56 protein-coding genes (1 of these 56 cut by a window edge) are annotated in these 55451 nt (G+C 65.9%); 23 read left to right on the top strand and 33 right to left on the bottom strand.

What is annotated here, in order from left to right; genetic code table 11:
- Positions 1-138: 138 nt before the first annotated feature.
- From gorA to sigZ, 4 genes are all read right to left on the bottom strand, one after another.
- A complete protein-coding gene (gorA, locus tag KUV81_RS18830; protein ID WP_222545442.1) occupies positions 139-1494 on the bottom strand; it encodes a glutathione-disulfide reductase in 1356 nt (451 codons plus the stop codon).
- 118 nt (positions 1495-1612) lie between these two features.
- Positions 1613-2038, bottom strand: a complete 426-nt coding sequence (locus KUV81_RS18825) for a hypothetical protein (RefSeq protein WP_222545441.1) — start codon at positions 2036-2038, stop codon at positions 1613-1615.
- Between the two features lie 84 nt (positions 2039-2122).
- Entirely contained in the window at positions 2123-2920 is a 798-nt protein-coding gene (locus tag KUV81_RS18820; RefSeq protein ID WP_222545440.1) for a glutathione S-transferase family protein, read from the bottom strand.
- Positions 2921-3024: 104 nt separating this feature from the next.
- Entirely contained in the window at positions 3025-3567 is a 543-nt protein-coding gene (gene sigZ / locus KUV81_RS18815; protein ID WP_222545439.1) for an RNA polymerase sigma factor SigZ, read from the bottom strand.
- 281 nt (positions 3568-3848) lie between these two features.
- On the opposite strand from sigZ, the gene KUV81_RS18810 reads away from it, so the two are divergent.
- Complete coding sequence (locus KUV81_RS18810) at positions 3849-4538, top strand: hypothetical protein (protein ID WP_222545438.1); 690 nt, start codon at positions 3849-3851, stop codon at positions 4536-4538.
- Positions 4539-4571: 33 nt separating this feature from the next.
- Here KUV81_RS18810 and KUV81_RS18805 read toward each other — a convergent pair whose 3' ends face one another.
- Positions 4572-4820: a hypothetical protein gene (locus tag KUV81_RS18805; protein ID WP_222545437.1), complete on the bottom strand. Its 249-nt coding sequence runs from the start codon at positions 4818-4820 to the stop codon at positions 4572-4574.
- 66 nt (positions 4821-4886) lie between these two features.
- Positions 4887-6419, bottom strand: a complete 1533-nt coding sequence (locus tag KUV81_RS18800; RefSeq protein ID WP_222545436.1) for a glutamate synthase-related protein — start codon at positions 6417-6419, stop codon at positions 4887-4889.
- A gap of 163 nt (positions 6420-6582) precedes the next feature.
- Here KUV81_RS18800 and prlC point away from each other — a divergent pair, with 163 nt between their 5' ends.
- Both prlC and KUV81_RS18790 read left to right on the top strand, forming a co-directional pair.
- On the top strand, positions 6583-8631 hold the full coding sequence (prlC, locus tag KUV81_RS18795) for an oligopeptidase A (protein WP_222545435.1): 2049 nt from the start codon (positions 6583-6585) through the stop codon (positions 8629-8631).
- A 115-nt stretch (positions 8632-8746) separates the two neighbouring features.
- Positions 8747-8968 carry a hypothetical protein gene (locus KUV81_RS18790; RefSeq protein WP_222545434.1) on the top strand — a complete coding sequence of 74 codons (222 nt, stop codon included), beginning with the start codon at positions 8747-8749 and terminating at the stop codon, positions 8966-8968.
- Here the strand turns inward: KUV81_RS18790 and KUV81_RS18785 are convergent.
- Positions 8965-9516, bottom strand: a complete 552-nt coding sequence (locus KUV81_RS18785) for a hypothetical protein (protein WP_222545433.1) — start codon at positions 9514-9516, stop codon at positions 8965-8967. The genes KUV81_RS18790 and KUV81_RS18785 overlap by 4 nt on opposite strands.
- 427 nt (positions 9517-9943) lie before the next feature.
- Here KUV81_RS18785 and KUV81_RS18780 point away from each other — a divergent pair, with 427 nt between their 5' ends.
- Both KUV81_RS18780 and KUV81_RS18775 read left to right on the top strand, forming a co-directional pair.
- Entirely contained in the window at positions 9944-10693 is a 750-nt protein-coding gene (locus tag KUV81_RS18780; RefSeq protein WP_315900106.1) for a TetR/AcrR family transcriptional regulator, read from the top strand.
- Positions 10694-10754: 61 nt separating this feature from the next.
- Positions 10755-11519 (top strand): class I SAM-dependent methyltransferase, encoded by a 765-nt coding sequence (locus KUV81_RS18775; protein ID WP_222545431.1) that lies wholly within the window; start codon positions 10755-10757, stop codon positions 11517-11519.
- On the opposite strand, the gene KUV81_RS18770 is transcribed toward KUV81_RS18775, so the two are convergent.
- Positions 11520-11666 (bottom strand): hypothetical protein, encoded by a 147-nt coding sequence (locus KUV81_RS18770; RefSeq protein ID WP_222545430.1) that lies wholly within the window; start codon positions 11664-11666, stop codon positions 11520-11522.
- 58 nt (positions 11667-11724) lie between these two features.
- Between KUV81_RS18770 and KUV81_RS18765 the strand changes: the two genes are divergently transcribed.
- Complete coding sequence (locus KUV81_RS18765; protein ID WP_222545429.1) at positions 11725-12153, top strand: GNAT family N-acetyltransferase; 429 nt, start codon at positions 11725-11727, stop codon at positions 12151-12153.
- Here KUV81_RS18765 and KUV81_RS18760 read toward each other — a convergent pair.
- The 3 genes from KUV81_RS18760 to KUV81_RS18750 all read right to left on the bottom strand — a co-directional run bounded on the left by KUV81_RS18760 (position 12126) and on the right by KUV81_RS18750 (position 18313).
- Positions 12126-14060, bottom strand: a complete 1935-nt coding sequence (locus tag KUV81_RS18760; RefSeq protein ID WP_222545428.1) for a methyl-accepting chemotaxis protein — start codon at positions 14058-14060, stop codon at positions 12126-12128. The two genes, KUV81_RS18765 and KUV81_RS18760, sit on opposite strands and share 28 nt — an antisense overlap.
- A gap of 75 nt (positions 14061-14135) precedes the next feature.
- Positions 14136-15230, bottom strand: a complete 1095-nt coding sequence (locus KUV81_RS18755) for an efflux RND transporter periplasmic adaptor subunit (RefSeq protein WP_222545427.1) — start codon at positions 15228-15230, stop codon at positions 14136-14138.
- Positions 15227-18313: an efflux RND transporter permease subunit gene (locus tag KUV81_RS18750; RefSeq protein WP_222545426.1), complete on the bottom strand. Its 3087-nt coding sequence runs from the start codon at positions 18311-18313 to the stop codon at positions 15227-15229. Before KUV81_RS18750 ends, KUV81_RS18755 begins: the two co-directional genes overlap by 4 nt.
- A gap of 231 nt (positions 18314-18544) precedes the next feature.
- Between KUV81_RS18750 and ftnA the strand changes: the two genes are divergently transcribed.
- The 7 genes from ftnA (at position 18545) to KUV81_RS18715 (ending at position 25986) form a co-directional block, all read left to right on the top strand.
- The gene (gene ftnA / locus KUV81_RS18745; RefSeq protein ID WP_222545425.1) at positions 18545-19078 is read left to right on the top strand and encodes a non-heme ferritin; all 534 of its coding nucleotides are present in this window, start codon (positions 18545-18547) and stop codon (positions 19076-19078) included.
- Between the two features lie 49 nt (positions 19079-19127).
- A complete protein-coding gene (locus KUV81_RS18740; RefSeq protein ID WP_222545424.1) occupies positions 19128-20450 on the top strand; it encodes an MFS transporter in 1323 nt (440 codons plus the stop codon).
- 90 nt (positions 20451-20540) lie between these two features.
- Positions 20541-22004 (top strand): DUF4145 domain-containing protein, encoded by a 1464-nt coding sequence (locus KUV81_RS18735; RefSeq protein ID WP_222545423.1) that lies wholly within the window; start codon positions 20541-20543, stop codon positions 22002-22004.
- A complete protein-coding gene (locus KUV81_RS18730) occupies positions 22001-22546 on the top strand; it encodes a GNAT family N-acetyltransferase (protein ID WP_222545422.1) in 546 nt (181 codons plus the stop codon). The genes KUV81_RS18735 and KUV81_RS18730 overlap by 4 nt, the downstream gene beginning before the upstream one ends.
- A 110-nt stretch (positions 22547-22656) precedes the next feature.
- Positions 22657-23979, top strand: a complete 1323-nt coding sequence (locus KUV81_RS18725; RefSeq protein ID WP_222545421.1) for a M16 family metallopeptidase — start codon at positions 22657-22659, stop codon at positions 23977-23979.
- Complete coding sequence (locus KUV81_RS18720; RefSeq protein ID WP_222545420.1) at positions 23976-25427, top strand: M16 family metallopeptidase; 1452 nt, start codon at positions 23976-23978, stop codon at positions 25425-25427. Before KUV81_RS18725 ends, KUV81_RS18720 begins: the two co-directional genes overlap by 4 nt.
- 13 nt (positions 25428-25440) lie before the next feature.
- Positions 25441-25986 carry an NnrU family protein gene (locus tag KUV81_RS18715; protein WP_222545419.1) on the top strand — a complete coding sequence of 182 codons (546 nt, stop codon included), beginning with the start codon at positions 25441-25443 and terminating at the stop codon, positions 25984-25986.
- A 62-nt stretch (positions 25987-26048) separates the two neighbouring features.
- Here KUV81_RS18715 and KUV81_RS18710 read toward each other — a convergent pair whose 3' ends face one another.
- The 5 genes from KUV81_RS18710 to fusA all read right to left on the bottom strand — a co-directional run bounded on the left by KUV81_RS18710 (position 26049) and on the right by fusA (position 30537).
- Positions 26049-26285, bottom strand: a complete 237-nt coding sequence (locus KUV81_RS18710; protein WP_222545418.1) for a hypothetical protein — start codon at positions 26283-26285, stop codon at positions 26049-26051.
- Between the two features lie 87 nt (positions 26286-26372).
- The gene (locus KUV81_RS18705) at positions 26373-26585 is read right to left on the bottom strand and encodes a hypothetical protein (protein WP_222545417.1); all 213 of its coding nucleotides are present in this window, start codon (positions 26583-26585) and stop codon (positions 26373-26375) included.
- Between the two features lie 64 nt (positions 26586-26649).
- Complete coding sequence (locus KUV81_RS18700; protein WP_222545416.1) at positions 26650-27270, bottom strand: DedA family protein; 621 nt, start codon at positions 27268-27270, stop codon at positions 26650-26652.
- Positions 27271-27355: 85 nt separating this feature from the next.
- Positions 27356-28384 carry a P1 family peptidase gene (locus KUV81_RS18695; RefSeq protein ID WP_222545415.1) on the bottom strand — a complete coding sequence of 343 codons (1029 nt, stop codon included), beginning with the start codon at positions 28382-28384 and terminating at the stop codon, positions 27356-27358.
- A gap of 95 nt (positions 28385-28479) precedes the next feature.
- Complete coding sequence (fusA, locus tag KUV81_RS18690; protein ID WP_315900105.1) at positions 28480-30537, bottom strand: elongation factor G; 2058 nt, start codon at positions 30535-30537, stop codon at positions 28480-28482.
- Positions 30538-30704: 167 nt separating this feature from the next.
- Here fusA and KUV81_RS18685 point away from each other — a divergent pair, with 167 nt between their 5' ends.
- On the top strand, positions 30705-31391 hold the full coding sequence (locus KUV81_RS18685; protein ID WP_222545414.1) for a DUF2461 domain-containing protein: 687 nt from the start codon (positions 30705-30707) through the stop codon (positions 31389-31391).
- A 42-nt stretch (positions 31392-31433) separates the two neighbouring features.
- On the top strand, positions 31434-31856 hold the full coding sequence (locus tag KUV81_RS18680) for a YbaY family lipoprotein (protein WP_222545413.1): 423 nt from the start codon (positions 31434-31436) through the stop codon (positions 31854-31856).
- A gap of 46 nt (positions 31857-31902) precedes the next feature.
- Here the strand turns inward: KUV81_RS18680 and KUV81_RS18675 are convergent, their stop codons facing one another.
- Positions 31903-32427: a DUF2058 domain-containing protein gene (locus KUV81_RS18675; RefSeq protein WP_222545412.1), complete on the bottom strand. Its 525-nt coding sequence runs from the start codon at positions 32425-32427 to the stop codon at positions 31903-31905.
- A gap of 45 nt (positions 32428-32472) precedes the next feature.
- On the bottom strand, positions 32473-32937 hold the full coding sequence (locus KUV81_RS18670) for a tRNA (cytidine(34)-2'-O)-methyltransferase (protein WP_222545411.1): 465 nt from the start codon (positions 32935-32937) through the stop codon (positions 32473-32475).
- Between the two features lie 114 nt (positions 32938-33051).
- Between KUV81_RS18670 and KUV81_RS18665 the strand changes: the two genes are divergently transcribed.
- Positions 33052-33897 carry a sulfurtransferase gene (locus KUV81_RS18665; RefSeq protein ID WP_222545410.1) on the top strand — a complete coding sequence of 282 codons (846 nt, stop codon included), beginning with the start codon at positions 33052-33054 and terminating at the stop codon, positions 33895-33897.
- On the opposite strand, the gene KUV81_RS18660 is transcribed toward KUV81_RS18665, so the two are convergent.
- Positions 33894-35264, bottom strand: coding sequence for an ATP-binding protein (locus KUV81_RS18660; protein WP_315900104.1), 1371 nt, complete (start codon positions 35262-35264; stop codon positions 33894-33896). The genes KUV81_RS18665 and KUV81_RS18660 overlap by 4 nt on opposite strands.
- 2 nt (positions 35265-35266) lie before the next feature.
- A complete protein-coding gene (locus KUV81_RS18655; protein ID WP_222545409.1) occupies positions 35267-35953 on the bottom strand; it encodes a response regulator in 687 nt (228 codons plus the stop codon).
- 149 nt (positions 35954-36102) lie between these two features.
- Here KUV81_RS18655 and KUV81_RS18650 point away from each other — a divergent pair, with 149 nt between their 5' ends.
- Positions 36103-36591 (top strand): Spy/CpxP family protein refolding chaperone, encoded by a 489-nt coding sequence (locus tag KUV81_RS18650; protein ID WP_222545408.1) that lies wholly within the window; start codon positions 36103-36105, stop codon positions 36589-36591.
- A gap of 43 nt (positions 36592-36634) precedes the next feature.
- The gene (locus KUV81_RS18645; protein WP_222545407.1) at positions 36635-37510 is read left to right on the top strand and encodes a cation diffusion facilitator family transporter; all 876 of its coding nucleotides are present in this window, start codon (positions 36635-36637) and stop codon (positions 37508-37510) included.
- Between the two features lie 36 nt (positions 37511-37546).
- Here KUV81_RS18645 and glnG read toward each other — a convergent pair whose 3' ends face one another.
- The 4 genes from glnG to glnA form a co-directional block, all read right to left on the bottom strand.
- A complete protein-coding gene (glnG, locus tag KUV81_RS18640; RefSeq protein WP_222545406.1) occupies positions 37547-38959 on the bottom strand; it encodes a nitrogen regulation protein NR(I) in 1413 nt (470 codons plus the stop codon).
- Positions 38956-40011 carry a nitrogen regulation protein NR(II) gene (gene glnL / locus KUV81_RS18635; protein WP_222545405.1) on the bottom strand — a complete coding sequence of 352 codons (1056 nt, stop codon included), beginning with the start codon at positions 40009-40011 and terminating at the stop codon, positions 38956-38958. Before glnL ends, glnG begins: the two co-directional genes overlap by 4 nt.
- A gap of 75 nt (positions 40012-40086) precedes the next feature.
- Positions 40087-40644 (bottom strand): DUF4124 domain-containing protein, encoded by a 558-nt coding sequence (locus KUV81_RS18630; RefSeq protein WP_222545404.1) that lies wholly within the window; start codon positions 40642-40644, stop codon positions 40087-40089.
- A 148-nt stretch (positions 40645-40792) separates the two neighbouring features.
- A complete protein-coding gene (gene glnA, locus KUV81_RS18625) occupies positions 40793-42202 on the bottom strand; it encodes a glutamate--ammonia ligase (RefSeq protein WP_222545403.1) in 1410 nt (469 codons plus the stop codon).
- 427 nt (positions 42203-42629) lie between these two features.
- On the opposite strand from glnA, the gene typA reads away from it, so the two are divergent.
- The gene (typA, locus tag KUV81_RS18620) at positions 42630-44456 is read left to right on the top strand and encodes a translational GTPase TypA (RefSeq protein WP_222545402.1); all 1827 of its coding nucleotides are present in this window, start codon (positions 42630-42632) and stop codon (positions 44454-44456) included.
- A gap of 71 nt (positions 44457-44527) precedes the next feature.
- Here the strand turns inward: typA and KUV81_RS18615 are convergent, their stop codons facing one another.
- Genes KUV81_RS18615 through KUV81_RS18605 form a run of 3 tightly spaced genes read right to left on the bottom strand, consistent with a single transcriptional unit; the run spans position 44528 to position 45936 of the window.
- Positions 44528-45022, bottom strand: coding sequence for a hypothetical protein (locus tag KUV81_RS18615; protein WP_222545401.1), 495 nt, complete (start codon positions 45020-45022; stop codon positions 44528-44530).
- Positions 45023-45071: 49 nt separating this feature from the next.
- Complete coding sequence (locus KUV81_RS18610) at positions 45072-45704, bottom strand: DUF2959 domain-containing protein (protein ID WP_222545400.1); 633 nt, start codon at positions 45702-45704, stop codon at positions 45072-45074.
- 10 nt (positions 45705-45714) lie between these two features.
- On the bottom strand, positions 45715-45936 hold the full coding sequence (locus KUV81_RS18605) for a hypothetical protein (protein WP_222545399.1): 222 nt from the start codon (positions 45934-45936) through the stop codon (positions 45715-45717).
- A gap of 109 nt (positions 45937-46045) precedes the next feature.
- Here KUV81_RS18605 and KUV81_RS18600 point away from each other — a divergent pair, with 109 nt between their 5' ends.
- The 3 genes from KUV81_RS18600 to dtd all read left to right on the top strand — a co-directional run bounded on the left by KUV81_RS18600 (position 46046) and on the right by dtd (position 47964).
- The gene (locus KUV81_RS18600) at positions 46046-46924 is read left to right on the top strand and encodes a virulence factor BrkB family protein (protein ID WP_222545398.1); all 879 of its coding nucleotides are present in this window, start codon (positions 46046-46048) and stop codon (positions 46922-46924) included.
- Positions 46921-47448 carry a hypothetical protein gene (locus KUV81_RS18595; protein WP_222545397.1) on the top strand — a complete coding sequence of 176 codons (528 nt, stop codon included), beginning with the start codon at positions 46921-46923 and terminating at the stop codon, positions 47446-47448. Before KUV81_RS18600 ends, KUV81_RS18595 begins: the two co-directional genes overlap by 4 nt.
- A gap of 78 nt (positions 47449-47526) precedes the next feature.
- Positions 47527-47964, top strand: coding sequence for a D-aminoacyl-tRNA deacylase (gene dtd / locus KUV81_RS18590; protein ID WP_222545396.1), 438 nt, complete (start codon positions 47527-47529; stop codon positions 47962-47964).
- Between the two features lies 1 nt (position 47965).
- Here dtd and KUV81_RS18585 read toward each other — a convergent pair whose 3' ends face one another.
- Entirely contained in the window at positions 47966-48832 is an 867-nt protein-coding gene (locus KUV81_RS18585) for a chemotaxis protein (protein ID WP_222545395.1), read from the bottom strand.
- Positions 48833-48956: 124 nt separating this feature from the next.
- Between KUV81_RS18585 and KUV81_RS18580 the strand changes: the two genes are divergently transcribed.
- Positions 48957-49391, top strand: a complete 435-nt coding sequence (locus KUV81_RS18580; protein ID WP_222545394.1) for a YiiD C-terminal domain-containing protein — start codon at positions 48957-48959, stop codon at positions 49389-49391.
- Between the two features lie 45 nt (positions 49392-49436).
- Here the strand turns inward: KUV81_RS18580 and KUV81_RS18575 are convergent, their stop codons facing one another.
- From KUV81_RS18575 to KUV81_RS18555, 5 genes are all read right to left on the bottom strand, one after another.
- Positions 49437-50303, bottom strand: coding sequence for a DUF3014 domain-containing protein (locus tag KUV81_RS18575; RefSeq protein WP_222545393.1), 867 nt, complete (start codon positions 50301-50303; stop codon positions 49437-49439).
- Between the two features lie 69 nt (positions 50304-50372).
- Positions 50373-52445: an ATP-dependent DNA helicase RecG gene (gene recG / locus KUV81_RS18570; protein WP_222545469.1), complete on the bottom strand. Its 2073-nt coding sequence runs from the start codon at positions 52443-52445 to the stop codon at positions 50373-50375.
- Positions 52446-52537: 92 nt separating this feature from the next.
- The gene (locus KUV81_RS18565) at positions 52538-54184 is read right to left on the bottom strand and encodes an AMP-binding protein (RefSeq protein ID WP_222545392.1); all 1647 of its coding nucleotides are present in this window, start codon (positions 54182-54184) and stop codon (positions 52538-52540) included.
- A 225-nt stretch (positions 54185-54409) separates the two neighbouring features.
- Complete coding sequence (trmH, locus tag KUV81_RS18560; protein ID WP_222545391.1) at positions 54410-55117, bottom strand: tRNA (guanosine(18)-2'-O)-methyltransferase TrmH; 708 nt, start codon at positions 55115-55117, stop codon at positions 54410-54412.
- 60 nt (positions 55118-55177) lie between these two features.
- A protein-coding gene (locus tag KUV81_RS18555; protein ID WP_222545390.1) for a RidA family protein crosses the window boundary here: on the bottom strand, positions 55178-55451 show its 3' portion. 110 nt of this gene lie beyond the right edge of the window; only the last 274 of its 384 coding nucleotides appear in the window; its start codon lies beyond the right edge, outside the window — the gene reads right to left on this strand; it ends in the stop codon at positions 55178-55180.

Below are 55451 nucleotides of genomic sequence, written 5' to 3'. Positions count from 1 at the left end.
GAAGCCAACTCTTTGAGAAAATGAGGTGGCACTCGGCGTGATTCACTCGGGCACAAAAAAGGCTAGAAGGTCACCTTCTAGCCTAAGCTGCATAACTTTCAAAGCCTTACCCCATGTGCTGATGGGGTTTCGACCCAACTACCTCATGGTAACAAACTCTTCCGCGCTGGTGGGGTGCAGGGCCACGGTGGCGTCGAAGTCCGCCTTGGTGGCGCCCATCTTCACCGCCACGGCGAAGCCCTGGAGGATCTCGTCCATGCCGAAACCGATGCCGTGCAGGCCGACGATCTTCTCCTCGGGGCCGACGCACACCAGCTTCATCTCGGTGGCCTGGCGGTGGGCGGTCACGGCGGTGTACATGGCGGCGAAGGAGGAGGTGTACACCTTCACATTGTCGTCGCCGTACTGGGCGCGGGCTTCCGGTTCGGTCAGCCCCAGGGTGCCGATGGCCGGGTGGCTGAACACCACGGTGGGCACCAGGGAGTAATCCATCTTGGCTTCCGGCTGGCCGCCGAACAGGCGCTCAGACAGGGCCCGGCCGGCCTTTACCGCCACCGGGGTCAGCTCGATGCCGCCCTCCATGATGTCGCCAACGGTGTAGATCCCCGGGACGTTGGTGTTCTGGTACTCGTCCACCGGGATGTAGCCGCGCTCGCTCACGGTGACGCCCGCCGCTTCGATGTTGATCTTGTCGGTGGCCGGCTCGCGACCGATGGCCCAGATCAGGGTGTCCACGTTCAGGCTGTTGCCGTTCTCCAGGTGCAGGGTCAGGCTGCCGTCCGCCTCCTTGACCACCTCCTTGGGGATGGAGTGGGTGTGCAGGGTCGGGCCCTCCGCCTCCATCAGCTTGACCAGGGTCTCGACGATCATCGGGTCGAAGCTGCGCAGCGGGGCGTGCTTGCGCACCAGCAGGTGGGTTTCGCTGCCCAGACTGTGCAGCACGCCGGCCAGCTCCACGGCGATGTAGCCGGCGCCGATCACGGCCACCCGCTTGGGCTGCTCGGTCAGGGCGAAGAAACCGTTGGAGTCGATGCCGTGCTCGGCACCGGGGATGGCCGGGATGGTGGGGCGGCCACCGGTGGCGATCAGGATGTGGGGCGCGCTGTAGTGCTCGCCGTTGACCTCAACGGTGTTGCGGTCGACGAAGCGGCCAAAGCCTTTCACCAGGGTGACGCCGTTGCTGTCCAGGCCGCGGTTGTAGCCGCCGTGGATCCGCTCGATGTAGGCTTCCCGGCTCTGCACCAGCTTGCCCCAGTCGAAGTTATTGACGGTGACGTCGAAGCCGTAGTCCGGGCCGTACAGGTTCACCGCTTCGGCCACCTGGGCGCCAAACCACATCACCTTTTTCGGCACGCAACCGACGTTAACGCAGGTGCCTCCCAGGTGCTGGGCCTCGATCAGCAGCACCTTGGCGCCGCGCATGGCGGCCCGGTTGGCTGAAGCGATGCCGCCGGAACCGGCGCCCAGTACGATGTAGTCAAATTGCTGTGCCATGAGTGGATTTCCTTTCAAAGGCCCCGTGTGGGGCGCAAAGTCGCGTTGGCGGAGTTGTACCCTGATCTGGGGGCGGGCTCAACCGCAAACAAGGGATTGCCCCTATCGGTGGGGACGGTTAGGGCGTACGACGAACCAACAGCGCCGTGGCCTCGCACTCGGAGAGGTAGTGGCAGTGGGTATCGCCCAAAGTGCGGTCCTGACAGCGGTGCAGCACGATGCCGTTGCCTCCCAAAGCCACCGCCTGGCCCTTAAGCTCGGCGACCGCCCGTCCCCGGGTGTGGCGAAACGCCTCGGCGGCGGACTCCTGGGGCCCGGGCGCTCGGGCCAGGCACCCTTCGGCCCTCAGGGCGCCGAGGATGGCCGTCTCCTCCCGGTTGAGCTGGGACTGGCCGTACTCCTTGACGCCGGCCTGGGCGGCCACCGTGGGCACCACCTGCGCCAGGTTGGTGTTCACACGCACCCCCTGGCAGCCGCTGAGCACCAGCGCCAGGCCAAGGGTCAAGCCGATGGGGCGCCATCGCCCCGATGTAGTGCACCTCATGCTTCTTACCTTCCTTGTTAAAAAGCCGGATGCTCCGATGGTACCCCAGTCGACTCGGGGAGGGCAGCCCTCCCCAGAACGCGCTCAGCCGCAGCGGCTGTCGTCACCGCAGCCGCTGCTGTCGCAGCACCCGCTGGTGGCGGGCATTGGCGTGCAGCGGCGGATCTCGGCCTCGGCACAGCAGTCGGCCTCCAGGTTCTGGGCGTGGCAGTCGCAGGGGGCGCAGGTGCGTTGGCAACGGCCCAGCAGGGTCTGCTCGGACAGGTAGTAGTCGGCAAAGCGCTGGTCAAAGGCCTCGGCGACGCTCTTCTGGGCCAGCCCGGTGGCCATCACCGCCGCCTGCCAGGCCTGCACCTTGGGGAAACCGTGCAAGAAGTCGTAGCCGGTGGCGTCCTTGATGATCTGGGCCCGATGCAGCAGCGGCAGCCAGGCGATGTCCACCATGGAGAGGCTGTCGCTGTTGAAGAAGCGGTGCTCACCCAGCACCTTTTCCACCTTGGCGAAGGCCGTGGCCAGTTTCTCGCTGCGGGTCTTAAGGGTGTCGGCGTCCTTGCTGCTTTGGGCACCGCACTGCACCAGGTACTGCTTGCTGCCCAGGTAGCTCCAGGCGCGGTTCTGGGCCTTCTGCACCGGACTCAACGCCGGTTGCAGGGCGGGGTAGGCCTCCTCCAGGTATTCGACGATGGCGTCGGACTCGAACAGGGTGTCGCCCTGCTCGGTCACCAGCAGGGGCACCTGGCCATTGGGGGAGAGGTCGAGAAACCACTGGGGTTTGTCGCTCAGGCTGATGTACTCCACCTGGTAGGGGATCCCCTTGGCTTCCAGCAGGGCGGTAACCCGCTGGACGAAGGGGCAGATGGTAAAGCTGATCACTTTCAACATGGGGAAAACTCCTCGAAGGGGCCGTCGGGGCCCGCGATTAATGTCGATTCGGGGAGTAAGACGCGGTGGGCATCAAAGGGACGCAGATTTTTTCGTGTGCGGGCTCAACACTTGCCGCAGCGGTCGCCCTTGGGCTGAAAATCCAGCACGCCGCCGCGGCCCACCTCGATGTCGCAGCAGGCGGTGAGTTTCTGGCGCAGCTGCTGGCGGGCGCGCTGCACCCGGCTCTTGGCCCCGGACAGGGAGAGGTCGAGGCGATCGGCGATGGCCTGCTGGCCCATCCCCTCCAGCTCCGCCAGCTTGAGCGGCACCCGGTAGCGCTCCGGCAGTTCGTCGATCAGCGGCACCAGGCACTGGGCCAGCTCCTGGTGGGCAAGCCCCGCCTGATCCGGCTCCGGTGCCGCCAACTCGTCGGCCTCCGGCAGAGCCTGCCAGCGTCGCTGCTGGCGGTGATGGTCCATGATGGTGTTGTGGGCAATGCGGTAGAGCCAGGCGGTGAGGCTGCCCTGGGCCCGCAACTGGTGCAGCTGGGTGTGGGCCTTGAGGTAGACCTCCTGCAGCAGGTCGTCGACGGTGGCCGAGTCGTCCACCCGCTTGCTGATGTACTGACGCAGCTGCGCCCGGTGTTGCTGCCAATGGGTTTGCACAGAATTCTCCTGCGGATGGTGGGCCAGTAGGGTCAGACGGCGGCGCCCGGCAAAAGACGCAGATTTTTTGCCGTGAGCCGGATTCGCGCTTTGGGGCCCGACTCAGCAATCATTTTACTCTGCAATGCTGCCAGGGCGATCCGGCTTCACAAAAGCGCAACGGCAACAACACAAAACGGTGGCGGATTGATCCCGGTCACAACTTGGTAAGTGGCAACGCAAATACAATTGATTCGCAATAACAACTCAACCTTGTTAACTCGAATCGCGAGCGAAGTATGATGAAGCGTTCTCTTCTGGCCCTGGTACTGGGCACCATGACCCTGGGGGCCCAAGCCGTCGAGTGGGAATTCGATCTGGGCTACGACAGCAAATACATCTCCGAGGGCCGGGACAACCTGGACCAGGGGGGGATCTACTGGGCCGGCGGTGCCGCGGCCCTGGACAACGGGCTGACCTTCAGCGCCGCCTACGGTTACGCGGCGGACTCCGATGTGGACTACGACGAGCTCAACCTGGGCATCGAGTACGGTTTTGAGCTGGCGGACTTCGGCTTCTACGTCGGCTACACCCGGCTGGAGTTTTTCGAGGATGACGAGTCCGATAACGAGATCAGCGCCGGCGTCGCCTACGGTGGCCTGAGCTGGTTTGAGCCCTTCGTGGACTACGTCTACAGCACCGAGGCGGAAGGCAGCTTCGTGGAGATCGGGATCCAGCGGGAGTTTGGCCTGACCGAGCGCCTGGCGCTGACCCCCTATGTGATCGCCGGCCTGGATTACGGCTACGCCAACCCGGACCACGACGGTCAGAACCACATGGCGGTGGGGGCCGAGCTGGCCTACCAGTTCAGTGAAAACCTGGGGATCGTCGGCGTGATCGAGCACACCGAAGCCCACCGCCAGGTGGTGCGCGACGAGGGGATCGAAGAGGAACAGACCTGGGGTGGCATTCACCTGGTGATGCAGTTCTAAGCCCCCTTGGGTGGGGCGGCATCGCCGCCCCGCTCAGCGATGATCCGGCAATGAGCTGAAGGCCTGACGGTTGGGGTCCATCGGCTCGGTGCAGGCACAGCCCCAGCTGCCGTCGGCCCGCTCCCACTCGCTGTAGGCGTCCACCCGGCACTGCTGTTGCAGCACCAGACACTCCTCCTGGCTCTGGCCCCGGTCGGTGCCAATCAACTCCGCTTCCCTGGGTTCGGTGCCGCTGCATCCGATCAGCATCATTCCGCCCAACAGCCCCAAAACGCCCCTCATCATCGCCTCCATCAGACTGAAATGCCGTAGGAAACCAAGTATGGCCAAAATGTGCGGATCCGCGAGTCAGGGGGCGAGGCCGACGTAGGGGATCCCCGCCAGGGCCACTAGATCCCGGTCGGCGGTGGCGATGTCCTCCAGATTGAAATCCGCCAGGTGGGCATGGCCGCAGGCCCGGGCCAGCACCGCCATCAGCTCCGTGGCGCTGTCCAGGTAGCGGGTGACCCGTTTGGGGCCCTCGATGCGGTCCAGGCGCTGGCGCAGGGCGGGATCCTGGGTGGCGATCCCCGCCGGGCACTGGTTGGTGTTGCACATCCGCGCGCCGACACAGCCCAGCGCCTGGATGGCGGCGTTGGCCAGGGCGATGCCGTCGGCCCCCAGGGCCAGGGCCTTGACGCAGTCCGTGGGGGTGCGCAGGCCGCCGGTGATGATCAGGGTGACCTCATGGGCCCCCTGGGCGTCCAGGTAGCGGCGGGCCCGGGCCAGGGCCGGGATGGTGGCGACGCTGATGTGGTCGCGAAACAGCAGCGGCGCCGCCCCGGTGCCACCGCCCCGACCGTCCAGGATCAGGTAATCGGCGCTGGCGTCCAGGGCGAACTGGATGTCCCGCTCCACGTGGTTGGCGGAGAGCTTGAAGCCGATGGGGATCCCGCCGGTCACCTCCCGCACCCGGTCGGCACAGCGGCGAAAGTCCGCCGGGGAGCTCAAGTCCTCGAAGCGGGCCGGAGAGACCGCCGATTGCCCCGGCGGCAGGCCCCGCACCGTGGCGATCTCCTCGGTCACCTTGTTGCCGGGCAGGTGGCCGCCGATGCCGGTCTTGGCCGCCTGACCGGCCTTGAAGTGAAACGCCTGAACCCGCCTGAGCTTGGCCTCATCGAAGCCGAAACGCGCCGGTGCCAGCTCGTAGAAGTAGCGCTGGCACTCGGCCTGCTCGGCGTCCAGCATCCCCCCCTCGCCGGAGCAGATCCCGGTGCCGGCCCCCTCCGCCCCCTGGGCCAGGGCGATCTTGGCTTCCCGGGAGAGGGCGCCGAAGCTCATGTCCGAGATCAGCAGCGGGGTGGCCAGGGTCAGGGGCCGTCGTGCCCGCGGACCCACCACCAGAGTGGTGTCCACCGACGCCGATTCCAGCAGCGGCTGGCGGGCCAGTTGAGCCACCATCAGCTGGATGGCGTCCCACTGGGGCAGGCGGGTTCGGGGCACGCCCATGGCGGCCATGGGCCCATGGGGGCCAACCCCCTCCAGCCCCTCCCGGGCCAGGCGGTGGATCCAGGCGACGTCGGGCTCTTCGGGGGTGGGTTCGGCGGTGGGGGCTTTATCCCCCTGAGCCTTTGGGGCGGTCGCTTCCCCCACCTGGTCGTCGCTGATCCTCTGGTGGCTGCCATCGCAGTAGGGCTGGTTGCCGCTTTGCTTGCACTGGCACAGGAAGGCGTCGCCATCCTTGTCCGGGGTGAAAGGCTGGGGGGTGAAGGTGGTGCCCTTGTGGGAGCCGTCGCAGAAGGGCTGCTTGGCGGACCGGCCGCAGCGGCAGAACCAGTACTCCTTGCCCTTTTGCAGCGTGACCTTGGCGGGCCGCTTGGCGGCGATAACGGGTTTGTCCATGGGAAGCTCCTGGGGGTCGACCGTGCTCAAAGCCTAGCCCAGAGTGGCACGGGCGATGGCCCCAATCGTGACCAGGGACTTGAACTTATGGGGCAAAGTCTCCATCTATTGGGTAACCCCCAATGCCCCGGGTCGCAGGTGCGGCCCCGTTCAAGGAGTCGCCATGACCAACCCGTTGATGGATCCCCAAGCCCTGCCCGCCTTCTCCCAGATCCAGCCTGAGCACGTTCAGCCGGCGGTGGAAGCCGCCCTCACCCACTGTCGGGAGACCGTGGAGCGGGTGCTGGCCCAACCGGGTCCGGTGACCTGGGAGAGTCTGGTGCTGCCCGTGGATGAGGCGGAGGACACCCTGTCCCGGATCTGGTCGCCGGTGAGTCATATGAACTCGGTGGTGAGCAACGATGCGCTGCGGGCTGCCCACGACGCCTGCCTGCCGCTGCTGTCGGAGTACAGCACCTGGCTGGGGCAGAACAAGGCGCTGTACGAGGCCTACAAGACGCTGGCGGCCAGCGAGCAGTTTGCCGAGCTCAGCCCGGCCCAGCGCAAGGTGGTGGAGAACGGCCTGCGGGACTTCGAACTGTCCGGCATTGGCCTGCCGGAGGCGCAGCAGAAGCGCTATGGCGAGATCGTCATGCGCCTGTCGGAGCTTTCCAGCACCTACTCCAACCAGCTGCTGGACGCCACCAACGCCTGGAGCAAGCTGGTGACCGATGTCGGCGCCCTGGCGGGCCTGCCGGACTCCGCCCTGGCGGCGGCCAAGCAGAGCGCCGCCCTGCGTGAGCAGGAGGGCTACCTGCTGACCCTGGAATTCCCCTCCTACCTGGCGGTGATGACCTACGCCGACGACGCCGAGCTGCGCCGCGAGGTGTACACCGCCTTCTGCACCCGGGCCTCGGACCAGGGGCCCCACGCCGGCCAGTACGACAACGGCCCGCTGATGACCGAGATCCTGGCGCTGCGCCACGAACTGGCCCAGCTGCTGGGCTTCGACAGCGCCGCCCACAAGTCACTGGCCACCAAGATGGCCGAGGCTCCGGATCAGGTGGTCAGCTTCCTCAATGAGCTGGCGCTGGCCTCCAAGGGCCAGGGCGAGGAGGAGCTCAAGACCCTGACCGCCTTCGCCCGGGCCGAGCACGGCGTCGAGTCGCTGAACGCCTGGGACGTCACCTACTACGCCGAGAAGCAGAAGCAGCACCGCTACCAGATCTCCGACGAGGCCCTGCGCCCCTACTTCCCGGAAGACCGGGTGCTGTCCGGCCTGTTCCACACTCTGGAGCGGCTGTTCGGCGTCAAGGTCACCGAACGCACCGGGCTGGACACCTGGCACCCGGACGTGCGCTTTTTCGATCTGCTGGAGGCCGACGGCAGCGTCCGGGGCAGCTTCTACCTGGATCTCTACGCCCGCCAGAACAAGCGTGGCGGTGCCTGGATGGACGACTGCCAGGGGCGCCGGGTGCGCGCCGATGGCGAGCTGCAAAAGCCGGTGGCCTACCTGACCTGCAACTTCAACGGCCCGGTGGGAGATCAGCCGGCGCTGTTCACCCACGACGAGGTGGTGACCCTGTTCCACGAGTTTGGCCACGGGATCCACCATATGCTGACCCGTATCGAGGACGCCCCCGGGGTGGCCGGCATCAACGGCGTGCCCTGGGACGCGGTGGAGCTGCCCAGCCAGTTTTTGGAGAACTGGTGCTGGGAGAGCGACGCCTTGGCGGAGATCTCCGGCCACTTCGAAACCGGTGAGCCCCTGCCGGCGGCGATGCTGGAGAAGATGCTGGCGGCCAAGAACTACCAGAGCGCCATGATGATGCTGCGCCAGCTGGAGTTCGCCCTGTTCGACTTCCGCCTGCACCTGGAGTACGCCGACCTGGAGGGCGACAACCCCATCCAGGGGATGCTGGACCAGGTGCGTGGCCAGGTGGCGGTGTTCCAGGCCCCGGCCTTCAACCGCTTCCAGCACGGCTTCAGCCACATCTTTGCCGGCGGTTACGCCGCCGGTTACTACAGCTACAAGTGGGCCGAAGTGCTCTCCGCTGACGCCTTCTCCCGGTTCGAGGAGGAGGGGATCTTCAACCCCGAGGTGGGGGCGGACTTCCTGCACCACATCCTGGAGATGGGGGGCAGCGAGGAGCCCATGGCGCTGTTTACCCGCTTCCGCGGCCGGGCGCCGCAGATCGATGCCCTGCTGCGGCACAGCGGCATCGCCCAGTAAAGCATCACGGCGCCGAAAGGCGCCGTTTTTCTTTCTTTACATGCACTTACTTGATTTTGTCCGCGGCTGAGGGCACCTTGGGGGTGTGCGACAGGATGTTGCCAAGGAGTCGGAAATGGATGCCGTATTACGTCGTTGGGGCAAGGCCCTGGTGTGGTGCAATGCAGTGGGTCTGGTGTTGGCGCTCTATGGCCTGCTGCGCCAGTTCAGTGGTGCCCCGCCCCTGTGGGAGGGGGGCAGCCTGGTCTGGGAGCCGGGCTTTCTGATGGGGCTCGGGGTGGTGCTGATGCTGCCCCAGACCCTGTTCCTGGTGGCCCGTCACTGGCTGACCGATTAGAGCCGCAGACGCAGCGACAGGCTGGCGGCGTGCTCATCGGGTTCCCGGGTAACCTGGGTGCCCAGCCCCACCCTGGGGGTCAGGTAGTAGAACAGTCCCATCACCTGCCGTGACCGCCACTGGCCCTGAAAGTCGTGCCCCGCCCAGCGCGCCTCCCCCTCCAGGCCCTCCCACAGCCGGGTTCTCAACTCCACCGCCGCCATCGGTGCCAGCTCGCTCTGGCGCTCTCGATGCAGGGTGTCCATGCCGCTGGACAGCACCAGATCCCATTGGCCGTCCAGGGCCACTCTATACCCCAGCTGCACGCTGTAGCGCTCCTGGCTGCCCAGGTGCTCCTCATCCTTGGGATCCAGGGTGGTGATGGCGTCCAGGCCCACCAGCCAACGCTCCGCCAGGTGAAAACGGGCGCCGCTGAAGCGGATCATCGGACTCTGCTGCTCCTCACTGCGCCACTGGGCCAGGGCCAGCTGGGCGTAGTTGTAGGCCACCGGGGTCACGTAGCGGCACAGGGGCCAGCACTCCGCCCGGACCGGCAGCGCGGTGAACAACAACAGTGCGATTGGGAGGAGCAGTGCCTTGTGCATGGTCAGAACGGGATCTTGGGTTACGTAGAGATAAGTCGACCATTGAATTCAAAAAGTTAACGGCGCGTTGCCGGGGCTTTTCCAGCCCGGGGCCGCGCTCGGAACGGCGCTCAAAATGGGGATTCACAGCGTTTATGGCGTCATAGGGGTGAGTGAGACTCGAGCCCGATTCTGCCAATACCGGTCATGAAGGTAAAACTGGCTAAAAAATAGTGAGTTAGCAGCAAAATGCGGAGAGAAAACTGGCCAAAACCCCCCGGAAGCAATCCACAAGCGATTGTTATGTAAGAAATAATTTGACAGCTACTGTGATCTTCCGCTCAGATGGCAGGCCCGCTTTCTGCTTTGATATGCCCTATCCGAATCTACGGCATGTCACTGCTGTGCGGAAATGGATGGGATCCAGACTTTAAGGGATAACAAGATGAACAAGTCGGAATTGTTCAAAGCGCGGGAACAGCGCATTTTATCAGCCGCCCTCACTACGGCCCGGAGCAAAGGGGCGTTGGACTTCCGCATGGCGGATGTCGCACGCGCCGCGGAATGCTCCGTTGGCACCCTCTACGGGCACTTCCTCAGCAAAGAAGACATGATGGCCGCCCTGGTTCAGGTCAGCCTGCACCACCGTCACCAGTGGATCGCCCGTCTCAACGAGCTGGATCTGACCCCCATGGAGCGCTTTGTCGTGCTGATGGTGTCGGAGCGCATCCGTTTGAGCCAGGACGAGGTGCTGGCCCAGCTGGAGCTGCTGGTCAGCCACACCGAGCTGTGGCGCCGTGCCGCGGATCAGCGTCAACTGGCCCTTAAGGGGATGGTGGACGAGCTGGTCAAGGCGCTGGAGGCGATCCTGCAGGACGCCCGTCAGCAGGGGCTGCTGGCCCTGAACGACGGCGAGTCCGCGGCCCTGGTGGCCCGTGCCCGCGCCCTGATGCTGGGCTTCCAACTGCAATCCAGCCGCCAGACCCTGGCGCCCACCCCGGAGCTGGCGGAGATCCCGGTGCTGATGGAGGCCATCGCCGGCCTGCTGACCAGCGTCGGCCTCAGCGAAGGCCACCCGGACTGGCGCAACCGCTGCGTCCGCGCTCTGGAGCATTGGCAACCCCAGCCGGAGCCGGAAACATTGGAAGGCAGCGCCGCCTAAGCGCTCACTTGCAGGGCTCCCGGTGATCCACTAACCTGCCGCAGATCACCCGAGGAGCCCTATGTCCACCTTCGTATACCTCGATCCCGACAGCGCGTCGCCGGAGCGATTGGCCAGCTTGGCCGAACGCTGGCAACTGGTGCACCGGGATGACGCCCCCTTTCGCCTCACCGTCGAGCAAGACCACCTGCGCCTCTATGACCGTCGCCAGCCGAAGCTGGGGGCCATCGAAGTGGATCTGGTGGGCGGCGCCGTGGCCCACCGGCGCAAGTTCGGCGGCGGCCGGGGCCAGGCCATCGCCAAGGCGGTGGGGCTGAAAAGCGGCGCCTGCCCCCAGGTGGTGGACGGCACTGCCGGCCTGGGACGGGACGCCTTCGTGCTGGCCAGCCTGGGCTGCCAGGTCACCCTGGTGGAGCGCCACCCGGTGGTGGCCGCGCTGCTGGAGGACGGCTTGCGCCGGGCCGAGGCGGACCCGGAGATCGGCCCCTGGGTGGCCCAGCGGATGCGCCTGTTTCCCGGCAACAGCCTGGAGGCCCTGGCCCGGTTGGAGGGCCAGGTGGAGGTGGTGTACCTGGACCCCATGTACCCTCACCGCGCCAAGTCGGCCCAGGTGAAAAAGGAGATGCGGGTGTTCCAGGAGCTGGTGGGGGCGGATCCCGACGCCGACGGTCTGCTGGCCCCGGCCCTGGCATTGGCCAGCAAGCGGGTGGTGGTCAAACGGCCCGACTACGCCGAACCCCTGGCTCAGCAGGCCCCCACCATGGCCATCGACACCAAGAAAAACCGCTTTGACGTCTACGTCAAAGCGGCAATGGAGTCCGGGTGATCAGAGTATGGGCGGCGCCTGATCGCTGGCGCGTCGTCCCAGGCGGTGGCGCCTATCCTGTCCCTGCAAACCGTAGCGTTGGAACTGGCGTCGGTCGATGGGGTCCCGTCGTTCGCCTTTACGGCGCTCGGTGGCAATGGCAATCATGGTCGATTCCCTCCTTCTGCACCTGGTTAAGTGTAGCGCCTTTGTTTGGGGGGCGTGGATGCGCTGCCATTGGCTGACCCCCATGGAGGCCCCGTTGGCCAGCCGTTTCTACGCCGGCGAGGGGCAGAAGGAGAAGGTGCGCCGGGATGAGCGGGTGGCGGTGTGCCGGGGACCCGACGGCGCGATCTGTGCCGCGGTACGCTTCAGTCCGCGCCAGGACCACCATCTGATGCGCGCTTTGAGGGTGGCCCACAGGGCCCAGGGCCAGGGGGTGGCTCGCACCCTGATGCGCTTTGCCCTGGACCAGGCCCCCAGCCCCCTTTGGAGCTTCGCCCTGCCCCCGCTGGTGCCCTTCTACCGGTCGCTCGGTTTTGAGCCGGTGACCGAATCGGCGGCGCCGGAGGCGATCCTCGGCCCCTTGCGGGCCTACCAACAACACCAGCCCCTGGTGCTGCTGCGCTACGCCGACTCCAGCCCCAGCAGCTGACCGATCTCCGCCACGTTGTCCGCCACCTGGGCCGCGATGGTGCGGGCCTTGCCGGCGGCGTGCTCCGCCCGCTGATCCAGCTGCTGCATCGTCTGTTCGAAGCCGTCCAACTGCGCCACCTGCTCGTGGGCGCTGACCGCACTCTGGCGGGCCGCCACCGTGGCGCTTTGGGCCTGGTCCCGCACCCGTTCCAGGGTGCACTTGAGCCCCTCGGCACCGCCCACCTGGGACAGGGCCGCCTGACGGATCTGGTCCATGTGGCCGGTGAGGCTGGCCTTGGACTGGTCCAGCCGGGCGAGGATGGCGAGGATCTGGTTGAGGGAGTTCTGGGTGCGGTTGGAGAGGTTGCGTACCTCATCAGCCACCACCGCGAAGCCGCGGCCGTGCTCGCCGGCCCGGGCGGCCTCGATGGCGGCGTTGAGGGCCAGCAGGTTGGTTTGATCGGCAATTTCACTGATGGAGTCGATGATGCTGGTGACGTCCCCCACCGAGCCGGTGAGCTGATCCAGGGCCTGGTGGCAGGCGAGGATCTCCGCCTCCGTTTGCTGGGAGCTGGCCACCAGGGTGTCGATCTGACCCAGGCCGCTGGCCATCTGCTGTTCGGTCTGGCGGGCCGCCCCGGCCACCGAATCGGAGGCCTGGTCCACCTCCCGGGCCAGGCGGGCCAGCTGGTGCATCGCTCCCCGGGTGTCCGCCACCGTGGCCCGGTTGCGGGTGCTGTCCTCGCTGACGGCGTCGATCTCGCTGATAAGGCTCGACAGCTGGGCGGAGATCTGCCCCATCTGCTGGCGCTCGCGCTCATCCTCGTCCGCCATCCGGGTCAGCAGGGTGTTGAAGTGGCGGGCGATCTGACCGGTTTCGTTGCGGTTGGCCAGATCGGTGATGGGGTCGCGCCGATCCGACTCCACCAGCTGGCGGAACGCCGACTGCAGGCGATGCAACGGCTTGACCAGCATCAGCTGCTGCACCAGGGCCCAGATCAGGGCGTAGGCCACCAGGGCGGTGGCAATGCTCAGCATCAGGCCATTAAGTTGGCCCTTGAGGGCGGTGTGGGCGTCCTGCTGGGCGGCCACCAGGCCGCTGAGGCGGTCGCGGATGGCGGTGATGTCGGCCTGGATCGCCCGCTGCAGTTCGCCGTTGGTGGCCAGCACCGACTGGGTGTTGGCCAGCTCCTTGCGGTAGCGGCCGGCCAGGCTCACCAGCTCCGCCTGGTACCCCTCCCCCAGCTCCTCGGGCTCGTTGTCCGCCAGGGGATCGTCGTTGTCCTCCACCTCACCGTACAGCCCCAGCAGCGCCAGGCCGCTGAGCTCCTCCCGCCACCGCTCCAGGGCGGTCAGGGCTGCCTCGAGGGCCGGATCCGGCTCGCTGGTGGTCAGCTGTGCCAAGGCGGTGCGCTCGCGCAGGGTCTGGATCAGCTCCGGCAGGGCCAGGGCCAGGGTCAGGTGACGCTGGGCCAGGGTGGGGTTCTGAGCCAGCCCGGATTGGGCGTAGCCCCCCAGGTAACGGGCATTGGCCAGCAGGTTGCGTTCGGCGTTGGCCAACAGACCCCGGGGATCCCCGGCCAGTTTGCCCGCCGCCCGGTAGGGGCCGGCCAGATCGGCCCGGAACTGGTCCAGTTCGGCCCGGGCTTCGCCGGTGAGGGTGTCGGGAAAGGCGGCCAACTGTTGATTCAACTGCTCGGCCTGTTGCTGGGCCTGGCTCAGCAGGCTGGCGTCGCCGCTTTCCAGGTAGCGGCGCAGGGTGGGCGCCAGCTGCTGGCGAAAGCCGTTCTCCAGCGCCCCCAGGGTGCGCGCCTGTTGGTCCAGCCGGTCACGCTGGCCGTTGCTCCACCACTGGGTGGCCAGCAGGGCCGCGGCGAACAGCAACAGCAGCCCGGAGGAGATCAGGGCCAAAGCACGGATGTTCATAACGATTTCTGAAATCTTTGGGGTGCCCCAAGGCTACGGCAGCCAGGTTTCAGAAATGTTAAATGATTGTCGGAGTTAGCCTTTTTCGCTGGCGGGATCGCCGCCGGCGGGCCGGCGGGCCACCTCTTCGCTCAGCCGCACCTGCTGTCCGGCACTCAGGGTCTCGGCGCCGCGGATCACCACCCGGTCGCCGGGTTGGACGTCGCCTTCGATGGCGATCCACTCCCCCTGCCCCTGCCCCAGGGTGATGGACACCTGCTCCACCTGGTTCTGGTCGTTCAGTCGGAACAGGTGGGCGCCGCTGGAGCGCAGCACGGTGGCGTCCCGGGGGATCACCAGGGTGGGCCGTTGCGGGCCGATGGGCAGCGCGGCGCTGACCAGCTCCCCCACCGCCAGGCGGCGTTCCAGCTCCGGGGCCAGGCTCACCCGCACCTCGAAAGTCTGGGAGCGGGGATCCGACACCGGGATCACCCGGCTGATCCGGCCCTGGAACTCGCCGTCACTGCCCCAGATCCGCAGCGGATCCGCCTCCTTGACGCTGCGGCTGTAGCGCAGCGGGGCGTGCAGGCGGATCTCCAGCCGGTCGGGATCCGTGACGCTGAGCAGGGGCTCGGCGCGCACCACGTACTCCCCGGCCCGGTGGCGGCGCTCGGTGACGATGCCATCAAAAGGGGCGCGGATGTCGGTGCGGGCCAGACGGTCCTGCAGCTGGGCCAACCGGGCCTGGGCCAGACGCTGATCCGCCCCCGCCAGGTCCCGCTCCATTACGGCCTTGTCCAGGGCGCTGGCGGCGGCGCTGTTGCTGCGGGCCAGGGTCTCCAGCCGATCCGCTTCGCGGCTGAGCTGGCGGTGGCGGATCCCCGCCCGCTCGATCTCCGCCTCGTACTCGGCCACCCGCAGGGCCAGCTCGGTCTTGTCGATGCGGGCCAGCACTTCGCCGGCCCGCACCCGGGTGCCGGGCTCCGCCACCCAGTCCAGCCGGCCGTCCACCGACGCGGTGATCTGGGCGTCGTGGCGGCTGTGCACCGTGCCGGTGACCGTCATGGTGGGGGCCAGATCCCGGCTCTGGGCCTGGGTGACGCTCACCAGAGGCGCCGGCGGGGCGGGCGGCGCGTCCGCCGCGTGCACGGAGAGGGCGGCCAGGGCCAGCAGGGAAAGCAGGGGTTTCATGAAGGCACTCCTTGTTGCAGCGCCGGGGCGTTGGGGGCACGCCGTCCGGCGGGGGCGATGCAGAGCAGCGCCGGGATCAGGATCAGGGTAAAGAGGGCGGAGAAGGTCATGCCGCCGACGATCACCGCCGCCAGGCCGCGGTAGATCTCGGTGCCAATGCCCGGCACCAGCACCAGGGGCAGCATGCCGAAGATGGAGGTCAGGGTGCTCATGTAGATGGGCCGGGCCCGGGTCTGCACCGCCAGGCGCACCGCCTCGGCCAGGGGCAGTCCGTCGCGCTGGCCGGCCCGGGTGCAATCCACCAGCAGGATGGCGTTGTTGACCACCAGCCCCAAGAGGATGATGAAACCGATCATGGTGAGCAGGTCCAGGGCCTGGAAGCTGAACAGGTTGAGCAGGGCCAGGCCGGTGACGCCGCCGGCGATGGCCAGGGGCATGGCCGCCAGCACCAGCAGGCTGTCCAGCACCGAGCGGAACAGGGCCGCCATCAGCAAGAACAGGATCACCAGGGCGATAAGGAAGTTGCTGCCCATCTCGGTGATGGCTTGCTCCAGGCGATCGGCGCTGCCGCGGAATTTGAGGCTGGCGTTGTCCGGCAGCTGGGCGCGGATCCCCGGCAGGGCGTCCTGGCTGAGGCGCTCCATCGCCTCATCCATCGCCATGTCCTCCGGGGGGAAGATCAGCAGGCTGACGGTGCGGGCGCCGTTGATCCGTTGCAGCTGGGTGGGGCCCACGGTGCGGCGCACCTCGGTCAGCTCGCCCACGGTCTGGATCCCCGACAGCGGCGTGTAGACCGGCATTGCCGCCAACTGCTCCGGGCTGTGCCAGCGGGGGGCCTTGAGCAGCACGTCCATTCGCTCGTTGCCGTCGAAGTACTCGCCGACAAAGAGCCCCGAGGTGAGGGCGCGGATCCCGTTGGCGATGCTGGCCCGGTCGATGCCGGCCTGGGCCAGGCGCCACTCCTTGGGCTCCAGCCGCAGCTCCGGCTGGGCCAGGCTGAGGCCGGGCTGGGGGCGGACCACGGCACCGGGCAGGGCCTGCTGGATCTGCGGCATCGCCTGGGCGGCCACCGTCATCAGCGCCTCCATGTCCGGGCCCTGCAGATCGATGTTGATGCCGCGACCGCCATTGAAGCCGAACTGCAGCAGCGAGCCGCGGCTGACAAAGGCCTGGGTGCCCGGCAGATCCACCAGCAGCTCATCCCGCAGCTTGGCGATCAGCGCTTCGATCTCATCGGGGTTCTCCGGGTAGACGAACAGCACGTTGAAGGCGCCGAACATCGACAGGTTGTAGCCGCCGATGGCCGGGGATGCCTCCTGATCGTAATAGGGGCGCAGACGGCGGATGATGGTGCCCCCCAGCTCCCGCTCCAGGGTGTCGATGTTGGCCCCGGCGGGCAGCGAGAAGAAGGTGAAGATCCCATCGGAGCGGGCCTGGGGCAGGAAGTCCGGACGGGGCATCAGGGCCAGGGTGAGCGCCACCGAGGCCCCCAGCAGGCCCAGGGTGGCGAGCCAGGCCCGACGCCGGGTCAGCAGGGCGTTGCAGAGCCGGTCCAGCCGTGCCGGCCAGCGGCTGGTGGATTGAGCCCCTTCGGGGGCCGTCTTGACCCACACCAGGTTGAACACCGGGGTCAGGGTCAGGGCGGTAAGCAGCGAGCTGACCACCGCCACCGACAGGGCCAGGGCGAGATCCGAGAACAGCTGCCCCTCCACCCCGGGCATAAAGAGCACCGGCAGGAAGATCGCCACCGTGGTGGCGGTGGAGGCGAACAGCGCCCCGCGCACCTGGCGACAGCCCTGGCGGATCGCCTGGGTCAGGCTCAGGCCGTTCTGGCGCAGCCGGATGATGTTCTCCTGGACGATGATGGCGGCGTCCAGCACCAGGCCCACGGAGAAGGCGATCCCCGCCAGGGAGACCACGTTGAGGGTGCGGCCCAGGGCTTCGAGGGCCAGGAAGGTCACCAGCATGGCCACCGGGATGGTCAGGCCGATCATGGCGGTGGCCCGCAGGTTGCGCAGGAAGGCGAACAAAATCAGCAGCGCCAGGGCCACCCCGATCCCCAGGTTGCCCTGCACCAGGGCGATGGCCCGCTTGATGTGCACCGAGGCGTCGAAGCTGAGATCCATGATGAGGCCCGCCTCGGCCAGCACCTCGCGGTTGAGCTCCTCGATGGCCAGGTTGACCTCATCCAGCACCGCCACGGTGTTGGCGTCGAAGCTGCCGGCCAGGGTGATGTAGTAGGCGGGGAAGCCATTGCGCCGGGTGAAACCGCGCTGCTCGGCGTACTCCACCGACACCTCGGCCACCTCGTCCAGGGTGACCGGCCGGCCGTTGTTGTAGGTGACGATCATCGACCCCAGAGAGTCCGGGGTGTACTGGCCGGTAAAGCGCACCGTGTACTCCCGCCGCCCCACCTTGGCGGTGCCGCCGGAGATGTCCGAGGCCCGGGCCAGGGTCTGGCGCATCTGGTCGATGGTGATCCCCAGCGCCGCGGCGCGGAAGGGGTCAAACACCACGTGCAGCTCCTTGGGCCGACGGCTCTGCAGCTGCACGGCGGCCACCCCGGGGATGCGGCGCAGCCGCGGCTCCACCTGGTCATCAATCAGTTTCTGGTAGTCGCCGAAGTCGGTGTTGGGGTTGCCCGGGGCGGTGCGGATCAGCAGCGAGGCCATGGTGGGGGCGCCGTTGCCGCCGCCGACGTTGATGAAGGGCTCGTTGGCGTCCGCCGGGCGCGGCGGGGTCTGATTGAGGGCGTTGATCACCCCGATCATCGCCTCCTGCATGTCGGTGCCCACCTCGAAGGTCAGGGTCACCGAGCCAAACCCCTGGCTGATGTTGCTGCTCAGTTCCACCAGACCGGGGATGAACTGCAGCACCTGCTCCTGGGGCTCGATGATGTTGGTTTCCATCTCCTCCGGCGCGGCGGCACGCCAGTTGTTGAACACGGTGATCTGGGGCTGCTGGATGTCCGGCAGCAACCGGATCGGCAGCTTCATCATCGCCAGGGCGCCGAACAGCAGGATCAGCAGGAGCACCACCAGGGTGGCCGCGGGGTTTTTCAAACTGGAGCGGGTCAGATCCATCTTGATGTGAATTGAAGTCGGCAGGTGGCATGAAAGATATGCGTTTTGACGGGATGGAAGGTGAATGGAGTGTAATTACATGTTACCGAATGTGTGTCCGGGGTGGGATCCGCATCGTGAATGGTGGAATCGTCCACGACTTTTCCTTTGAAACCCCTAGGCTTTATTGCGACCATGTGATGCAAACGGGGCTTCGGCCTTCACCGCATTGCCAGAGAATAGGAGTGACCCATGTTGTCCGATGCCATGGTCGACAAGCTGAACGAACAGATCAATCTCGAGTTTTTCTCCTCCAACCTGTACCTGCAGATGAGCGCCTGGTGCGAGGACAAGGGCTTCGAGGGGGCCGCCCACTTTATGCGCGCCCACGCCGACGAGGAGATGGAGCACATGCGCCGTCTGTTCACCTACGTCAGCGAAGCCGGTGGCCTGCCCATGCTGGGCGCCATCGAGGCCCCGGAGCACGAGTTTGAAAGCCTGCATCAGCTGTTCGCCAAGACCTACGAGCACGAGCAGCTGGTGACCCGCAAGATCAACGAGCTGGCCCACACCGCCTTCGCCAACCAGGACTACTCCACCTTCAACTTCCTGCAGTGGTACGTGGCCGAGCAGCACGAGGAGGAGAAGCTGTTCAAGTCCATCCTCGACAAGATCGAGCTGGTGGGCAACGACGGCCAGGGGCTCTACCTGGTGGACAAGGACCTGGCCCAGCTGGCCACCGAAGAGTCTGCCAGCGTTATGCACGACACCGCGGACGCCGGATAACCTTCAGCGGATGGCCTTGGCCATCCGCTCTGCTTTTCGGGCCCGGAACGTGAGCCTTCCCCGCCGTCAGCTGCTGCTGTTTGGGCTGCTGAACCTGCCGCTGTCGATGCTGATGTCGCCCACCGCGGCGATGCTGCCCGCCTTCTACCTGGAGTACACGGCGGTGACCGCCGCCGGGCTGGCCACGGCCACCCTGGTGGCCCGGCTGTTTGACGGCCTGACGGACCCCCTGCTGGGCTGGCTGTCGGACCGCAGCGGCCGGCGCAAGATCTGGATGGCCCTGGGGGTGGCCCTGGTGCTGCTGGGGCTCTGGCCCCTCTATCAGCCCGCCGGAGACGCCGGGGGGGGCCACCTCATCTTCTGGTACCTGCTGGTGACCCTAGGCTGGACCGCGGTGGAGATCCCCCACAGCGCGTTGGCGGCGGAGCTCTCCGGCGATTACCAGGAGCGCAGCCGCATCGTCCTGTGGCGCCAGATGCTGGGTTTTGTCGGCGGCCTGCTGTTTATGGCCAGCCCGATGATTTTGCTGGGCCGCAGCGGCTTTACCCCCGAGGTGTTCCAGGCCCTGGCGCTGTTCATCGTCATCGCCCTGCCCCTGACCCTGGCCCTGATGTGGTGGGCGGTGCCGGAGCCCCGCCACCCCGCGCCGGCCCGGCCTAGCCTGGCGGATCTGGCCCGGGCCCTGGCACAGCTCCCTCCCCTGCGCTACTTCCTGCTGACCCAGATCCTCTTTGGCCTGGCCACCGGCGCCGTCTCCTCGCTGTTCGTCATCTACGCCAGTTTCTACCTGGGCCACGCCGATGCGGTGGCGAAGATCGCCATGCCCATGACCCTGGCGATGGCGCTGGGGATGCCCCTGTGGCTGCAGCTGCTCAAGCGGGTGGACAAGCACCGGGCCTGGGCCCTGTCCGGGGTGGGGATGATCCTCTGTCTGCTGGCGGTGCTGAGCCTGGCCCCGGGTCCCGATTCCCTGGGACCGATGATCGGCCTGATGACCGGGTTCGGCTTCTTCCTCGGCCTCTCCTCGTTGGCGATGCCCTCCATGCTGGCGGATCTGGTGGATTACGACCGCTGGCGCAACCGTCGGGATCGGGCCGCCATCCTGTTCGCCTTCCAGGCGATGGTGACCAAGTTCAACCAGGGGATCGGCGGCGCCCTGGCCCTGGGGCTGGCCGCCTGGCTGGGGTTCTCCGGCAAGGGGGCGATCACCGAGTCGGCGGTGTGGGGGCTCAAGCTGGGCTTCGTGATCTGGCCCTGCCTGTTGCTGGTGCCCATGCTGCTGCTGGCCTGGCGCTACCCCCTGACCCGACATCGCCAACGGGCACTGGCCCGGCGCCTGATGCGCCGCCAGGCGGTTTCCCCTCAGGATTGACCCGCCCCTGGGCCCTGACAAGGCTGGCAGCCCAAGGGGAAGCTGTTACTATCGGTGGAGACTCGAATCCATTGGTTTAACGGACTGAAAATGAACGATCTGGAGCTGGTCCGGCGGTTGGACCGTCGTCTGGTGGACGACTACCAGTTGGCCCGCAACTACTGCCTGGATGTGCCCACCTTCGCCCTGGTGCACCTGCGCTCCATCGCCCACCGCCTCACCAGCTGGCTGGGGGAGCGGGCGGAGCTGACCTTCCAAAGCAAGAACCTCTACGACCGCATCGAGCAGCTGGCCCGCAGCCGCACCATCGACATGCGCCTGGCCCGCAAGCTGCACAAGCTGCGGGGGGACGGCAACAAGGGGGCCCACCCAGAGAAGTACCACCTGTCGCTGGAGCAGCTGGTGCAGCTGGCCGCCAAGAGCGTCAAGGACACCGCCCGGCTCTGCGCCGAGGTCTACCCCCTGCTCCACCCCGGCGAGCCCACTCTGGAGTGGCAGTTTGAGCCGGTGGACGTGGTGGCCGGCCGGGAGCTGTGTTACCGGGCGGTGATGGAGGACGATCCCGAGGCCCAGTACCTGGTGGGGCTCTCCCTCAAGGCCCGGGCGCTGATGCACCAGGAGCGGGCCCGCTCCTTCGCCGAGGCCAACGACGGCCAGGCCCTGGACTTGAGCGATTCCCGGCGGGTGCTGGAGCAGGCCGCGGACTGGTTCCGCCGCGCCGCCCCGGAACACCCGGCGGCCCGGTTCGAGCACGGCGTGGCCCTGCTCAACGGCTACGGCGGCGAGCGGGATCCCAAGCAGGCGGTGCGCCTGATTGAGGCGGCGGCCGAGCAGGGGGTGGCGGACGCCCTGGCCCTGGTGGGCTACTTCCACCTGGCGGGCAGTCAGGGCTACGGCCAGGACCCCATCAAGGCGGAGCGCTACCTGACCGAGGCGGCGGACCAGGACCAGCCCGAAGCCATGGCCAACCTGGGGGTGCTCTACTACCAGGGGCTGCTGGGGGCGCCGGATCTGGCCCGGGCCCGCAGCTGCTCCGAGCGGGCGGCGTTGGCGGGCTATCCCCACGCCCAGTACCACCTGGCGGTGATGCTGTTCGCCGGTGAGGGCGGTGAGGCGGATCCCGAGGCGGGACTGACCTGGCTGCAACGCTCGGCGGAGCAGCACTACCCGGATGCCCTGGCGGATCTGGCCCAGCGCACCCTGGACGGGGATGGCGTGGACGCCAACCCGGGCACCGCGGTGGCCCTCTACCGCGAAGCGATCCAGTACGGGCGGTTGCCCCGGGCGATGTTCGAGCTGGCCCTGGCTCACTTCGACGGGGAAGTGCCGGAGCGGGATCTGGTGGAGGCGGCGACGCTGCTGCACGGGGCCTTCCTGCACGCGGTGCCGGACAGTGAGCTGGCGGACGCCATCTGGCAGCTGACCCCCGAGCTGGTGGCCCAGCTGGACCAAGCCCTGGCCAATCCCCAGACCCCGAGCGAGCAGGCGGCGGTCCTGGCCCAGGTGCGCGATCGCTTCGATGACCAGGGTTACCCCCGGGAGTCCACCGCGTGACCCCGCTGATCCAGGGCCCCAGACTGCGCCTCTACCCCTTCGGCGAGCGCGACGCCGAGGGTTTTATGGCGATGAACGCCGATCCCGAGGTGCTGCGTCACACCGGCGATCGCCCCTTTGCCAGCCTGGCGGAAACCCGCGCCTTTTTGCGGGCCTATGACCAGTACCGCCTCAACGGCGTCGGTCGCTGGTCGATGTACACCCGGGATGGGGACTACGCCGGTTTCTGCGGCCTGCGCCGCGCCGAGGGTGAGGTGGATCTGGGTTACCGCCTGCCTCGCGCACTGTGGGGGCAGGGCCTGGCCACCGAAGCGTCGGCCCTGGCCCTGAGCCTGGGGTTCGAACAGTACGGACTGGAGAGCGTGATCGGCCGGGCCCGGCTGGCCAATCCCGGCTCCATCCGGGTGCTGGAAAAGCTGGGCATGAGCGAGGAGTCCCGCTTTGTGGAAGAGGGGCACCACTGGGTGTGTTACCGCATACAGCGTGCCCAGTGGCAGGCTCATCCCCTGAGTCGTCTCGGTCGCCATAATTCAACTGATTGAACTTATAGGCCTTTCAATCGTTCAAATCCCGTACACCCCGGTTGGCGGTGGCCCGCCGGGGTGGCATTATGGCCAACAAATTTCTCACCAAAGATCACAAGGAGTGAGCCATGGGAGTCCGTTTGGCGACCCTGGCCCTGGGCTTGGCGCTGACCCCGCTGAGCCAGGCGACCACCGCCGATGACGTCCAGCAGCTGCAGCTGGATAACGGCATGCGCATCCTGGTGCTGGAGGATGACACCATCCCCAACGCCAACATGTACCTGTTCTGGAAAGTGGGGTCTCGAGACGAGGCGCCCGGCATCACCGGCCTGGCCCACTTCTTCGAGCACATGATGTTCAACGGCTCGAAAAACTTCGGGCCCAAGATGTTCGACCGCACCATGGAAGCGGCCGGGGGCGCCAACAACGCCTACACCACCGAGAACCTCACGGTCTACACCGACTGGTTCCCCGCCCAGTCGATGGAGGTGATCTTCCAACTGGAAGCGGACCGCATTGCCCACCTCAACATCGATCCCGAGGTGGTGGAGAGCGAGCGCGGCGTGGTGGACTCCGAGCGCCGCACCGGTTTGGAGAACTCCAACTGGCGGATGCTGCAGGAGGAGGTCAAGGGGGCCGCGTTTCGGGCCCACCCCTACAGCTGGCCGGTGATCGGTCACCAGTCCGACATCCACGCCTGGACCCTGGAGGACCTGACCGCCTTCCACAAGACCTACTACGCGCCGAACAACGCCGTGGTGGTGATCACCGGTGCCGTGACCTTCGACCAGGTCGAGGCCCTGGCACAGAAATACTTCGCCCCCATCCCGGCCCAGACGCCGCCGCCGGCGATCCGCACCGTGGAGCCGGAGCAGAAGGGGGAGCGCCGGGTCTACGTGCAGAAGCCGTCGATCTCCACCCCCAACCTGATGCTGGCCTACAAGGTGCCGGCCACCGCCGACGCCGATCACCACGCCCTGGATCTGCTGCTGGCCCTGTTGATTGAGGGCAACTCCAGCCGCCTGAGCCGCGCCCTGGTGGACAGCCAGCTGGCCATCGCCGTGGACGGCTACCTGCCCCAGAGTTTCGATCCCAACCTGCTCTACCTCTACGCTGTCGCCGCCGGTGGGGTGGAGGCAGAGGCCCTGGAGCAAGCGATGATCGCCGAGGTCAACCGCCTGGCCGCCGAGCCGGTCAGCGCCGCCGAGTTGGAGAAGGTGAAAAACCGCAAGCTGATGGCCTTCTACGAGACCCTGGAAACCATCAACGGCAAGTCCAACACCCTGGGGGCCTACGAGCTGTTCTTCGGGGATTACCGCAAACTGTTCAGTGCCCCAGAGGCCTACCAGGCCGTCACCCCCGAGGACATCCAGCGGGTGGCCCAAACCTACCTGACCAAGGCCCGTCGCACCGTCGGCATCCTGGCCGCCGAGGAGGATACCGACCAATGAAAGCGCCGACGATGATGCTCTCTGCCCTGGTGCTGGCCGGCTGTGCCGCCACCAGTCCCACTCCCTTGGTGACCCCGGCGGACACCGCCCAGCCGATCGTGCCGCCGGCCGCCACGGTGGCCCCCAAGTTCGAGCTGCCGGCTTACCGCACCCTGATCCTGCCCAACGGCCTGACCGTCTACCTGATGGAGCGTCCCCAGGTGCCGCTGATCACCGTCAACGCCGTGGTGCGTGCCGGCGCGGTGAACGACGGTGAGCCCGGGATGGCGGCCCTGACCGCCGAAGGTTTGCTGCTGGGCACCGAAAGCCACAGCAAGGAAGCGATGGAAGCCCTGGTGGATGGCCTGGGCGCCAGTCTGTCGAGCTACGCCGGCAAGGAGGGCACCACGGTGACCAGCCGGTTCCTGGCCAAGGACCTGGATACCATGCTGCCGCTGATGGCCGAGGTGGTGCGGGCGCCTCAGTTCCCCGCCGATGAGGTGAGCAAGGCCCGGGATCGCTACGTGGCGATGCTGGCCCAGCAGAAGGAGAGCCCGCGTCAGGTGATCCGCCACTACTTCGATGCCCTCTACTACGGCGATCATCCCTACGCCAACCCCACGGTGGGCGACGGGGCCCGGCTGGCCCAACTGGACAGCTTCGATCTCAAGATGTTCCACGGCAGCTGGTACCAGCCGCGCAACAGCGCCCTGGTGATCGCCGGAGATTTCGACAGCGACGCGATGCTGGCCAAGGTGAAACGCCACTTCGGGGATTGGCGCGATGGCGACACCCCCACCCCGCCGGATCTTAACCAGCCGGTGCCCAGTCATGACAGTGCCCGGGTGCTGCTGGTGGACAAGCCGGACGCCCGGGAGACCACCTTCCTTATCGGCGGCGTCGGTGTGGCCCGGGACAACCCGGACTACGTGGGGCTGCAGGTGATCAACACCATCCTCGGTGGTCGCTTCACCTCCTGGCTCAACGACGAGCTGCGGGTCAACGCCGGCCTGACCTACGGTGCTCGCTCCGGCTTCACCAGCTACGGCCAGGCCGGCAGTTTCCAGATCAGCACCTTCACCGCCACCGAGCACACCCAGGCGGCCATCGATCTGGCACTCAAGACCTACCAGCGCCTGTGGCAGCAGGGGCTGGACCAGGCCACCCTGGACTCCGCCAAGGCCTACGTGAAGGGGCAGTTCCCGCCCCGCTACGAAACCTCCGCCCAGCTGGCCGGCCTGTTGGGGCAGATGTACCTCTACGACCTGGGGCCGGAGCAGATCGACCGCTTCCAGGCGGAGGTGGATGGCCTGACCCTGGAGAAGGCCCAGGCCCTGGTGGCCAAGTACTTCCCCAAGGAGGATCTACAGTTTGTGCTGGTGGGCCAGGCGGACGCTATCCGTGATATCGCCGGCCAGTACGGCGAGGTGGCGGAGGTGAACATCGACGCCCACGGCTTCTGGTTCTGACGAGGACAACACCATGACCTGGTTACTGCTGGGGATGTTGAGCTTTATCGCCCTTCACCTGCTGCCGGGCACTGCCTTGCGGGCCCGGCTGGTGGGGGCCATGGGTGAGCCCCTCTACAAGGGGATCTTCGCCCTGCTCTCCCTGGCGGCCGTGGTCCTGGCTGCCTGGGGCAAGGGCCAGGCCCAGTATCTGTCGGTGTGGGTGCCGCCGGTCTGGACCCGGCACCTGGCGCCGCTGCTGATGCTGGTGGCCTGCTACCTGCTGATCACCTACCTGCTGGGGGGCAAGCTTAAGGGGCTGACCGCCAACCCCATGCTCTGGTCCTTCGTGATCTGGGCCCTGGCCCACCTGCTGGCCAACGGCGATCTGGCCTCCCTGGTGCTGTTCGGCGGCTTCGGCCTCTACAGCCTGGTGGCGATCTTCCGTTCCCGCAGCAAGCGACGCAGTGACTACACCGGCCGCCACGAGCTGCTGGTGGCGGTGGTGGCCCTGGGGCTCTACGTGGCGCTGCTGCTGGCCCACCCCTACCTGTTCGGGGTGGCGGTGATGGGGCGTTAGAGTCCGTCAGTCTTGACGCAAAAGGGCGCCGCTGGGCGCCCTTTTTTGTTGGCTCACCAAGGTTAGGTGAGCCAGAGAAAGACCAGCAGCAACAGCGCCAGGTAGGGCAGCGGGCTGGCCCACCAACGCAGTGTCTGGCGCGCCTGGCTGGCCACCTGGGAACGGGAGGGGTAGTGGATGGGGTAGCGGTGCAGCGCCGCCATCAGCAGAGCACACACCAAGATCCATAAGGGGGTGTAGGGGGCGACAAACAGGCCGATCAGGGCCCCAGCCAGGGCCAGCAGCAGAGCGATTTTCACCGATTTCCTCCCCTTCCATGGCGATAAGCCCCAAGGTCGCCCAAGGGAGGCCGCAGGGCAAGCTTGGCCGTGACAGCGCTGCCCGACTCAGTCCAGTCGGCGTATCTCGTCGTGACCAGGGCGGGCGTGCTCGTGGTAGAGATCCGCCAGGTAGCGGGCGATCGCCTCGGCCTCCAGATCCGGCGGGATCACCACCTCCCGGACTCGACTGCGCAGTCCGGTATCGGACTCGCGAAACAGCTGCCACTGGCCGTCGATGCGCCGCACCGACAGGCGCTGTCCATAGACATCAAATAGCATGGTGTCCCCCTCTCGTCTCCTTACCCATTTCGGGCGCAACGCGTCGGGGTGTCAAGGGGGGCGCCTAACGGATCTCGGCCGTGCGGCGACGGGCCCGGTGCCAGAGGCCGCCGGCGGTGGCCAGCAGCAGGCTGAGGCCCACGCCCCAGACCGCCATGGGGTGCAACTGGTAGAGGCTTTGCAAACTGGCGAAGTGGTGGCGGAGCAGGGCCGGGGCGGCGCCAAACACCGCCACCCAGATCAGGCTGGCCAGGGCATTGGCCAGCAGGAAGGCGGCCAGGGGCATCTGGGCCAGGCCGGTCCCCAGGGGCAGGGTCTGCTTCAAGCCCTCGACAAAGCGGCTGATCACCATGGCGCTGGTGCCGTGGCGGGTGATAAAGGCGTGCAGCCGCTGCTCGGTGCGCTCGGACAGCCAGCCACGGCGGCGCAGCCAGCGGTCTCCCTTAAGGCCGATAAAGTATCCGGCCAGGTTGCCGAAAAAGGCGCTTAAGGTGGCCACGGTGAGGACGCCGGTCAGGGAGAGATCCCCCCCGGCGGCGAGCACCGCGGCGACGATCAGCAGCGACTGACCCGGGGCGGGGATCCCGACTCCCTCCACGGCGATGGCCAGCGCCAGGATCCAGAGGCCGTACTGTTGCAGGTAGGGGGCCAGGTCGGTGATCAGGGGTTGAAGACTGTCCAGCATGGTTCCGGGGCCGATTGGAAAAGGTCAGGGTAAGGGAATGTGGGGCGCCCCGGTGTGATCCGGGGGCCAGTTTCGGGGTTTGGGGCTAGGGGCTGGCCGGCGTGGCCAGATCCCTGGCCGCCGGCAGGCCGCCGGCCGGCTGCGCCGCCTGCACCGCCCGGTGGATGGCGGTTTCCATCACCTCGGCGGCGATCACCCCCAGGGTGTTGACGTCCACCGGCCCCAGCTCGCCGGTGCCGGCGGCGAAGATGGCGTCGCCATCGTTGAGGCTGTGCACCGGCCGGATCGCCCGGGCGTAGCCATCGTGGGCCATCTGGGCGACCTTCAGCGCCTGGGATTTGGTCAGGGTGGCGTTGGTGACGATGGCGCCGATGGTGGTGTTGCGGCCGACAAAGCCCGGCTCGCTGGCCCCCTGGAAGATGAGTGCCGTGCCGGGGATGAAGCCCTGCTCATCCCGGGTGCCCGCCAGGATCTGCCCCCGCCGGTCGTAGACGTCGCCCCAGGCGTTGACCGCCACCACGGCGCCCACCACCAGGCCGTTGTCCAGGGTAACGCTGTAAACGCCGAGGCCGGACTTGGTGGCGTGGGCCATGCCGCGGATCTTGCCGACACTGGCGCCGGTGCCGGCGCCAACATTGCCTTCGCTCAGGCCGTCCCGCTTGGCGCCCTTGGCGGCCTGTTGGCCCATGGCGGCGTCCGGTCGGGCCTTGGGATCCCCCAGGGCCAGGTCAAACAGCACCGCGCCGGTGACGATGGGCACCCGGGCCACCCCGGTGTCGAAGCCGATCCCCTCGGACTCGAGCTGGCGGGCCACCCCGCTCATGGCGTCCAGGCCAAAGGCGCTGCCGCCGGTCAGGACGATGGCGTGCACCTTATCCACCAGGTTCTCCGGCTTGAGGAGATCGGTCTCCCGGGTGCCCGGGGCGGCGCCACGCACATCCACCGAGGCGGTGGCCCCGGCGTCGAAGCGCAGCACCGTGACGCCGGTCAGCCCCTTGGGATCGCTCAGCTGGCCGATCTTGAGTCCCTCGATGGCGAAGAGGGCGTTGGGGTCATGGGGCTGCGCGGCCAGGGGCAGGGCCAGCAGGCCAAGGAGGGCAATCCAGGGTTTCATGGCGGTTGGGCGTTGGTGTGGAGGTGGCCCTGACTCTAGGCCGATGGGGGGCGGAAAACAAGCGGCGGCCCGGGGGCCGCCGCATTTTATGCACTTCAGTGCTGGATCAGCTGCTGCTGCACGTTGGGCGGCACCACCTCGTAGCGGCTGAAGGCCATGGAGAGTTGCCCCTCACCGCCGGTCATCGCCTTGAGGCGGGTGGCGTAGTCGTCCAGGGCCGCCAACGGCGCCTCGGCGTTGATGTCCACCTGACGATTGGCCAGGGCCTGGGTGCCGCACACCATGGCGCGGTGGGCGCTGAGATCCCCGGTGATGTCCCCCATCTTCTCCTGGGGCACCTGGACGTGCATGTCGACGATGGGCTCGAGGATCACCGGCTGGGCTTCCATCACCGCCTCCAGGAACGCCTTCTTACCGGCGGTCAAAAAGGCGATCTCCTTGGAGTCCACCGGGTGGTGTTTGCCGTCCAGCACCACCACGCGGATGTCCTGCATCGGGAAGCCGGCCAGCACCCCTTCGTTCATCGCCTCCTTCACCCCCTTCTCCACGGCGGGGATGAACTGGCTGGGGATGGCGCCCCCGACCACCTTGGAAGCGAACTGGAAGCCGCTGCCCCGGGGCAGGGGTTCCACCATCAGGTGCACCTCGCCAAACTGGCCGGCGCCACCGGTCTGCTTCTTGTGACGGTAGCGGGCTTCCGCCTGGCCATTGATGGTTTCCCGGTAGGCCACCGAGGGGCGCTGGGTGTCCATGTCCAGGTTGAACACCTGCTGGGCTTTCTCCAGGGCGATCTGCACGTGCAGATCCCCCAGCCCCTGCAGCACGGTTTCGTTCTCCGCCCCGGCGTGGGTGACTTGCAAGCTGGGATCTTCGGCCACCAGCTTGTGCAGCACCTCCGCCAGTTTCTGCTCGTCGCCGCGGCGCTTGGGCCGCACCGCCAGGCCGAACAGCGGCTGGGGCAGATCCAGGGCCACCATGTGGAAGTTGTCCTCCTCATGGTTGTCGTGAAGGATGGCGTTCACCTCCAGACCGTCGATCTTGGCCAGGGCACAGATGTCCCCCGGGCCCGCTTCGGCCACTTCGATCTGCTCCCGACCCTGCAGTTTCAGCAGGTGGGTGACCTTGATGGGCTTGCGGTCCGCGCCGATAAACAGCTTCTGGCCATTGCGGACGGTGCCCTGGTGCACCCGGAAGACGCCGAGGCGCCCCACGAAGGGATCGATGTTGAGCCGGAACACGTGGGCCAGCAGGTGATCTTCCGCCGACAGGGAGAGCTCAACGGGCTCGGCCTTGTCATCCCAGCCGTTGACGAACTGCGGGGGATTGGCTTCCAGCGGATTGGGCATCACCTGGGCCAGCACGTCCAGCAGGTGGGCGATGCCGATGTCCTGCTCGGCGCTGGCAAAGCACACCGGCACCAGTTCACCCTGGCGCAGGGCCTGTTCCAGGGGGGCGTGCAGCTGCTCGGGGGTGATGGACTCATCCTGCTCCAGGTAGAGCTCCATCAGCGCTTCATCCTGCTCCACCACGGTGTCGATCAGTTCATCATGGCAGCTTTGGGCGTCGCCGAACCGGGTGGGGGTGTCGTAATCGGGTTTGAAGTAGCAGTCGACCACGTCGCTGCAGTCGGCATTGGGCAGGTTCAGGGGCAGACAGCCATGGCCAAACTGGGTCTGGATCTGCTCCAGCACCTCCTCCAGGGCGTCGCCGTTGCCGTCCATGTGGTTGATGACGATCAGCATCGACTTACCCTGGCGCCGGGCCTCTTCGAAGGCGCGCTGGGCCACAGGTTCGATGCCGCGGCCGGCATTGAGCACCAGGATCACCCCTTCCACCGCCGGCAGCACCAGCTGGGCACGGCCGAAGAAATCGGGCAGTCCGGGGGTGTCGATGAGGTTGATGTGAGTCTGTTGGTGGTCGAGGGAGAGGAAGGATGCTTCTAGACTGTGGTGGTGCGCTTTTTCCTGCGGGGTGAAATCGGCATGGTTAGTGCCGTTGTCGACCCTGCCGCGCGAGCTGATGGCCCTAGCGCCATACAGCAGGGCTTCCAGTAGACTGGATTTGCCGCTGCCGGTGTGGCCCAGTAGAGCCGCATTCCTTATCTGTTCGGTGCGATACTCGGGCATGTCTGCCTCCTGTTGTCCTAAATCCATCAGGTGCACCCTTGACTATAGGGGGGCCGAGACGGCTAGGATTTGACCGGGATCAGCTTAATCACTGATCCTTGGGATCCCCTGGGATCCTGGGTCCCTTTCGCAGGCTTTTGGGGAGGGTGATCATCAGCATAGACCGCGCAGCCCATTGCGGGCAGGGAGAGGGTATGAACGACGGCTACTTTGCCACTGAAACGCTGGCCTTTTTAACCCAGTTGGAGGCCAACAACACCCGGGACTGGTTCAACGACAACAAGGCGCGGTATGAAGAGCAGGTCCGCGGGCCGGCACTGGACGTCATTGCCAGCTTTGCCCCCCGGCTGGCGGAGTTTGCCCCGCGGTTTCGCGCCGATGCGCGCAAGGTGGGCGGTTCGCTGATGCGGCCCTACCGCGACACCCGCTTCTCCAAGAACAAAGCCCCCATCAAGCTCAACGTCGGCATCCAGTTTCGTCACGACCTGGGCAAGGACGTGCACGCCCCGGGCTACTACCTGCACGTACAACCCGGTAACTGCTTTCTCGGAGTGGGCAGCTGGCACCCGGAGCCCAAGGCCCTGGCGGGGATCCGCGAGGCGATCGACGCCTCCCCCATTCGCTGGCTGGCGGCCCGGGACGACGGTGAATTTTGCAGCCGGTTTTCCCTGTCCGGAGACAGCCTGGTGCGGCCCCCCAAGGGCTACGACAAGGACAACCCCATGCTGGAGGACCTCAAGCGCAAGGACTTCATCGCCGTGATGAACCTGAGGGATGATCAGGTGCTGGGGGAGAGCCTGCTGGATCGGATGGAGGAGGCCTACCAGGCGGCGGATCCCTTTATGCGTTTCCTCTGCCAGGCGATGAAGGTGCCGTTCTGACCGGCCCCTATACTCATGAGGTCAACACAGGGAGGAAGGATGATGAAAAGAATATTGATGGTGCCGCTGCTGGCGGTGGGAGTAGTGCTGACCGGATGCGGGGGCGAGGCCCCCACCGAGCCCCCTTCGGCGGCGGCCGAGATGGCCACCCTGACCGGCCAGGTGAGCTACCGGGAGCGCATTCTGCTTAAGCCCGGCACCATGATGACGGTCACCCTGGAGGACATCTCCAAGATGGATGTGGCCGCCGAGCCGGTGAGCAGCCTGAGCTTCGAGGTGCAGGGGCCGCCCCCCTTCCCCTTCGCGCTGCAATACGACCCGACCCGCATCCAGGAGCGTCACCGCTATGGCCTGCGGGTGCGCATCGAGGAGGGCAGCGCCCTGAAGTTCATCAACGACAGCCACATCGATCCCTTCGCCAACGAGGGGGAGATGGCCATCCAGGTGCGGGCCGCCGGCCAGTAGGCCAACGGACAAAGAAAAACGCCCGCGATTCGCGGGCGTTTTTGGCTTACCACATCAGGTCATCGGGGATCTGGAACTCGGCGTAGGGATCGTCCTCGTCCGGCTGATTCTCCGGCTTGTCGTTCAGCATCACGATCGCCTTGTCGTCCCGCTGGGCCACCTTCTCGGCCACCGCGGCAGCGACCAGGTGGTACTGGTCGTCCAGCCGGGCGATGGCCAACTGACCATTGACCAGCCCTTGCTGCAACGCCGGGGTCACCAGGATCTTGGTGATCTTGCCGTTGTCGGAGAAGTTGTAGGCCACCTCGCCGCCGGCGCGGGGCTGTGAGTTGACGGTGATCAGCTGGCGGATCTGGGCCTGCAGCGCCTTTTGCTCGGCCTCGGCCTTACGCTCGGCATTGAGCTGGCGATCCCGCTCGGCCTGTTCGGCCCGTTTCTGGGCGGCGTCCGCCTTGGCTTCGTTCACCACCTTCTTGCCGGACTTCAGCGCCCGGTGCTTGGCCTTGTTGGCCTTCTTGGCGTCGTGCTTGGAAACAAGCCCGGCCTTGAGCAGTTGGTCTTGCAGAGACATGGGATGACCTCGTAATTAGGAGCAAAGCGCGTTAGGCGAACCCTCTCAAAGCGCGCCGTTAAAGTCCAGTTGGCGCCAGGCCTCGTAGTTGACGATGGAGACGGCGTTGGCCAGGTTCAGCGAGCGGGCCTCGGCTCTCATGGGGATGCGGATCCGCTGCTCGGTGGGGATCGCCTCGCGCACCTCGACGGGCAGGCCGCGGCTTTCCGGACCGAACAGCAGCACGTCCCCGGGTTGGTAGCGCGGTTCGGTGTGAGGGCGGCTGCCCTTGGTGGTCAGGGCGAAGATGCGGCGGCCCGCCATGGCCTCGAGGAAGGCCGGGTAGTCGGGGTAGCGGGTCACCGTGGTCAGCTCGGCGTAGTCGAGCCCGGCCCGACGCAGCCGCTTCTCGTCCATGTCGAAGCCCAGCGGCTCGATCAGGTGCAGACGACAGCCGGTGTTGGCGCACAGGCGAATGATGGCGCCGGTGTTGGGCGCGATCTCGGGCTCGTAGAGGGCAATTTCAAACATATCGGGGTTCCTGACGCTGAAGCGCTCCTTTTACTCCGGCGCTGCGCCAAAGGCAAGCGTCCGGGCTGGGGATGGGGTAGGCTGAAAGCTTGGAAGGTCAATCGACAAGGTGCCATGTTTCCCACTCCTCCCTCCCCCCTGGTGTCCGTAACCTGGCTGGCCGAACGGCTGGGCCAGGAGGGGCTGAGCGTCCTGGACGCCAGCTGGTTTCTGCCCGGCGACGGCCGGGATGCCCGGGCCCAGTGGCACCAGTGTCGGATCCCCGGTGCCGGGTTCTTTGATTTCGATGGGGCCCTGGCGGACCCTCACAGCACCCTGCCCCACATGCTGCCGCCCTCGACCCAGTTTGAGCGGGAGGTGGGCCAGCTTGGGGTGACGTCAGAGGACACTCTGGTGGTGTACGACAGCCTGGGGGTCTTCTCCGCTCCGCGGGCCTGGTGGATGTTCCGGGCCATGGGGCATCGTCGGGTGGCGGTGCTCGATGGCGGCCTCCCGGCCTGGCTGGCCGCCGGTCATACCACCGCCAGCGGGGCGCCAACCCCGGTGGAACCCACCGCCTACCGGGCCCAGCCGGACCCTTCCAGGGGCATTGATGCCCCAGCGTTGGCCCAGGCCCTGTCGCAGCCCCAGGTGCGGGTGTTCGATGCCCGCAGTCCGGGCCGCTTCCTGGCCCAGGAGCCGGAGCCCAGACCTGGGGTGCGGGGTGGGCACATGCCCGGGGCGGTGAACCTGCCCTTCGGTGAGCTGCTGGAGGCGGGGCACTTCAAAGAGGCGGCGGAACTGGAGGCGATCTTCGCCCGCTTTGCCGAACCCGAGATGACCCACCTGTTCAGCTGCGGCAGCGGCGTCACCGCCTGCATCCTGGCGCTGGCGGCGGAGCTGGCGGGACGCCGGCAGTGGCGGGTGTACGACGGCTCCTGGGCGGAGTGGGGGGCGGATCCGAATCTGCCGCTGGCTTAGGCCAACGGCAGGGTGATGGTCATGGTCAGCCCGTGGGGGGCGCGATTGTTGGCCTGAACCCGACCCTGGTGCGCTTCGACGGCGCCCTGGGTGATGGCCAGTCCCAGCCCCCAGCCGCCGCTGTCCCGATCCCGCGCTTCCGCCACCCGGTAGAAGGGCTTGAAGATGGTTTCCAGCTCGGTTTCCGGGACACCGGGCCCATCGTCGCTGATGCGGATCAGCACCTCACCGGGAAGCCGGGCGATCTCCAGGCTGACGTGGCCCCGGGCGTAACGCAGGGCATTGCGCAGCAGGTTCTCCACCGCCCGCTGCAGCAGATTTTCGATGCCCCTGAAGGGCAACTGATCCGGCATATTGACCGTCAGCTGCTTCTCCATCTGCTCCGCTTCGAAGCGGGCGTCCTCGATGACGTCGCCCAGGGCCTGCACCAGGTCCAGCCGGTGCTTGCGCTCGGTGATCTGCATGTTGAGGCGGGACAGGGCCAGAAGCTCTCGGATCATGGCGTCCAGCTGGTCCGCCTCCCGGCCGATGCGCTGCAGCTCTGCCGTGTCCTCTCCCTTCTTGCGGGCCAGGGCCAGGGCCAGTTGCAGCCGGGTCAGGGGGGTGCGCAGCTCGTGGGAGATCCCCGACAGCAGTCTCTGCTGCCCCTTCACCATGGTGGAGACCGAGTCCGCCATGCGGTTGAAACTGGACGCCAGCTGGCCCAGTTCATCCCGCCGTCCCAGGGTGTCCCCCTCAACCCGGGCGTCCAGGTCCCCTTTGGCCAGAGCGCCGGCGGTGTCCTTGAGGTGGCGCAGGGGCTTGCCCAGGTGCCAGGCCAGCAGGCCGAACACCAGGCCGGAGAAGGCCACCGCCACCAGCAGGAAGGCCAGCGGATGAGCCATCAGGTAGAACAGCCAGGGGCGCTGATGAGGGGCGCGGATCTTGCCAATCAGGTAGTGGGTCTCGCCATTCAGTTGCACCGGTTTGGGGCCAAACACCACCTCGTTGGGGAAGCGAAAGCGCATCGGCTCATCGTAGCTGTCCAGCTCCAGCAGGAAGTGGCGCACCTCCCGGGGCATGCGGCGATCCGCCCGGTGGGTGGGACGGCCGTCCTTGTCCACCAGGTAGAAGTTCATGCGAAACTCCCGGCCCCGCTCGTCCTGGTAGTGACGCAGACGGTGGGACAGGTGTTTCCACTCGTTGGGGGGCGTCATGGTCATCCGCTCGGCGGTGCGGTTGAGCACCTGGGCCAGGCGCGGATCCAGGGGCTCTCGGTCCGACTGCTTCTGCATGTGCGGCAGGCCGATAACCAGCCCCAGGACCAAAGATGAGGTGATCCAGAATGCCAGAAGAAGCTTGAAAAACAGATGGTTAGGCAGTTTCACGGTCAATCCAGCCAGATGTAGCCCTTGCCACGCACCGTCTTGACCCGGGGCCGGCCATCGACCCGCTCCGGCAGTTTGCGGCGCAGGTTGGACAGGTGCATGTCGAGGCTGCGATCAAAGGGCATCAGTTTCTTGCCCAGCACTGTCTCCGACAGCTGCTCCTTGCTGGCCAGTTCCCCGGGGGTCTGGACCAACTCATGCAGCAGGGTGAACTCGGTGGCAGTCAGGGGCAGCAGGGTGTCGCCGACCCAGGCTTCCTGGCGGCGGGGGTAGAGGGTGATGTCGCCGCTGACCAGTTCGTCCTGGCCGGCGCTGCCGCTCTCTTTGTCCTTGGTGCGGCGCAAGATGGCGCGGATCCGGGCGATGAGCTCCCGGTCGTTGAAGGGCTTGGGCAGGTAGTCGTCGGCGCCGATCTCCAGCCCCACCACCCGGTCGATGTCGTCGCCCCGGGCCGTCAGCATCAACACCGGCACTTCGCTCTTCTGCCGCAACTGGCGCAGCAGATCGAATCCGTTGAGTCCCGGCAGCATCACGTCCAGCAGCACCAGATCATGCTGGCCGCTTTGCGCCGCCGTCAGGCCGCTGGGACCATCCTGGCAGATGGTCAGCTCGAAGCCTTCCAGCTCCAGCAGTTGGCCCAGCAGTTCGCACAGACCCTGGTCGTCTTCCACCAGTAAGATCCGATTCATGACTCACCCTCTTATCGATTCAGGCCAAGCCTAACCCATGGCCGGCCGGCGCCCAAGCGACCTTTACACTGTTTTACCCGACCTAAACCCTGTTTGACATTGACCTTGGTACGCTTTGCACCGTGGTATTGACGACGAGGACACACACCATGAAAACCGCTGCCAAACTCCTGCTGGTCACCGCCCTGGCCTCCACTTCTGTTGCCGTGATGGCTTACCCGGGCAAAGGGGGCCACGGTGAGGGCCACCACGCCAAACACGGTGAACACCGCGGCCACCACGGTGGCGAAGTGCGCAAGATGCTGCGCGGCCTGGATCTGACCGACGAGCAGAAAGCCCAGGTCAAGGCGCTGATCAAGCAGGCCCACGAGTCCAAGGGGGAGAAGCCCCAGCGGGATCTGACCCAGGTTGAGGCCCAGATGGCCGCCCGCCAGGCGCTGATGACCAGCCCGACCTTTGATGAAGCCGCCGCCCGTGCCCTGATCGCCGAGCGTCAGGCCAAGCAGACCGAGCGTGAGCTGGCGCGGCTGAAGCTGCAACACGAAATCATTCAGCTGCTTACTGACGAGCAAAAAGCCAAGCTGGCGGAAAAAGCGGACAAGCGTATCGAGCGTTTCCGGGCCCACCACGGCCAGTGAAATGGTAAACTGGGCGGCACTGAATCGATGAATCGGACCCTTCATGTCGCCCACCCAACCTGAACAGTACGCCTTCTGGATCCGGGTGGCCACCCGCGCCTCGGTGGCCACCGCCTCCATCCTGATCCTGGCCAAGCTGATCGCCTGGTTCTACTCCGGCTCCGCCAGTCTGCTGGCCTCCCTCACCGACTCCATGATGGACGCCATGGCCTCCCTGGTGAACTTCTACGCGCTGAGGGTGGCCCTGCTGCCGGCGGATCAGCACCACCGCTTCGGTCACGGCAAAGCCGAACCTTTGGCCACCCTAGTGCAGTCCGGCTTTATCCTTGGCTCCGCCATGCTGCTGCTGTTCCATGGCGCCGACCGCATCCTCAACCCCGCCCCGGTTCAACACTCGATGATCGGCATCGGCGTGACCCTGTTCGCCATCGTCGCCACCTTGGTGCTGCTGGCGATCCAGAAGCGGGCCATCGCCGTCACCGGCTCAACCGCCGTGGCCGCCGACGCCCTGCACTACCGTTCGGACTTGCTGCTCAATGGTGCCGTGCTGGTGGCGCTGGCGCTGGCCAGCCAGGGGCTGTTGTGGGCCGACGGGGTGTTCGCGGTGATCATCGCCCTCTACATTGGCTACGGCGCCTGGGGCCTGGGCCAGGAGGCGGTACAGCTGCTGCTGGACCGGGAAGCGGAGCCGGAGGTTCGGGAGCAGGTGGAGGCGCTGGTGCTGGAGGACCCGTCGGTACGGGGGCTGCACGATCTGCGCACCCGTCGCTCCGGCCACACCCTCTGTGTGCAGATGCACCTGGAGCTGGACGGCAACCTGCCGCTGCGCGACGCCCATACGCTGGCCGACGCGGTGGAGGAGCGAATACGCAGTGCCTTCCCCGGCAGTGACGTCATCGTCCACCAGGACCCGGTTTAAATCCCCACAACAGCGCGCCATTTCGGCGCGCTGTTGTTATTCGTCCATATTGAGCTCTTTGAGCTTGCGGGTCAGGGTGTTACGCCCCCAACCCAGCAGCCGTGCGGCCTCCTGTTTGTGGCCCCGGGTGTGGCTCAGGGCGCTGGTGAGCAGGGTGCGCTCGAAGGCCGGCTGGGCGTCCTGCAGCAGGTTGGTTTCCCCCTCTGCCAGGGCCCGGTTGGCCCAGCTGGCCAACAGCGAGGTCCAGTCGCCGTTGGGGGTCGCGTCGCCCACGGTGGGCGCGCCCCCCAGGGCCCCTTTGAGCTCCGGCGGCAGATCGTCCGCCAGGATCTCCTGACCCGAGGCCATCACCGTCATCCAGCGACAGGCGTTCTCCAGCTGGCGGACGTTCCCGGGCCAGGGCAGGGCACACAGGCGGCGCTCCGCCTCCAGGCTGAGGCGCTTGGCCTCCACCCCCAGCTCCTGGGCGGCGGCCGCCAGGAAGTGGCGGGTCAGGGCCGGGATGTCCTCGGCCCGCTCCTTGAGCGGCGGCAGCTGGACACGGATGACGTTGAGGCGGTGGAAGAGATCCTCCCGGAACTGCCCCTCGGCCACCCGGGTCTCCAGGTCCTGGTGGGTGGCGGCGACGATGCGCACGTCCACCTTAATGGCGCTGTGGCCCCCCACCCGATAGAACTGACCGTCCGCCAGCACCCGCAGCAGGCGAGTCTGCACATCCAGCGGCATGTCGCCGATCTCATCCAGAAACAGGGTGCCTCCGTTGGCCTGCTCGAAGCGGCCCTGTCGCACCCCGGCGGCGCCGGTGAAGGCCCCCTTCTCGTGGCCGAACAGCTCCGACTCGATGAGATCCTTGGGGATGGCGGCCATATTGAGCGCCACAAAGGGGGCGCTGGCCCGGGGGCTGTGCTTGTGCAGGGCGTGGGCCACCAGCTCCTTACCGGTGCCGGACTGGCCGTTGATCAGCACGCTGATGGAGGAGCGGGCGAGGCGGCCGATGGCGCGAAACACCTCCTGCATCGCCGGGGCCTCGCCGATGATCCCCGGCACCGCCTCCGCCTTGGTGCTGGGCTGAGGGGTGCGGGCGGCAGCGTGCTCCAGGGCCCGGCGCACCAGGGCCACCGCCTCGTCGATGTCGAAGGGCTTGGGCAGGTACTCGAAGGCGCCGGACTGGTAGGCGCCCACCGCGGAGTCCAGATCCGAGTGGGCGGTCATGATGATCACCGGCAGATCTGGGTAGTGCTGCTTGATTCGCTCCAGCAGGGTGAGCCCATCGGTGCCGGGCATGCGGATGTCGGAGACGATCACTTGGGGTTGGCCGCCCTCGAGGGCCTGCCACAGCGACTCGGCACTGGCGAAGCTGGCGTTGGAGAGCCCCTCCCGCTTGAAGGCGCGCTCCAGCACCCATCGAATGGAGCTGTCGTCATCGAGGATCCAGACTTGTTCGCTCATTGTGCCTCCTTGGACAACGTCATCGGCAAAAGCAGGGTGAATTCGGTGTGGCCGGGCCAGCTTTCCAGCTCGATCCGGCCCTGATGCTGACTGACGATCTTCTGGGCGATGGAGAGGCCCAGCCCGCTGCCGTCGGCCTTGTTGGTCACCATGGGGTAGAACAGGGTGTCTTTGATGGCTGGGTCGATGCCCGGGCCGTCGTCGATGATGCTGACGGCCACCACCTGGCGGTGGCGGCGACCGGCGATGGTGGTCTGGCCCTGGCTGCGGGTGCGCAGCACGATGCGGCCCTGCCCCTCCATCGCCTGCACGGCGTTGCGCAGGATGTTGAGCAGGGCCTGTTGCAGCTGCTCATCGTCCATCAGGAAATCGGGGATCGAGGGGTCGTAGTCGCGCTCGAACACCAGCTGGCCGGCGCTCTCCATCTCGCACAGCCGGGCCACCTGCTCCAGCAGGCGGTGGACGTTGCTCTCGGCCCAGGTGCCGGGATGCTGGGGGCCCAGCAGGCGGTCCACTAGGCTGCGCAGCCGGTCCGACTGCTCGATGATGATGCCGGTGAACTCCTTGAGCTCGGGATCCGTCAGCTCCCGCTCCAGCAGCTGGGCCGCCCCGCGCAGGCCCCCCAGGGGGTTTTTGATCTCATGGGCCAAGCCCCGCACCAGCAACTGGGCGGCGTGCTGCTGGGCGTAGTGCTGCAGCTCCTGGCTGATCCGCTGCTGGTGATCCACCACCCGGGCTTCCACCAGGGTGCGCTGGGCTTCCAGCGGGGTAAAGATGAGATCCACCGTGTGGTGCTGCCCCTCCAGGGTCACCAGGGAGATGGCGTAGAGGGTTTGGCCCTGCTCTTGGTTCAGGGTCTGACGCAGCAGGCCGATGTCGGTGGCCAGCTGGCTGTAGAGCTGGGAGACCGGGCAGCCGATCAGCCGCCGGTGGCCCAGCCCCAGCAGCTGTTCCGTGGCCAGGTTGGCGTAGGCCACCTGAAACTGGGGATCCAGCACCAGTACGGCGGTGGAAAGGTGATGGAGAAACTCGGGATCCTTATGGAGATCCATGGTGGTGCGGCCCTCATTGCCCTGGCGTTGTGCACCACCTTAGCACTGCACCAAATTGGTGCATAGCCTTGCCGCTCAGGAACCCCCATCGGACCGGGGTTGCGGCCGCAATGGCGGGATCAGGCGGGAGTGGCGGTGCAGGAATACCGTCCTTTTCCCACTTGATGCAAGGACTTTGCCGTTTTCGTCAATCACCCGGGCCTGAAGGCTGTGTTCGCCCCGATCCAGGTTGTCCAGGGCAAAGGATCCGGCCCCGCCAACGGTGCGCACCACCTCGCCGTCGAGCAACAGCTCGATGCGGTGATCGGGCAACAGCTCGGGCTCCAGGCTGATGCTGAGGTTGAGCTGACCGTTGTTGTCCCGCACCGTGGCCTCGGAGTCGGGCTCGATCAGCTTGATGCGGTAGCTGGGGGCCTCCAGCACCTCCGGTGGCGGCGTGTTGGTGATGGGGCGGGGAGAGACCAGTTCGATGGTGGTGGCCTTGCTGGTGTCCACTTCGATGGGTTCGGCCCCCTCCCGGGGTTTGTCGGAATAGTGCACCTGGCCCTTGTCGTCCGTCCATTTGTAGATGGCGGCGGACGCCGGGGTGGCCAGGGCCATCACCAGGGCTGCCAGAAGCAGTGGGCGTTCCATGTCGCGCTCCTTGTCGATATGACTCTGTCCGAGTGTAGATGGATGAAAGAAAAAAGCCCATCCGTTTGGATGGGCTTTTAGTGCTCTTAGTTATTGTTTTTTTTAAAGGTACAGAGCGTGCTTCACTTCCAGTGAACCGGTTGCGTCCTTAGACGCTGTAGTACATCTCAAACTCCACCGGGTGGGTGGTCATGTCCAGACGCTCCACTTCACCGCGCTTCAGATCGATGTAGGAGTCGATGAAGTCGTCGGAGAACACGCCACCGGCGGTCAGGAAGGCGCGGTCGGCGTCCAGGTTGTCCAGGGCCTCGGCCAGGCTGGCGGCTACGGTCGGGATCTCGGCCGCTTCTTCCGCTGGCAGGTCGTACAGGTCCTTGTCCATGGCGTCACCAGGGTGGATCTTGTTCTGGATGCCGTCCAGGCCGGCCATCAGCATGGCGGAGAAGGCCAGGTAGGGGTTGGCGGTCGGATCCGGGAAGCGCACCTCGATGCGGCGACCTTTCGGGCTCGGTACCACCGGGATACGGATGGACGCGGAGCGGTTACGGGCGGAGTAGGCCAGCATGACCGGGGCTTCGAAGCCGGGCACCAGACGCTTGTAGGAGTTGGTGGAGGCGTTGGCGAAGGCGTTGATGGCGCGGGCGTGCTTGATGATGCCGCCGATGTAGTACAGCGCGGTCTCGGACAGGCCGCCGTACTTGTCGCCGGCGAACAGGTTGACGCCGTCTTTGCTCAGGCTCTGGTGGCAGTGCATGCCGGAACCGTTGTCACCAACCACCGGCTTGGGCATGAAGGTGGCGGACTTCTCGTAGGCGTGGGCCACGTTGTGGATCACGTACTTCAGCACCTGCAGTTCGTCGGCTTTCTCGACGATGCTGTTGAAGCGGGTGGCGATCTCGTTCTGACCGGCGGTGGCCACTTCGTGGTGGTGGGCTTCAACCACCTGACCCATCTCTTCCAGAACCAGACACATGGCAGAACGGATATCCTGGGCGGAATCCACCGGGGATACCGGGAAGTAGCCGCCTTTCACGCCGGGACGGTGGCCCTTGTTGCCGCCTTCGTACTCCTTGTCGGAGTTCCAGGAGGCCTCTTCGGCGTCAATCTTGTACATGGAACCGGACATGTCGGTCTTGTACTTCACGTCGTCGAACAGGAAGAACTCCGGCTCGGGACCGAAGAAGCAGTCGTCAGCGATGCCGGTGGACTGCATGTAGGCCTTGGCGCGCTTGGCGATGGAGCGCGGATCGCGGTCGTAGCCTTCCATGGTGGCCGGCTCGATGATGTCGCAACGCACGTTCAGGGTGATCTCGTCGGTGAAGGGGCAGAGCACCGCGGTGGCCGGGTCCGGCATCAGGATCATGTCGGACTCGTTGATGCCTTTCCAACCCTGGATGGAGGAACCATCGAACATCTTGCCCTCTTCGAAGAAGTCGGCGTCGATCTGGCTAACGGGAATGGACACGTGCTGCTCTTTACCCTTGGTGTCGGTAAAGCGCAGGTCGACGAATTTCACTTCGTTCTCTTCAATCAGCTTCAGTACGTTTTCGATGGACATCCCTAAACCTCCAGTGGCAAATGATGGGCTCTGACCAAGCTGGCCAGCATAAAGCGAACAGCGTGCCAAAATGGCAAAGTACTGTTTTTTAAGGAAAGTGGTGCGAGGAGCAGTGAAAAGGCGTGCTGGGATGCACCATTGTGGTGCGCCTGCTGCCCCAGAGTGGGGCGTGATCGACAATGGGGCGGTGCAGCGAGTCGAGGGTGGGTCATGGGCGACCGGTGATCAGCACAATCCTTGGGCGATGAGCCAGTCTACCACCATCCCCAGGCGGGGCGTCACGATGAATTCATCGGTATTTGTCGCAGTTTTATACGCTATCCATTACACTTGCCGCCCAGAATTTACCCCGCGAAGGGGTTGTACCTTACCCGAACCTCGTGCAGGTCCGGGTTTTTCCGTTGCCCCTTTGCCTGGAGAGACCACTTTGAGCATCGAAAATTTGCGTAACGTGGCGATCATCGCCCACGTTGACCACGGCAAGACCACCCTGGTGGATAAACTTCTCGGTCAGTCCGGCACCTTCGACGATCGCGTTGATCTGGACGAGCGTGTCATGGACTCCAACGACATCGAGAAAGAGCGGGGCATCACCATCCTGGCGAAGAACACCGCCATCAAGTGGAACGACTACCGCATCAACATCGTGGACACCCCCGGGCACGCCGACTTCGGTGGCGAGGTAGAGCGGGTGATGTCCATGGTGGACTCCGTGCTGCTGCTGGTGGACGCGCAGGAAGGCCCGATGCCGCAGACCCGCTTCGTGACCCAGAAGGCTTTTGCCCTGGGCCTGAAGCCCATCGTGGTGATCAACAAGATTGACAAGCCGGGCGCCCGTCCGGACTGGGTGATGGATCAGGTGTTTGACCTGTTCGACAACCTGGGTGCCACCGACGAACAGCTGGACTTCAAAGTGGTCTACGCCTCCGCCCTGAACGGTTGGGCCTCCAACGAGGAGGACGTTCAGAAGGAGGACATGACCGATCTGTTCCAGACCATCGTCGACGAAGTGGCGGCCCCGGACGCGGATCCGGAAGGCCCCTTCCAGATGCAGATCTCCCAGCTGGACTACAACTCCTATGTGGGCGTGATCGGCGTGGGCCGCATTGCCCGCGGTAAAGTAAAGGTGGGCCAGCAGGTCACCATCGAGTGCGCCAACGGCAACGTGCGCAACGCCAAGGTGGGTAAGGTGATGGGCTACATGGGCCTGGAGCGCCACGATGTGGACGAGGCGCAAGCCGGTGACATCATCGCCATCTCCGGCCTGGGTGAGCTGAAAATCTCCGACACCGTCTGCTGCCCCCACGAAGTGGAAGCGCTGCCGGCCCTGTCCGTGGACGAGCCCACCGTGACCATGACCTTCCAGGTGAACACCTCCCCGTTCTCCGGCCAGGAAGGCAAGTACGTGACCTCTCGCAATATCCTCGAGCGTCTGCAGAAAGAGCTGGTGCACAACGTGGCCCTGCGGGTGGAAGAGACCGACGATCCGGACAAGTTCAAGGTGTCCGGTCGCGGTGAACTGCACCTGGGGATCCTGATCGAGAACATGCGCCGCGAAGGCTTCGAGCTGGCGGTATCCCGCCCCGAGGTGATCATGCGTGACATCGACGGCGAGCTGCAGGAGCCCTACGAGACGGTCACCGTGGACGTCGAAGAGGAGCACCAGGGTGCGATCATGGAGAAGCTGGGCCTGCGTAAGGCGGAGCTGACCGACATGGCCCCGGACGGCAAAGGCCGCATCCGCATGGACTTCATCATGCCCTCCCGTGGCCTGATCGGCTTCCAGACCGAGTTCATGACCCTGACCTCCGGTACCGGCCTCATCTACCACACCTTCTACGAGTACGGCCCCCACAAGGGCGGTGAGATCGGCCAGCGCATCAACGGCGTGCTGATCGCCAACGCCACCGGTAAGGCACTGACCAACGCCCTGTTCAACCTGCAGGAGCGCGGTCGTCTGATGGTCGGCCACGGCACCGAGGTGTACGAAGGGATGATCATCGGCATCCACAGCCGGGACAACGACCTGACCGTGAACGCCCTGAAGGGCAAGCAGCTGACCAACGTCCGTGCCTCCGGCACCGACGACGCCCAGGTGCTGACCCCGCCGATCAAGATGACCCTGGAGCAGGCGCTGGAGTTCATCGACGACGACGAGCTGGTGGAAGTGACCCCGGAGAACATCCGGGTGCGCAAGAAGCTGCTGACCGAGTCCGATCGTAAGCGCTACTCCCGCGAGAAGAAAAAGGGCTAAGCCCTGAGACCCTTCCAATGAAAACGGCACCCCCAGGGGTGCCGTTTTTTGTGCTGGGCCGGGGCTTGAGGTCAGGGCGACAGCCGCAGTCGATACCAGTACAGGCCCCAGATCAGCAGTACCGAAGCGTGCAGCCCCCAGGCGAGGGTGGCGCTGAACTGGGTGCCCTGCAGGGCAACCTGGAACGCCTCGGGGGCCAACGGCGCCAGGTCGCCACAGGGCGCGCTCTGGCCGGCCAAGCAGGCCTGGTCCGCCGGTTGGGTCCAGGCGTTCAGCAGCACCGGCACCCCGGTGAAGGTGCCGGTGGCCCCTCCCAGGGCGACGGCGTAGGTGGCGCGGGGGGCGTAATTGCCCAGCCAGTGCAGGGCATAGTAGAGCGGGCAGGCCAGAAGACTGAGGCCGGTGTAGAGCTGGGCGCTGCGGTGGGTGAAGGTCTCCAGGGCGCTGGGCAGGACCAACAACAGGGCGAAGTAGATCACCACCCAGGTGCCGATGAAATCAAAACGATTTTGGCTGGCCCGGCCTACGGCGGTCGGGATCACCACCTTATAGCGGTTGAAGTTCATGATGCCCTGGTGAACCGGGAGCGCCTCGTGCCCTCGCGGCTCGAACGGCTTACTGGTCCAGGGTCTGGATAAACTTGTCCGACTCGGCGATGGCCCGGTTCATCTCGGCGATCACCCGTTCCACCTCCTGCTCCAGCACGCCAAACTCCTTGCCCACGGCGCCGATGGCCCGGGCATTGAGGTTGTGCTTGAGGTACAGCTCGTTGTCCTTGAGCCGCTTAAGCACCGGCGCCATCTTGGCCTCGGCCTGGCGCATCGCCTTGAGCATGGCGTCGTAACGGCGACGGGTGTCCCGCAGTTGGGCCTCGCTCTCCCGGCGCAGGTTGGCGGACTGGTACTGGCCCAGCTCCTCCTCCCACTCGTCGAACATCGCCGAGGCCACGTCCGCCACGTCGTCGATGCGGCTGCTTACCTCGGCGGCGGCGTCGGCGGAGTCCTCGTACTCCCCCTTAACCCGGTCGTACACCGTCTCCAGATCACCGCCATCGAAGTCGATCAGCGTTTTCATCTGCTCCAGGGCGGAGCTGAACTGCTCCTGGGCCTCCTGCTGGCTCTCCTGGGCATCCTCCACCCGGTCCACCAGGATCTCTCGCTTGTGGTACCCCACCTGTTCGGCGGCGGCGTAGTAGGCGCTTTGACACCCGGTGAGCATCAGGGCGAGGGACAAGATTAAGATGCGCATGAGAGCTCCTTTAGCCGCGGTAGCGCGCGGCATCGACGATGCACCAGATGTGCAGAGGAATGGCGATGATGAAGGGCACCACCAGCACCGCCGCCATGGCGTAAAAGCCGCCAACAAAGACAAAAAACAGCAGTGCCGCCAGGATCCGACCCTGCACCAGCTGACCCAGGCCGGCGATAAAGAAACTGCAGATGGCGGCGATGACGTTGCCTGCCGAACCTTGTTGCGCCATGACTCCTCCTGTATGGGCATAGATAGGCAATAATGCGAAGGACAACAACAAGTAAATGTTGCCTTATTGTTGTATGCTGCCGCCATAGTGATCGAATTGGAAGTGCCCAATGAAAGGGATCTCCGCCCTGGCCGAACGGCTGTCTCGGCTCTCCTGGCGACAGCTGTTGGCCTTCTTCCCCTACCTGTGGCGTCGCGTGGGCGAAAACGGCCTGCAGGTGACCGCCGGCCACCTGGCCTACGTCTCCCTGCTCTCCCTGGTGCCCATGATGGCCGTGGTGCTCTCGGTGTTCTCCGCCTTTCCCGGTTTTGCCGGGGTGCGGGCGGATCTCGAGGCGTTCGTCTACAACAACTTTGTGCCGACGGCGGGGGACACCGTCCAGCAGTACCTGGGGCAGTTTGTCGACAACGCCTCCAGGATGACCGCCGTGGGGGTGCTCTTCCTGGCGGTGGTGGCGCTGATGCTGATCTCCAACATCGACAAGGCGCTCAACCGGATCTGGAAGGTGCAGACCAGGCGCCGGGCGATCTACTCCTTCTCCATGTACTGGATGATCCTCACCCTGGGCCCAATGCTGATGGGCGCCAGCCTGGCCGTCACCTCCTACCTGGTGTCGATGAAGTTGTTCTCCGACGCCGGACTCAGCGGCGCCTACGCGTTTTTCATTGCCCGGCTGCCCTTTTTGCTCTCGGTCAGCGCCTTTGCCCTACTCTACATGATGGTGCCCAACACCCGGGTCCGCTTCCATCACGCGCTGCTGGGGGCCTTTGTGGCGGCGCTGTTGTTCGAAGCGGGCAAGCGGGGTTTTGCCTGGTACGTGACCCAGTTCCCCTCCTATGAGGCGATCTACGGGGCCCTGGCCACCATCCCGATCTTGTTCCTCTGGGTCTATCTGTCCTGGATCATCGTGCTGCTGGGGGCCGAGGTCACGGCGGCACTGCCGGAATATTTTCATCTCGACGACGACACGGATAAGGAGTCCACATGAAGCGCATTTTCGTTCTGCTGCTGAGCCTGGGATTGCTGGGCGGTTGCGCCAGCCTGGGTGAGCAAGGCACGGTCCTGGATCTGACCGGCAACACCAACGATCAGGCCACCGACGCCCTGGTCACCGCCCTCAGCGGCGAGAAGTACACGGTGAAACGGGCCAGCGCCCACAGCCTGATGGTGGAGTACGACAACGGCCACTTTATGATGCAGCCGAAGATGAACACCGAGGGGCTGGACCGCATCGTCATCACCAAATACTACGTGCTGCACCCGGACCTGGCCCAGACCCCGGAGCTGTTGCTGATCATCGGCCAGCTGAACCAGGGGATGGATTTTGCCAAGTTCGTGCTGATCAACGAGGGCACCGCCGTGGAGGTGCGCGGCGCCGCCACCTTCGTCGACCGCATCAGCCTGCAGGAGCTGACCGCCTTTATGGACTGGACCAACGCCGGCCTGAACGCCCTGCGCCAGCAGTTCCCCCAGGCCACCCCCGCCGCCAAAGAGGTGCGCTTCACCCGCTAGGGACGGGCTTGCAGTTTGCCAACGGGCCGGCGATGATCGGCCCGTTTTTTTGTCTCTTTTTTGGGGAGTGCGCAATCGATGATCGCGTTGATTCAGCGGGTCAGCCAGGCCCGGGTCGAGGTGGCCGGGGAAACCGTGGGGGCGATCCCGAGGGGCTTGCTGGTGCTGTTGGGGGTGGAGCGGGACGACGACGAGGCCAGCCTGCGTCGCCTGGCCGACAAGGTGATGAAGTACCGGGTGTTCTCCGACGAGGCGGACAAGATGAACCTCAATGTCCAGCAGGCGGGAGGCCAGCTGCTGGTGGTCAGTCAGTTCACCCTGGCGGCGGACACCAACAAGGGGCTGCGCCCCAGCTTCTCCAGCGCGGCGCATCCGACCGAGGCGGAGCGGCTCTACGAGGCCTTTGTGGCCTACTGTCGCGCCCAGGGGATGACGGTCGAAACCGGCGCCTTTGGCGCCGACATGCAAGTGTCGCTGACCAACGACGGCCCGGTGACCTTCTCCCTGCGCACCTGAATCAGGCGCCGGCGCCGCGGCCGATCGCCTCCAAAAGGGCGTGGGGGTCGAACTTGGTCAGCCCCTCGTCTGCCCCCGCCTGCTGGGAGATCCGCTCGCAGATGGCGGGGTTCAGGGAGCTGTGGAGGATCACGTAGGCCGGATCCAGGTCCTGGTTGGCCCGCACCGACAGGGCCAGCTGGTAACCGTCCAGCTCAGGCATCTCGATGTCCGACACCAGGATCTGCACCGGCTCTTGACGCTCCGCTTCCCGTTTGAGGATGCTCAGCGCCGCCTTGCCGTTGGGGGCGCTCAGGTAATCGATGCCGTGCTGCTCCAGCACCCGGGCCATCTGGCGCCGGGCGAAGCGGGAGTCGTCACAGATGAGGATCTTCTGCGCTCGAATGCGCGCCAGGCTGGCGGCATCCAGCTCCGGCATCGCTGTGCCGGCTCCGGGGTTCAGTTCACCGATGATCCGCTCCAGGTCCAGCAGCTGCACCAGGCGATCCTGACCGTCGCGGAACACCCCGGTGCTCAGGGCCTGACGCGCCAGCCGGGCAGGAATGGCGGTGATGTCACCGCTGTCGCACACCTGGATCGCCTCGATGGTGCCCACCAGCAACCCGTAGCGGGTACCCTGGATCTCGCACACCACCACGCTTTGCGGCGGCTCTCCCTGCAGGCCGATGGCCCGGTTCAGATCCACCACCGCCAGGGTTTCTCCCCGCAGGGTCAGGGTGCCGGCCACCGCCGGATGGCTGCCGGGCAGCTGGCTGAACTGACTGACGGAGACGATCTCCTGCACCTTAAGGGTGGAGAAGGCGTACATCTGGTTGTGGGCCAGGGAGAACACCAGGTACTCCTGGCGTGAACTGTGTTTCTGATTCATAAGGGAATTTCGACTCCAGAACCGATAGGTTACAGTGCCAGCCCCGGCGAGGAATTGTCCAGTGGTCGGCTCGGTTTTGCGGCGGGGATCCGCTATTCTGCGGCCGACAGAAGGAACTATGCCCATGACCCAGCCCATCGACCCCCTGGCCCGGCTGACCCAGCTGTGGCATCAGACCATCCCCATCGCCGCCCAGATGGGGATCCGCGCCCTCGACTACGACGGTGACACCCTGGTGACCGGCGCGGACTTCGAGGCCAATCGCAACCTGCACGGCACCATGTTTGCGGGCAGCATCTACAGCCACGCCACCCTGACCGGTTGGGGCCGGATCTGGCTGGCGTTGGAGGAGGCGGGGCTTCAGGGCGACATTGTGCTGGGGGAGGGGCGGATCCGCTACCGCCGGCCGGTCACCGGTCACCCCCAGTGCCGTTGCTCGCTGCAGGCGGTCGACGTCAGCCCCCTGCAACAGGGGCGCAACCTCAAGATCCCCCTGCAGGTGACCCTGGGCGACGCCGCCCGGTTCGAGGGACAGTTCGTGGTGATGCCTCAAAGGTAAAAGAACCGGCCAATGGGCCGGTTTTTTGCTGGAGGGATGTCACGCTCACTCGTTGAGGGCGGCCTTAAAACGGCGCAGCAGGGATTTGATCTTGCGGGCGTTGTCGGGGCCCATGCGGATCATCAGCTTCTGTGCGTCGGTCAGGTTCTCAATGCTGGGATCGGCGAACTGGTAGTTCACGCTGTGGCTGACCAGCTCCAAAGGCGCATCGTATTCCGGGGCGGCCAGCAACTCGTCGATGCCGTCGACGATGGAGCCGCGGAACTGACCGGCGCCGTAACCCAGCTCCTGGAAGGCCTGCTCCAGCAGGGGCTCGGCCAGCATAAAGTGATCCCGCAACTGGGTTTCGTCCAGCCGGTAGAGGAACTCGGCGTACTGATCGAAGCGGCGGTAGCCTTCCGGATCCAGGTAGAGTTTGCCGTTGAGTTCCAGCGCCTTGAAGTCGTCCGACAGGGGGGTGAAGGGGCCCTGTTGGCGCATCACCTCACCCCCGGCCAGGTTGTCGACAAACACCACGAAGCGGCGGATCAGGTTGTTGTCCTCCACCGCCTGGCCAAACTGCATGCCGTCACTGATGGCGTTGAGCTGCTCCTTGGCAAACTCGTCACTGTCGTTGAGATTGGGGAGCGGATCCGGCTCCGGCACCTCGGGCTGCGGCGTGGGGGTGGGCTCCGGCTGGGGCGGGAGCTCCGGCTCCGGTACCGGTTCCGGCACCGGCTCGGCGGGCAGCGGTTGGGCCGGCAGCGTGGGCTCCTCCTGGGGCAGGGAGGGGATGGGCTCGGACGGCGCCGGGGGCTGGGCGTCGCGCAGGAAGAAATACCAGGCCCCGCCACAGGCCAGGATGACCAGGATCACCAGCACCATGGCCATCTGATTTGCGCTGCTGCGCTTCGCTTCGTCATCTTGATACATCGTAAGATCCTATCTCCCTGATTACAGATACCATTTTGGTCAAAACCGCCCAAGTGTCCAGCCAAAGCCTCAGGCTTGGCTGTAGATCTCCTTGCCGCCGAGCCAGCGATCGATGATGGCGGGTACCCGGGAAGGGTAGCGGTCCATCAGGTGTTGGGCCAGGCGCTGAACCTGGGGAATGAGCGCCGCATCCCGCACCAGATCGGCGATCTTCAGGTCCGCCAGGCCGGTCTGCCGGGTGCCCAGCACCTCGCCGGGGCCGCGGATCTCCAAGTCGCGCTGGGCGATAACAAAGCCGTCGTTGCTCTCCCGCAGCACCCCCAGCCGGGACTGGGCGGTTTTGGACAGCGGCGGGTGGTAGAGCAGCACACAGTGGCTGGCCACCGCTCCCCGGCCCACCCGGCCGCGCAGCTGGTGCAGCTGGGCCAGGCCAAGCCGCTCCGGGTTCTCGATGATCATCAAGCTGGCGTTGGGCACATCCACCCCGACCTCGATCACCGTGGTGGCCACCAGCAGGTGCAGTTCATTGGCCTTAAATGCAGCCATGACCTGCTGTTTTTCCTCGGCTTTCATTCGCCCATGTACTAATCCGACCCTGAGCTCAGGCAACAGTTCCGCCAACTCGCTGGCGGTGTCCTCGGCGGCCTGGCACTGCAGCACCTCGGACTCCTCGATCAGGGTGCAGACCCAGTAGGCCTGGCGCCCGTCGCCGCAGGCCTGGCGCACCCGCTGGATCACCTGGTCCCGTCGGCCGTCGGGGATGGCCACCGTGGTGACCGGCGTGCGACCCGGCGGCAGCTCGTCGATCACCGAGACGTCCAGATCCGCGTAGGCGGTCATCGCCAGGGTGCGGGGGATGGGGGTGGCGGTCATGATCAGCTGATGGGGGTAGCGGCCGTCCTTGAGGCCCTTTTCCCGCAGGGTCAGGCGTTGGTGCACGCCGAACCGGTGTTGCTCATCGACGATCACCAGGGCCAGATGATCAAAGGCCACCTGGTCCTGGAAGATGGCGTGGGTGCCCACCACCATCTTGGCTTCGCCACTGGCGATCCTGGCCAGGGTGGCGTCCCGGGCCTTGCCCTTGAGTTTGCCGGCAAGCCAGGCCACCGGCAGGCCCAGGGGCTCAAACCACTGGGCGAAGGCCAGGGCGTGCTGCTCCGCCAACAGTTCGGTGGGGGCCATCAGGGCCACCTGGTGGCCCTGGGAGATGGCGTGCAGGGCCGCCAGGGCGGCCACCAGGGTCTTGCCGGAGCCCACGTCCCCCTGCACCAGACGCATCATGGGCTCGGCCCGGGCCAGGTCATCCCGGATCTCCCCCACCACCCGCTGCTGAGCCGCGGTGGGGCTGAACGGCAGATCGCCGAGAAAGCGCTGCAGCAGGGCCGGGTCCGGGTGCAGTGGCAGCGCCTGGTGCTGGCCGGAGTCCACCCGCAGTTTCAGCATCGACAGGTTCTGGGCCAGCAGCTCCTCCATCACCAGGCGCTGTTGGGCGGGGTGTTGGCCCTCCAGCAACTGGGTCAGGCTGGCCTCCGGCGGCGGACGATGGATGAACTGCACCGCCTCGGACAGCGGCAGCTGTTCGGGGTAGAGGCCTTCGGGCAGCAACTCCGGCAAGGGGTGTTGGCGCAGCAGCTGCAGCGCCTCGTCGGTGAGTTTACGCAGGCTGGCCTGTTTGAGGCCCTCGGTGGTGGGGTAGACCGGCGTCAGGCTCTCTTCGAGCAGGGGGTGGGTGTGCTCCCCCAGGACGTGGTACTCCGGGTGCACCATCTCGATTTGGCGCATCCCGGCGCGGGCTTCGCCAAAGGCGCGAACCCGGGCTCCGGTGACGAAACTCTCTTTCTGGGCCAGGGCGAAATTGAAGAAGTGGAGCGCGATGGTGCCGCTGCCGTCGGCCAGTTTGACCGTCATGCGGCGGCGTTTGCCGTAGCTGACGTGGGCGGAGACAACCTCCCCCTCCACGGTGGCGTGCTGGCCCGGGGTGAGGGCCGCCACCGGCCAGATCCGGGTGCGGTCTTCGTACCTCAGGGGCAGGTGCAGCAGCAGATCGCCGACGCTGCGGATCCCCAGCCGGGCCAGTTTTTCCGCCATCTTGTCACCGACCCCCTTGAGGCCGGTGACCGACAGCGTGGTGAGTTTGTCCACCGAAACCGGTGTGGTTGTGGTCACGGGCGGCGATCCGAAAATACTGTAAATATGATCAGATAATAGCAGCCCGTGCTTTAAGGATCAGCCCTTTAGAGATCGGCTTCCCACACCACCTGGTTGCCTTTGAGGTGAGCGACCCGCTCACCGAAGCGTTGCTCCAGTACGTGACGTTTGATCTTGAGGGTGGGGGTCAGCACCTCGTTCTCCACGTCCCAGGGCTCATCGACCACCAGTACGCCGCCCAGGGTGGCGTGGCTCTCCATCTGCTGGCTGACCAGCTCACTGGTCTGGGCCAGGGCCGGACGCACCTGCTCCTTGGGCAGCAGTGAGGCCCCCTCAGAGAGCTGCACCAGGGCCACCGGGTAGGGCAGGCCGGAGCCGATGACGCACACCAGTTCGATGTGGTTGTTCTGGGCCAGCTTGCGCTCGATGGGCACCGGGGCGACGAACTTGCCCTTGGCGGTCTTGAAGTTGTCTTTGACCCGGCCGGTGATGGTGACGAACTGCTCGTCGTCCACCGTGGCCTGGTCACCGGTGCGGAAGAAGCCGTCCTCGGTAAAGGACTCGGCGGAGGCCTCCGGGTTCTTGTAGTACTCGCGGAACAGGCCCGGGCTCTTGAACAGCAGCTCTTGGTTGTCGCCGATCTTCACCTCGCAGTCGGTGCCCGGCTTGCCCACGGTGCCGATCTTGTCGGGACGGAAGGGGAAGTTCAGCGTGGCGTAGGCGCTGTTCTCGGTCATCCCCCAGGCTTCGGTGATGTCCATGCCGATGCCCCGATACCAGTGCAGCAGCGACGGGGAGACCGGGGCGGAGCCGCAACCCAGCACCTTGGCGCTGTTCAGGCCCAGCTGGGTGCGGATCTTGCGGGCCACCAGGGAGCCGATGATCGGCAGCTTAAGCAGCAGGTTGAGCTTGGACTCGCCCACCTTGTCGATGATGTTCTTCTGGAACAGGGTCCAGAGGCGCGGCACCGAGAGGAAGAAGCTGGGCTGGGCCACCTTGACGTCATCGACGAAGCTGTCGAGGGATTCGACGAAGTAGACGGTGCCGCCGCTGTAGAAGGCGGTGCCCTCGATGTAGACCCGTTCGGTGATGTGGGCCAGGGGCAGGTAGGAGATCACCCGGTCCTGGTTGTCGGCCCCCAGGTGCTTGGCCACCGTGGTGCCCCCCCAGGCGTAAGCGCGGTAGGTCATCACCGCCCCCTTGGGGTTCCCGGTGCTGCCGGAGGTGTAGATGATGGTCATGACGTCATCCAGCTCCGGACGGGTGTCGTCCAGGGGATCGGTCATCTCCAGCAACTGATGCCAGTGGTACTGCACCGGCAGGGTGGGGAAGGACATGTCGAAGCGCAGCAGCTCAGGGTTGATGGCGTCGCGCTGGGCTTCCGGGTCGTCCAGTTTGCCGATGAAGATCGCCTTGGCCTCGGAGTGCTGCAGCACGTAACGGATGGTGTCGGCGTTGGCGGTGGGGTAGATGGGGATGCTGATGAAGCCCCCCGCCTGCAGCGCCAGATCGGCGATGAACCACTGGGCGCAGTTCTTGGAGAGGATGGCGACCTTGTCGCCCCGCTTCAGCCCCAGCTGGCGCAGGGCACCGGCCAGGCGGTAGACCGCTTCCCGGGTCTGACCCCAGGTGAGGTCATGGAGCTGGCGCTCACGGGGTTGGCGAAGAAAGACGGTGTCGGACTGGCTGGCGCACCAGTGGTCCAGCATCTGCAGCGGGGTGTTCAGGGTCATGGATGGCTCCCTTAGCTTGCTATCGTTTTTTGTCGTTATTTGCGGGTCTGTCCGGGTGGACTCCCACGTTTTCTGTTATTGCCTAGTATGGCGACGACAGAGGCACAAAGCGTAGTAAAAACCGGTCTAACCAGTCGGTAAACTAACGCTTTATTCACAAACTTGGTAGGGAAACGGTGGTGAATTTCACCAAAAAGAAACGGCTCCGAGGAGCCGTTTTGGTGGTCAGTCGTCCAGGTGCGTCCAGGCGCTCTTGTTCATCTGCACCTTTTGCCACCAGGACTCGGGGGCCTGGATCTGCCCCGCCTCGTCGATCTGCGGGTAGGGCAGCCCCTTCTGGCGGCAGATCTTGGCGAAGATGGGGTGGCCGCCCTCGAAAAGGATCCGCTGGCACTCCGCCTCGTCCAGGCGACGCTGGCCGTAGAGGCCAGCTTCCTGGCGTTGGCGCTGGGCTTCGTAAAGCAACAGGGCGGTGGCCACGGAGACGTTGAGGGACTGCACCATGCCCACCATGGGGATGATCACGTCCTGGTCGGCCAGGGCCAGGGCTTCGGGAGTGATCCCGGTTTTCTCCTGACCCATCAGGATGGCGGTGGGTTTGGTGTAGTCGATCTGGCGAAAATCCACCGCGGTGTCGGACAGGTTGGTGGCGATGATCTGCATGCCGTGCTCACGCATGGCGGCCACCGCCCCTTCGATGCTGTCGTGGGTGTTGACCTTGACCCACTGCTGGCTGCCGGTGGCGGTGCCGCCGGCCAGGCGCATCCCCTTGTCGGGCCAGACCGCGTGCACTTCGTGGACGCCGATGGCGTCGGCGGTGCGCACCATGGCGGAGAGATTGTGGGGCTTGTGCACCTGCTCCAGGCAGATGGTCAGATCCGGCTGGCGCTGGTCCAGCATGGCGTTGATGCGGGCGAGACGTTCGGGACTCATGGCGTTACCTTCAAAAAAACGGGGGCGCTGTAGCGCCCCCGTTGTTCAATGCTGGGGTGCTCAGAGCACCATCACGGCGTCCATCTCAACCAGGACACCCTTGGGCAGCTCCTTGACGCCGATGGCGGCCCGGGCCGGGTAGGGCTGCTGCATGTACTGGCCCATCACCTCGTTGACCTTGGCGAAGTTCGCCAGATCCAGCATGAAGATGTTGAGTTTGACGATGTCGTTCAAGCTGCCTCCGGCCGCTTCACACACCGCTTTGAGGTTCTCAAACACCTGCACCACCTGGCTGTCGAAGTCCTCGCCGGACTTCTCCATGGTCTGGGGGTTC

Source organism: Ferrimonas balearica (assembly GCF_019802085.1).
Classification (GTDB): Bacteria; Pseudomonadota; Gammaproteobacteria; order Enterobacterales; family Shewanellaceae; genus Ferrimonas; species Ferrimonas balearica_B.
Note: the sequence above shows the minus strand (reverse complement) of the source record. Positions and strands in the feature narration are given on the sequence as shown.

Excerpts from the sequence above, each read along its gene's own strand:
- gorA (WP_222545442.1), bottom strand. The coding sequence starts at position 1,494 with ATGGCACAGCAATTTGACTACATCGTACTGGGCGCCGGTTCCGGCGGC.
- KUV81_RS18825 (WP_222545441.1), bottom strand. The coding sequence starts at position 2,038 with ATGAGGTGCACTACATCGGGGCGATGGCGCCCCATCGGCTTGACCCTT.
- KUV81_RS18820 (WP_222545440.1), bottom strand. The coding sequence starts at position 2,920 with ATGTTGAAAGTGATCAGCTTTACCATCTGCCCCTTCGTCCAGCGGGTT.
- KUV81_RS18810 (WP_222545438.1), top strand. The coding sequence starts at position 3,849 with ATGAAGCGTTCTCTTCTGGCCCTGGTACTGGGCACCATGACCCTGGGG.
- KUV81_RS18805 (WP_222545437.1), bottom strand. The coding sequence starts at position 4,820 with ATGAGGGGCGTTTTGGGGCTGTTGGGCGGAATGATGCTGATCGGATGC.
- KUV81_RS18800 (WP_222545436.1), bottom strand. The coding sequence starts at position 6,419 with ATGGACAAACCCGTTATCGCCGCCAAGCGGCCCGCCAAGGTCACGCTG.
- prlC (WP_222545435.1), top strand. The coding sequence starts at position 6,583 with ATGACCAACCCGTTGATGGATCCCCAAGCCCTGCCCGCCTTCTCCCAG.
- KUV81_RS18790 (WP_222545434.1), top strand. The coding sequence starts at position 8,747 with ATGGATGCCGTATTACGTCGTTGGGGCAAGGCCCTGGTGTGGTGCAAT.
- KUV81_RS18780 (WP_315900106.1), top strand. The coding sequence starts at position 9,944 with ATGGATGGGATCCAGACTTTAAGGGATAACAAGATGAACAAGTCGGAA.
- KUV81_RS18775 (WP_222545431.1), top strand. The coding sequence starts at position 10,755 with ATGTCCACCTTCGTATACCTCGATCCCGACAGCGCGTCGCCGGAGCGA.
- KUV81_RS18770 (WP_222545430.1), bottom strand. The coding sequence starts at position 11,666 with ATGATTGCCATTGCCACCGAGCGCCGTAAAGGCGAACGACGGGACCCC.
- KUV81_RS18765 (WP_222545429.1), top strand. The coding sequence starts at position 11,725 with ATGCGCTGCCATTGGCTGACCCCCATGGAGGCCCCGTTGGCCAGCCGT.
- KUV81_RS18760 (WP_222545428.1), bottom strand. The coding sequence starts at position 14,060 with ATGAACATCCGTGCTTTGGCCCTGATCTCCTCCGGGCTGCTGTTGCTG.
- KUV81_RS18755 (WP_222545427.1), bottom strand. The coding sequence starts at position 15,230 with ATGAAACCCCTGCTTTCCCTGCTGGCCCTGGCCGCCCTCTCCGTGCAC.
- KUV81_RS18750 (WP_222545426.1), bottom strand. The coding sequence starts at position 18,313 with ATGGATCTGACCCGCTCCAGTTTGAAAAACCCCGCGGCCACCCTGGTG.
- ftnA (WP_222545425.1), top strand. The coding sequence starts at position 18,545 with ATGTTGTCCGATGCCATGGTCGACAAGCTGAACGAACAGATCAATCTC.
- KUV81_RS18735 (WP_222545423.1), top strand. The coding sequence starts at position 20,541 with ATGAACGATCTGGAGCTGGTCCGGCGGTTGGACCGTCGTCTGGTGGAC.
- KUV81_RS18725 (WP_222545421.1), top strand. The coding sequence starts at position 22,657 with ATGGGAGTCCGTTTGGCGACCCTGGCCCTGGGCTTGGCGCTGACCCCG.
- KUV81_RS18720 (WP_222545420.1), top strand. The coding sequence starts at position 23,976 with ATGAAAGCGCCGACGATGATGCTCTCTGCCCTGGTGCTGGCCGGCTGT.
- KUV81_RS18715 (WP_222545419.1), top strand. The coding sequence starts at position 25,441 with ATGACCTGGTTACTGCTGGGGATGTTGAGCTTTATCGCCCTTCACCTG.
- KUV81_RS18705 (WP_222545417.1), bottom strand. The coding sequence starts at position 26,585 with ATGCTATTTGATGTCTATGGACAGCGCCTGTCGGTGCGGCGCATCGAC.
- KUV81_RS18700 (WP_222545416.1), bottom strand. The coding sequence starts at position 27,270 with ATGCTGGACAGTCTTCAACCCCTGATCACCGACCTGGCCCCCTACCTG.
- KUV81_RS18695 (WP_222545415.1), bottom strand. The coding sequence starts at position 28,384 with ATGAAACCCTGGATTGCCCTCCTTGGCCTGCTGGCCCTGCCCCTGGCC.
- fusA (WP_315900105.1), bottom strand. The coding sequence starts at position 30,537 with ATGGATTTAGGACAACAGGAGGCAGACATGCCCGAGTATCGCACCGAA.
- KUV81_RS18685 (WP_222545414.1), top strand. The coding sequence starts at position 30,705 with ATGAACGACGGCTACTTTGCCACTGAAACGCTGGCCTTTTTAACCCAG.
- KUV81_RS18680 (WP_222545413.1), top strand. The coding sequence starts at position 31,434 with ATGAAAAGAATATTGATGGTGCCGCTGCTGGCGGTGGGAGTAGTGCTG.
- KUV81_RS18675 (WP_222545412.1), bottom strand. The coding sequence starts at position 32,427 with ATGTCTCTGCAAGACCAACTGCTCAAGGCCGGGCTTGTTTCCAAGCAC.
- KUV81_RS18670 (WP_222545411.1), bottom strand. The coding sequence starts at position 32,937 with ATGTTTGAAATTGCCCTCTACGAGCCCGAGATCGCGCCCAACACCGGC.
- KUV81_RS18665 (WP_222545410.1), top strand. The coding sequence starts at position 33,052 with ATGTTTCCCACTCCTCCCTCCCCCCTGGTGTCCGTAACCTGGCTGGCC.
- KUV81_RS18655 (WP_222545409.1), bottom strand. The coding sequence starts at position 35,953 with ATGAATCGGATCTTACTGGTGGAAGACGACCAGGGTCTGTGCGAACTG.
- KUV81_RS18650 (WP_222545408.1), top strand. The coding sequence starts at position 36,103 with ATGAAAACCGCTGCCAAACTCCTGCTGGTCACCGCCCTGGCCTCCACT.
- KUV81_RS18645 (WP_222545407.1), top strand. The coding sequence starts at position 36,635 with ATGTCGCCCACCCAACCTGAACAGTACGCCTTCTGGATCCGGGTGGCC.
- glnG (WP_222545406.1), bottom strand. The coding sequence starts at position 38,959 with ATGAGCGAACAAGTCTGGATCCTCGATGACGACAGCTCCATTCGATGG.
- glnL (WP_222545405.1), bottom strand. The coding sequence starts at position 40,011 with ATGGATCTCCATAAGGATCCCGAGTTTCTCCATCACCTTTCCACCGCC.
- KUV81_RS18630 (WP_222545404.1), bottom strand. The coding sequence starts at position 40,644 with ATGGAACGCCCACTGCTTCTGGCAGCCCTGGTGATGGCCCTGGCCACC.
- glnA (WP_222545403.1), bottom strand. The coding sequence starts at position 42,202 with ATGTCCATCGAAAACGTACTGAAGCTGATTGAAGAGAACGAAGTGAAA.
- KUV81_RS18615 (WP_222545401.1), bottom strand. The coding sequence starts at position 45,022 with ATGAACTTCAACCGCTATAAGGTGGTGATCCCGACCGCCGTAGGCCGG.
- KUV81_RS18610 (WP_222545400.1), bottom strand. The coding sequence starts at position 45,704 with ATGCGCATCTTAATCTTGTCCCTCGCCCTGATGCTCACCGGGTGTCAA.
- KUV81_RS18605 (WP_222545399.1), bottom strand. The coding sequence starts at position 45,936 with ATGGCGCAACAAGGTTCGGCAGGCAACGTCATCGCCGCCATCTGCAGT.
- KUV81_RS18600 (WP_222545398.1), top strand. The coding sequence starts at position 46,046 with ATGAAAGGGATCTCCGCCCTGGCCGAACGGCTGTCTCGGCTCTCCTGG.
- KUV81_RS18595 (WP_222545397.1), top strand. The coding sequence starts at position 46,921 with ATGAAGCGCATTTTCGTTCTGCTGCTGAGCCTGGGATTGCTGGGCGGT.
- dtd (WP_222545396.1), top strand. The coding sequence starts at position 47,527 with ATGATCGCGTTGATTCAGCGGGTCAGCCAGGCCCGGGTCGAGGTGGCC.
- KUV81_RS18585 (WP_222545395.1), bottom strand. The coding sequence starts at position 48,832 with ATGAATCAGAAACACAGTTCACGCCAGGAGTACCTGGTGTTCTCCCTG.
- KUV81_RS18580 (WP_222545394.1), top strand. The coding sequence starts at position 48,957 with ATGACCCAGCCCATCGACCCCCTGGCCCGGCTGACCCAGCTGTGGCAT.
- KUV81_RS18575 (WP_222545393.1), bottom strand. The coding sequence starts at position 50,303 with ATGTATCAAGATGACGAAGCGAAGCGCAGCAGCGCAAATCAGATGGCC.
- KUV81_RS18565 (WP_222545392.1), bottom strand. The coding sequence starts at position 54,184 with ATGACCCTGAACACCCCGCTGCAGATGCTGGACCACTGGTGCGCCAGC.
- trmH (WP_222545391.1), bottom strand. The coding sequence starts at position 55,117 with ATGAGTCCCGAACGTCTCGCCCGCATCAACGCCATGCTGGACCAGCGC.